Raw genomic sequence first — 40,589 nt, forward strand, 5'->3', positions numbered from 1 at the left:
CGGCCGACAGAATCGTCCGGGCGGTCGAGTCGGTACTCGAGGAAGAAACCGGTGGCTCCGACGAGTCTGACGGTTCCGACGGAATCGACGAGGCTGACGGCTCCGACGGAACCAACGAGGCTGACGGCTCCGACGAGAATGCCGGAACCAATGAGACTGTCGGAGCCGTCTGATCGAGTCGACGAACGGCGTCGCGGCGTCAGGCTTCGGCCTGCCAGTTGCGCACTCGATCCGCGCTGATGCCGTCGACGGACGCGGCGACGTCGTCCGGATCGGCGTCGGTCAGATCGTCGATGCTCTCGATCCCGGCGCTCGCGAGTTTTTCGACCGTCTTCGCGCCGATACCGTCGAGCGCCTCGAGATCGGAGCCGGAGTCGCTCTCGCGGGCCTGGAACTCCTGGTAGTTGCAGATGGGACAGCCGAGCTCCCAGGGCTCGTCGCCGCTGTGGATGACGAGTTCCGGCAGCTCGTGTTCGTCGCAGTGGTCGTCGGTCACCTCGATGTCGCCGCGACGCGGCAGCGGGAGGGAGTACTCGCAGTCGGGATACCGAGTACAGCCGACGAGCCGGGAGCCGCTCTGGAGGGTTTTGACGGCGAGTTCGCCGCCGTGTTCGTCGGCGGTTTCAGCGCCTTCGTCTCGCGACGTCTCCGACGTCGCGCTGTCACCGCACTCCGGACAGTCGCCCAGGATCGGTCCCTCGCCGGCCTCCTCAGCCTTGCAGAGCGGACAGCCGTGGACGAACGTCTGGCGGCCGGCCAGCATCTTCACCTCGTTCAGTCCGTGATCGTCACACTCGCTCTCGAGGATCAGGGGTTTGCCGGTCGAGGGCAGCGGGAGCGTGTACTCGCAATCGGGGTAGCCGTCGCAGCCGACGAAGTACGAGCCGTGGCGGCTTCGGCGGACGAGCAGGTCCTCGCCGCACTCGGGACACGGACCGAGGCGCTTGTCGTCTTTGAGCGACTTCCGGAGGTGGTCGCCGATCTCGTCGCGCGAGTCGACGAGGCTCTCGAAGATCGCCTCGAGCATCTCGCGCGACTCGTCGGTGACGTCCTCGAGTCCGGCGTCGCCCGACGCGATCGCGTCCATGTCGGCCTCGAGCTGGGCGGTCATCTCCTCGCTGACGACCCGATCGGCGTAGTTCTCGGCCGCGTCGACGACGGCCATCGCGAGCTTCGTGGGTCGCGGCGGGTCGCTCTCGATGTATCCCCGGTCGTAGAGCTTCTCTAAGGTGTTGTGGCGGGTAGACTTGGTACCAATCCCCATATCCTCCATGGTCTCGATGAGCCGGGACTGGCCGTACCGTCGGGGCGGCTGCGTCTCTTTTTCCTCGAGTTCGACGTCCGACACCGACAGCTCCTCGCCTTCGTCGACGTCCGGAACGTAGTTCTCCGTGGTGCTGAAGTACGGGTAGACGTCGTGGTAGCCGGGTTCGACGAGGCGCTTTCCGTTAGCCTTGAGCCGACAGTCGCCGACTTCGGCGACGACCTTGAGGTGTTCCCAGACGGCCGCCTCGGCGACCGTCGCGTAGAACCGCCGCACCACGAGTTCGAAGATCTCCCACTCGTCGTCGGAGACGTCGCCGCGGCTCGGAATCTCGCCGGTCGGATGGATCGGCGGGTGGTCGGTCGTCTCCTCGTCGCCCTCGGTCGGGACGACCTCGTCGGCCTCGAGCAGCGACTCCGCGGACTCGCCGAGCGTCGGGTGGCCGACGAACTCGTCGAGCAATGCCTCCGGATCGAGGTCGTCGGGGTAGACGGTGTTGTCGGTCCGCGGGTAGGTGATGTAGCCGGCGGTGTAGAGGTCCTCGGCGATCGACATCGCCCGCTGGGCGGAGTAGCCGAGCGAGCCCGCAGCGCGGATGAACTGCGTCGTGTTGAACGGCGTCGGCGGCGCGTCGGTCCGGGTGCGCCGGTTGACGTCGACGACGGTCGCCGCGGACGCACTCGAGAGCGTTTCGTAGACCTCCTCGGCGACGGCTTCGTCCCAGACGCGTTCGGCCTCGTTGTCGTCCTCGTCGCGGTAGAAGTACTGGGCCTCGAACGACTCCGCCTCTTCGTCGGTCTTGCCCAGGTCCGCGAACAGCTCCCAGTACTCTTCGGGGTCGAACGCCTGAATCTCGCGCTCGCGGTCGACGATCAGCTTCAGCGTCGGAGACTGGACGCGGCCGACCGAGATGAAGTCGTTGCCGAGCTGGCCGGCCGACAGCGAGAGAAATCGCGTGAGCGCGGCACCCCAGACGAGGTCGATGATCTGGCGCGCTTCGCCCGCGGCGGCGAGGTCGAAATCGAGGTCGTCGGGCTCGTCGAAGGCGTTCTGAACCTCGTTTTCCGTGATCGAGGAGAACCGAACGCGTCGGATTGGAACGTCCTCGTTGACGTCCCGGACGATCTCGTACGCTTCCTTGCCGATGAGTTCGCCCTCGCGGTCGTAGTCGGTCGCGATCGTGACGCGCGTCGCCTTCCGTGCGAGGATGCGAAGCGTGGCGACGATGTTCTCTTTCGTCGGCGTCTTTTCGATCTCTGCGCCGATCAGTTCGACCGGCTCGACGTCGCGCCAGTCCGAGTACTCCGGGGGGAAGTCAACGCCGACGACGTGGCCCGACAGCCCGACGCAGCGTTTGCCGCCCCACTCGTAGACGTTCACCCCGTTCTCGCGGCTCGAGTCGTAGCTTCCGCCGCTCAGGATGTCGGCGATTCGTCTCGCGGCGTTGTCCTTCTCGGTGACGATCAGTTCCACCGACTCTCACCTCCGCGGCCTCGAGCGTTCGGCGTAGCCGAGCGAGTGTCCTGCATCAGTCGCCCGCTACGACTGACGCTCTGATAACGCTTTCGCCAAAATCGACCGACTGCGCGGGTGTGCGTGCGTTACGCGGGCGCACGAGTCGGCGTACGGCCGGCCCGCGTTCGACCGACGATCGGCTTCGACACCTACGGTCGACACACTCGACGACCGACCCGCGCTCGACTCGACCCGGTCGACGAGCCGAAACGGTTCGCGAACTGCTCGAAGGGCCGATCGGTGGAGTGGCGGGAACGGCCGCTCACAGACGGACGAGCTGAATCTCGTCGTCGGTGATCGACTCGACGTTCTCCTCGTCGAGTCGGTACGTCTCTTCGTCGGCGTCACCCCAGCCGAGTCGCGATTTGATCGTATCCGTCATGCCCGGATCGGGATCGACGTGGACGGTTCCGCCTTCGACGCTCTGGACGATACCGACCTCGTCGCCGTCGGCGTTGACGATTCGTTTTCCTTCGTCGTCTTCCGTGAACTGGGCGCACATCAACTCATCCGAGCACCGTCTGCGACGTAGTCTTCTCACCTACACGTGCAGGCAAGCGACCGGTCGATCGAAGCGACACTCGACGGCCGGCGGGAGTGCTCCGTCGAACGTCGGCGTGTACCTCGAACCGCTAGTCGCCGCGCCCGGCCCGAGCCGCCGACTCGGCCGCCGGTGGACTCGCACGCGGGAGCCGAATCGTCACCACGGTTCCGCGCTCTGGGTCCGTCTCGAGGCCGAGTTCGCCGCCGACGCTCGAGACGATCCAGTTGACGATCCAGAGGCCGACGCCGTTCGAGTGCTCGAGTTGCGACCGGTTCCGTGCGCCGGTGAACAGGTCCCGCTCGGACTCCGAAATTCCCGGGCCGTTGTCCGCGATCCGAACGTCGACCGCGTCGACGTCCGGTCGGTCGTCGGCGGTGATCCGAACGCGAGGGATCCGCGAGTCGTTGTGTTCGATCGCGTTCTCGACGACGTTCTCGAGGGCGGTCCGCAGTTCACGCGTTCCGCAAACCCACTGTCCGTCCGACACCGACTGTTCGTACTCGAACTCGTCGTACTCCTCGCGGACGGTCGCGAGCGCGTCGTCGACGAGCTCGGCGACGCTGAGGGGGTGGCGATCGACCTCCTCAGCGGCGAGTCGGTTGGCCGTCCGAAGCCGCTCGCTGATGGCCAACAGATCGTCCGCGGCGGTCCGGATCCGACTCGCGATCGCGTCGTCAGCGTCGAGGCGGTCCTCGAGGAGCGAGGCGTAGCCGTCGACGACGTTCATCTGGTTGCGCAGGTCGTGTCGGATGATCCGGTTCAACACGTCGAGCTGTTCGTTCTGGGTCTCGAGCCTCCGTTCGTACTCCTTGCGGTCGGTGATGTCCTGAACGACGCCGATCGCCCGAACCGGCTCGCCGTCGCCGTCGTAAGAGATCTCGGCTTTCTCGCGGACCCACCTGGTTTCTCCGTCGGCGACGATCCGGTGTTCGATGTCGTAGGGCGCGCCCTCGAGTGCGGCCTCCCACTTGCGGCTCACGTACGCCTCGTCGTCGGGGTGAACGAACTGGAAAAAGCGATCGGACGTGGCGGGCAACTGGTCGGCGTCGGAGACGCCGAAGATCCGGTACACCTCGTCGGACCACTCGAGCTCGTTCGTTCGGAGGTCTTCGTACCAGCTTCCGAAGTTGGCGACGGCCTGGGCCTGCGTGAGGTGTGCTTCCCGCGTTCGCAGTTCGGCCTCCGTTTCCTTGTGGTCGGTCACGTCGCGAGCGACCAGCGTGACCGCACGGGAGCCGGCGAGACGCTCCTCGATCGGTGCGATGCGTCCCTCGAACCACCGCGTTCCCGCGGGAACCTCGAGCTGGTACTCGACCGTCTGCACGTCGCCGCTTTCGAGCGCGCGGTCGACGCAATCGCGAATGCGACTCGCTTGCGCGGGTGGAATCGAGTTGCCGAGTCGCTGGCCGACGAGTTCGTTCGGCGGGTCGATCAACAACGATTCGGAGCTGGTTCCCGCGTACACCTCGAGGTACCGACCGTCTTCGTCGAGCACCAGCGCGACGTCCGGAAACGCGGTCAACAGCGCGCGGATTTTCGCGTCGTGAATCGGCAGTGGTTCCCGCCGACGCACCCCGCGTTCCGGTTTCGCCGCGGCGCGGCCGACGCCGTCATCGGACGATCGACCGTCGCCCGATCGGTGCCGCACCGCTCGTCGCCTGGACTTGCACCACTCCCCGTAACTCCGAAGCCTGCGGGCGACGAGACGAGATCCGCCCGATTCGACCGAGCGAACGTAGTCGGTCGCTCCCCACTCGAGCGCCGCCGTCGGCTCGACGTCCGTCCGTTCGCCCCAGCAGACGACGGGAATCTCGGTCGCGCGACGGTGGCTCGCGGAACGCACTGCCCCGAGGTCGAGTTCCGACGATCGACAGGCGTAGACGACGCAGTCGATCCGGCGCTCCGCCAGCGTTCGGAGGGCGACGTCAGGGGAGTCGACGAGCACCTCCAGCGGCTCCGGGCTCGTCTCGAGCGTCGCCTTCGTCGAGCGACCCCACTCGTGGTCGGCGGTTACCACGAGTACGGTTATCCGAGCTGGCGATCCGCTCGATTCACCGGAAGCCGCGCCGACGAAATCGTCAGACATTCTCGTGCTCGTGTGAGTCAACCTGCGCTGACTCGGGATTGAATCTTACGGCCGACTCACCGGGATTCGGATCGGAAAACGCCGGCAATCGGCCGTATTTCGACGGACGACGCCGACTCCCGAAGCCGGCAATCTACAGGCCGGAGCCGAGTTCTTTTCAGGCGGCCGAACCGAGGATCGACGGGAGCAACAGTGGCGGAAACCGAACGGGGACCGAAGCCGGAGCGAAAGCGCGTCGACGTGACGACGGGGGCGATCCCCCCGAAGCTGTTGCAACTGGCGTGGCCGCTCGTGCTCGGCAACCTCCTCCAGACGTTTTACAACCTCGCGGATATGTTCTGGGTCGGCCGCGTCAGTAGCGAGGCCGTCGCCGCCGTCTCGCTCATGTTCCCGCTCTCGTGGCTGTTCGTCTCGACGGCGATGGGACTGACGGCCGCGACCATCGCGCTCGTCTCCCAGTACGTCGGTGCCGGCGACGACAGGATGGCCGACCGCGTCGTCGCCCAGACGATCCTGCTCGCGCTCGCCGTCTCGAGCGTACTCGCCGCAGTCGGCCTCTACTTCCGGCGGCCGCTGCTGTGGCTGATCGGCGCGCGCGAGCAGGTGTTCGTCGAGGCGCTCGCGTACATCGAGGTGATCTTTCTCGCGTTGCCGCTGACGTTTCTCTTTTTCGCCTTTCGGTCCTCGCTACAGGGGGCCGGGGACACGAAGACGGCGATGTGGCTCGTGCTGATCTCGGCGGGGATCAACGTCGTGCTCGATCCGTTTTTCATCCTCGGCTGGGGGCCGTTCCCGGAGATGGGGACACGTGGGGCGGCGGTGGCGACGCTCATCGCGCGAGCGATCGCAGCCGTCGCCGGCGTGATCATCCTGCTCGACGGTCGATTCGGCGTCCGGCTTCGAGTGGTCGATCTCACACCGGATCTCGCCGTCCAGCGGCGTCTGATCGACATCGGCTATCCGGCGACCATCGACGGCTGGGCGCGCAGTTTCGCCTCGGTCGCGATGGCGGGCTTCGTCGCCCGATTCGGCGCGGCACCCACGGCCGCGTACGGAATCGGCGTCCGGCTGATGTCCGTCACCTGGGCGGTCTCGGGGGCCGTCGGCGACGCGACCGCGACCGGCGTCGGCCAGAACCTGGGCGCGAAGACGCCGGATCGAGCCGCGACCGTCGCGCGGACGGCGACCGCCGCGACGATGCTGTTCATCTTCGCCGTCGCCGCCGTCCTGCTCGCGTTTCCGGCCCAGGCCATGCGGATCTTCGTTGCCGATCCGGACGTGATCGCGGAGGGCGTCGTGTTCCTCCGGATCATGGCACCCTTCTGGGCGCTGTTCGCCGGCGTCATGGTGATCCAGGGAGCCTTCCGCGGAGCCGGCAACACCCGGGAGGCGATGGTGCTCTCGTTTCTCTCGCGGTGGATCTTCCGGATTCCCGTCGCGCTCGTGCTGGCGTTCGCCTGGACGATCACCGTTCCCGGTCTCGGGCTCACGATCGCCGCGCTCGACTGGGGAATCGAGGGAATCTGGTGGGCGTACTCGTTCGGCATGGTCGCCTCGTTCGTCGTCGCAGTCGCCTGGTTCCGACTCGGGACGTGGCGATCCGACGTCATCGACGAGGGCGCGAACGCTCCGGACGGGGGCGACGGGGCGACTGACGAGCGCTCGAGACCGGCCGACGGCGATTCGGAGTCGGTCGACGACTGATACGGATTGCTGTAACGATTTACCGGCGCACCTGCGACCCGGGCTGCGGGTGCGCCGGTACTGACTTACAGTAAACCGTATGAGACGGTTGCCGCACCGACGCACCGGAGCGACCGACGGACGGCTCGCTGTCGCTCCGGAAACGACGGACTGCGGATCGTCCGAGCTCACCGATCGAACGGTCCGACGGGGAGCCACTTCTGCAGCGTCGGGCTGAACTCGGCGGCCATCTGCGCGTCGGCGTCGGTAAACGCGTCCGTCGCAACGAGCGTGAGCAGGTACGTTCCGACCACGGCGACGGGAAGCGCGACGACGACGAGCAGATCGGACTCGAGGAAGTAGACGATCGGCGCGCCGGTGGCGATCGCGGGGACGCCGGCGACGACGATCTTCGCGAAATCGCGGGTGAACGGGTGAATGCGATCGAGGTAGTAGATTTCGGCTAGCGTCAGCCCGCCGACCAGAAAGAGCGCCGTCGCGGAGCCGATGGCGGCCCCTTCGATACCGATCATCGGAACCAACACCAGGGAGACGACGAAGTTCACTCCGAACAGCGCGAGCGTGTTCGCGAAGACGATCCGGGAGTAGCCGAGTCCCTGCAACAGCGAGCCGTCGGGACCGCCGAACGTGACGTTGAACAGGAACGCGCCGGCCAGCAACGCGACGACGGCGTTCGCCTCCGCGTACTGCGGCGTGTACAACACCGCCAGATACGAACTCGCGCCGAGTGAGAGAACGATGGCGATGGGGAGCGTGATCGCGGCGATCCAGCGAGCCATAATCCGAAACCGCTGTTGGACCAGTTCGACGTCGTCTCTGGTCTCGGCGATCAGCGGTTTGAACACCGGCGACAGCGAGTTGAAGATGATCATCAGTCCGGAGCCGAGCATGTAGCCGACCCGGTAGATGCCGACGTCGTCGGACTCGAGGAAGAAACCGAGCACGAAGTAGTCGACGTGTCCCATCAGGACGAAGACGACGCTGGTCATCGCCAGCGGCACCGAGTAGGTCACGAGCGGTGCCGGCGCGACGAGCTCGAGTTCGGTCGAGAGCAGATCCCAGGCTTTGTACGTGAAGACGGCCGCGCCGATCGTGATGGCGACGAACAGGCCAACGACGTAGCCGATGATGAGCCCGAGCAGTCCGTACCCGATCAACAACAGGACGGCGGTGACGACGAACCGGACGATCGGTCGGACCAGATCCCGCATGATGACCCGGTACTGCAGCTTCTTGATGCTGTAGTAGGAGGTGAGCAACACGTTGTAAATCGCAAGCATGGGGATCGTCACCGAGAGAAAGAGGAGCGCGATCCGCATCGCCGGCTCCTGAAAGAAGTCGCCGACGAACTCGGAGCTGATCGCGAGTGCGAACGCGACGAGCGAGGACGTCACGAGGACGGTCGCGGTCACCTGGACGATCACGCCCTTTGCTTTCCCGCGTTCGCCCTCGTCGAGGTACTGAGGGACGAAGTAGTCGATCGCGAGCGGCAGCCCCAGGTTCGCGAACACCTGCATGAACAGGATGACCGAGGTCGCGAGGACGAACAGGCCGTAAACCGAGGGGCTGACGAATCGCGTCATCAGCATGACGATCGCGAAGCCGAAGACGCCGTTGACGACGTTCCCGACGAACGTGATACTGCCTTGCTTCGCGAGCGTCGAGATGCCCTCGTCCTTATCGGTCATAGCCCCCTACGTGTCGTGCCCAGGATCGATTGCACCGTCCGTTCATCCGAGCGCCGGCAGACCGGCGTCGAACCCGCGCGACGAGCCGTCCTACGGCCCGCAGTCGCGGCCATCAAACACCCGTCGCCGGCTCGAGTTCGTACGCGTCGACCGCCGATGCGCGCTCGCCGAAGTGCGGAAACTCGATCTCGAAGGGCCACTCCTGACCGGAAGTGACGTCCTCGTCGACGTTCTCGATGACGCTCTCGAGCGGTTCGCCCTCGGCGTCGAAGAACGTCGCCCGGATCTCGATGTAGTTCAGCGTCCTGTCACCGACGTTTCGGACGACGCCCCAGACGTAGACGCGTTCGTCTTCGGTCCCCGGGTCGTCCCGGCCGAGGTCGTCCCAGACGATCTCGACGTCGCCGGGTTCGGTGATCTCCTCGCCGTTTTCCTCGACGTAGTCGAGACAGCCCGGGAACAAAATCGCGAGCGAGAGGAACGCGCGACGATGCATCTGCCGGGTATTCGAGGGGACGAGCCTTGAGGGTTCTGGGAAAGGACGGGTTCTGGAGCGGCGACGGGACGCCGGAACCGCACGCCGAAAACGCGTCCGTTTTACAGCTTCGTCGGTAACGGCCGGTATGGAGTGTCGCCACTGCGCTTCGCCGCTCGAGAAACCCGGCGACTTCTGTCTCGTCTGCCGGGAGGCGAACGCGGAGGCGATCGTGCTCGAGACGACGCGCGAGCGGGCGACGCTGACGATCCTGGCCGGCGAACCCGACGACGAGGACGGACGCGGACGCGGCCGCCGGGACGACGAGCGACCGGTACTCGGGGAGACGACGATCACGACGACGCCGGAGTCGGGCGAGAACGAAATCGTCGAACTTCGGAACTTCGCGGGACGAATCGGCGACGAGATCCGCCGAAAACGGCCGGATGAGGTGTACGCCGGCGGCGAGCGGGCGGTCGTTCGGGCCGTGCGCGAGGACGTCCACTATCCCGTCTACCGCGTCGACGACGCCGACCCGGTCGCGGCCGCGCTCGAGCGGCGGGGGACCCGCGCGCTGGACGTGGTCGAAACCCCGCCCGCCGAGAAGATCGGCGGCAGTCACACGACGCTCATCGGCGGTCGAACCGGTATGCGGGCGATCCACGCGGTCGCCGACCACCCCCACGTCAAGAAGGTCATCCCCGGCCCGATCGACGCCGGCGGCAGCGGCTCGCAGTCCGGGCTCCGAGCGAAAGTCACCCGCGCCGACGACGGCGGCAACGTCCGAATGCTGATCCGAGACGGCTCGAGCGTCCAGGAGAACCGCGTCGTGACGACCGCACGCGACCGGGAGATGGGCGAGCGCATTCGAGCGGATCTGAACGACGTCCTCGCCGACGCGGAGTTTCAGTGACGGGCCTCGACGCACCATCCCGGTAGGGTCGGCGCTCGAGCCGACGGCGACCGTCACGGATCGATGGAAGTGTCAGCACCTGCTGGTTGTCGGCCCCTTATCCGGACCGAGTAATTAGATGTAATTAGCCATGTTCGAGCGAGCGGACGCCGTGCTGGCCGCGATACCGCTGCTCGCGATGAGCGGGCTCGCCCTGCGAACGCTGATCGGAGTGACCGGCGTCGCCACCGGCTTGCTTTCCGTTCCGCTTGCGCCGATCGGCTACGTCGCCGCGCTCTCGCTCGTCGTTGGGGAACTGTTCGCCGGGCCGGTTGCCGAGCGCTCGGCCGAGTAAGCGCCGTGACTCAACAGCTTTAAGAATCCGCTGGGGTTAGGTAGCGCTACGATGGCCGATAAAGGAAACGTCGGTAGCGCGGGACGCTTCGGCGCACGCTACGGTCGGGTCGCACGACGACGCGTCAGCGAGATCGAAGCGGACAGACAGAACGCGACGGTCGACGGCGACGACGTCACCCGCGTCGGTACCGGCATCTGGAAGAACGAAGAGACCGGCGAAGTGTTCACCGGCGGCGCATACCGCCCGGAGACGCCAGCCGGCCGAACCGTCCAGCGCTCGATCCGCGCCGCGCTGGCCGAGGACGACGAATAACAACACCAACTCGTTCACGCATGAGCTACAAGTGCTCCCGCTGTAAACGCGACGTCCAGCTCGACGAGTACGGCGGCGTCCGCTGTCCGTACTGCGGCCACCGCGTCCTTTTGAAAGAGCGCAGCCGCGACGTCAAGGAAGTCGACGTCCAGTAACGCACGTGACGACCCACGGCGTCTCGCTCGAGTTCGAGTACGACCGCCCGTCGACCGCACGTATCGTCGCCGAGAGCATCGCCCGCGAGATTGGCGAGATCGACGACGACCGTTCCCGGACGATCATCGACCGCGACGGGACGCTCGTCCGTCTCGAAATCGACGCGAACGACCTCGTCGCGCTCCGGGCGGCGGCCAACACCTGGTTGTCGCTGGTCGACGTCGCGGAACGGACGGCCGACGTTGGCGCGGCCGCACTCGAGTGAGCCACCGCGGACTGCGACGGTCCGGCGTCACCGCGTACGGGATAACCACGGGCCGCTCGCGGTCCCACCGAAACTAACGGACAAGAGGCCGCGGTCTCACCGGAACTAACGGACAAGAGGCCGCGGTCTCACCGGAACTAACGGACGGCGGACCGACGGCGAGCGGCCGCACGAACCGGGACCGGTCCGGCGGTCTATCGTTCGATCGAAAGCTTGGCTTTTTAAGTCCGGAGGGCGACGGTCGAATCATGCAAGGAAATCTGCCGCCGGAAGCACAGGAGAAAATCGAACAGCTTCAGGACCTTCAGGAGACCGCACAGACGGTCGCCGTCCAGAAACAGGAGGCCGAATCGACCCTCACCGAAGCGGAAAACGCCCTCGAGGAACTCGAGAACATCGACGACGACACCGCGATGTACCGCCAGGTCGGCGAACTCCTCGTCGAGACGGAGTACGACGAGGCCGAGTCGGAACTCGAGGACAAAGTGAACACTCTCGAGATTCGCCTCGAGACACTCGAGAAGCAAGAAGACCGCGTTCAACAGCAGTTCGAGGACCTCCAGGAGGACCTCGAGAGCCTGCTCGGCGGCATGGGTGGCGGCCCGGCGGGTCCCGGCGGTCCGGGCGCTGGCGGCGCGTAGATGACGCAGGCCGATCCGTCCGACGAGACGGTCGTCCAGACCGCCTCGGACGCCGCGGAGGGACTGATCTTCTCGCGATACAAGCAGTCGGACGTCCGCGACTGTGACGTCACCGTCAGCTTCGAAGACGGCGTCCTCGAGGTCGACGTCTACCTCAACGTTCCCGACGAAGCGGTCGAACCCGACCCCGATGCGGTCGCCGACGAGGCGGCCCTCGCGGCCCGCGAGGCGGTCGACGAACTATTCGACGTCTGACCGTCACAGCGCGCGGTCGTGTTCGTTCTCGAACTCCCGCTGGTTTCTGTACTGATCGACGAACTCGCTCACGTCGAACTCGAGCATCTGCGATTCGAACTGTGCGATCGCGGCGTCGTCGTCGGCGTGGCTGATCGCGTGTTCCATCAGTTCGACGACGAGTTCGACGACGATCTCGTGGAGCCGGCGGGCGTCGACGTCGGTGACCCACAGCATGGCGTAGCCGACCGCGCCGTCGTCGCTCGCGTCGTGGACGACCACCTTCTCGGGGAACTCCTCGAGGACGACGCCCATGAGGTGGGGCGTGCCGAACCGGTCGAACTCGTCGGCCGGCTCGATCGACTCCTGGAGGACCGCGACGAGCGATTCGGGAAAAAACCGCGACGGCGGGTGAACGTCGGTGACGACGGCGTGGCGGGCACCACACGAACAGGTGTACTCGCGCATGCCGAGGTCGACGTCGCGTGGATCGATCGCCTCGCCGCAGGGCAACTCGAGACGACGGTCGCCGCCGGAACCCGGGACGCGGGGTTCTACCATTGTTCGTCGTACGCCCGGCGAGGGCATAAGGGCGACGACTCGGACGCCGCGACACGCTCGAACTCCACGTCACGACGCAGGTCGGGCGACGCGGTTCGCCCTGGTCCGGTATCGATCCGCGAGGAAGACCGCGAGCGCGAACGCGAGCGCGACGAGCGCCACCCACCGGTCGGCGGACACGTACCACCCCGGCGTCGGCGGCCGCCAGGTCGTCAGCGGGAAGAGATACAGGTTCGTGAGCATCGCGCCGTCGGCGTAGGCCTGCGGGAGGTCGACGACGAGATGCGAGAGGCCGCCGACGAACAGGACGACGAACGCGCGACGTCGCTGTCGGGCGGTCGCGAACAGCAGCGCGCCGATGGCCGACAGCAGCGTCACGCCGCCGATCGTGTGCAGGCCGTCCCAGGAGAACGGGACGCCGAGGAGCGCCGTCACCAGGTCGTCGGAGATCACGAGGTCGAGACGGTTCAGATCGGGGAGGATCGAGCCGACCACGCCGACCGCGACCCAGCGCTCGTCGAGCCAGTCGACGTACCAGCCACAGACGGTGAACAATCCGTAGGCGATCAGGACGTGGGTGAGCCACTCCGCCATCACCGCTCACCCCGGTCTCGCGGCTCGAATCGTAGGCGGCGCGCGTTTATTCGCCAGTGACGCAAGAACGCACCAGCCGCGAGCAGTCCGCCGAGAATCGACGTTCCGTAGACGAACAGCCGGTCCCCTGGGCCGCGGTAATCGACGACGGTGTTCGTCGCTGCGAGCGTGACTCCGCCGTCCTGGACGGTGCCGACCACCTGCAGGCTCCCGCCCGGTTCGAGCTGCGACAGGACGGCCCGATCGACGTCGGTAACGGCGATGGTGGCCGAATCGACCCGGACGGCGACGGTTCCCTCGTCGGCGTCGATCGATTCCACTTCGCCGAAGACGAACGCGCGCTCGCCGTCGTGGCCCGCAGGATCGCCAGCGACGTCCGCGGAGGACGGCGTCGACCACAGGTCCGCGCTCGCGTAGCCGACGCAGAGGCCGACGGTCGCCAGAAGGAAAAGACAGAGTCCGAGCAGCCGATACCGATCGTTCATACGAAAGAGCGGGGGCTCCGACCGTAATAATCGTTGAGAAATCGATCGTTACGGCCAGTCGTCTCGAACCGGTTCGCCCTCCTCTTCGTCGGCTTCCACGCTGGTCGCCAGCACCCAGTCGGCGGCCTCGGCGGCGTCCTCGACGCCGAGATACTCCCAGCCGACCTCGTCCGCGAGCGACTCGTCTTCTTCGTCGACGCCGATGTAGACGTAGCGCTCCGTGTCGAACTGCTCTTTGACGCCCTCGAGACTCTCGGCTTTGCCGCGAGGACCGGAGAAGAAGTCCTGTCGGATTCGATTCTTCCGCGTGAAGTTCGTCACCACGTACGTCGGCTTCTCGGAGACGACCCCGATGTACTCCGTCCACCCTCTGGCGTCCTCGAAGACGGTCTCGGGCGAGGCGAGTTCCTTCAGCGCCTCGAGTTCGAACGCCAGGGTCATGTCGCTTTCGCCGTTCATACCGGATCGGACGTCCGCACCGGGGAAAACGGCTTCGATACGTCCGATCGACGCGCTCCGCGATCAGCCGCCTGCGATCCGGTAGTAGTCGGTGAAAACGATGACGTCACCGCGTTCGAGCCCGCACGTCGCGGGAACCGTCGATCGGCCGCCGTCGAGTAACTCGAGAAACAGCTGCAACGTCTCGCCCTCGAGCTGATCGACGTGTCTGATCCGGTCTCCGTTCTCGATCGAATCGGCCCGGTGAAGCGACGTCGATCGGGCGAGCGACCCGGGGGAAGAGCGATCGGTAAAGGACATGTGTGATGATACCATGTGCCATAGGATACTTAACTGTTTCGTGCCCTATTCACGGTGGCGAATTAATCGACGTGACGCTGCCAGACCGAAACTATCCCAATTATTGCAAATCATAATTACTATTGGTGTGGCGAGCTCTTATGCAGATATGACTATCGAACGGGTCCGCGATACGAAACGAGCCGGCGAGCGGTGGGACGAGATCTTCGAGGCGCTCTCGGCCGAACCGCGACGGCAGCTGATCGCAACGCTGTCGAACGCGCCGGCCGGTCGACGCGTTCTGCTTCCGGACGCCGCGACGTCATCGATCGAATCCGTCGACCGCGACGAGCTTCGGCTACAACTGATGCACCGACACCTCCCGGTGCTGTCCGAGTTCGGATTCGTCGACTGGACTACGGATCCGTTCTGTGCTCAGCGTGGAATGCGCTTTGGCGAAGTTGCGACGGTTTTCGACGCGCTCTGTTCGCACGCCGACGACGTACCGGATCACCTTCTCGCGGGGTCCGAGCGGTTCGAGAGCACGCGAGTGGAGTAACGTCTCGTCGAGCGTGAGGGCGTCACCGGACTCGAGGTGCGAACTCGGAGCCACTCGTTCGCGTGGGTGTGAGACGCGGTCAGAGCAACAGCGAGATGACCGCGAGCGCGAGGAACAGTAACACGAGCCACTTGGCGATCGACATCGTGAGTCCGGCGACGCCTGTCGCACCGAGGGCGCCCGCGACGATCGCGATCACGAGGAACAACAGTGCAAGTTCGAGCATACACTGACCGAAGCCCGCGCGTAGGAAGTGGGTTCGGCAGTCATTTGCCAGCCGTTCGAACAGTCACTCCTCCGCGATAGCTACTCGTTCAGGTGCGATCGATACCCCTTCGGCTCGAATCCCCGTCGGCAGATGACGCGTTTTCGACCGACGGTGATCGCGCTGATCTGATCGTCGTCTTCCATTCGGTCGATTACCGACTCGAGTCGGTCACTTGACCAGCCGGTCTCGTCGCGCACGGTCGATTCGTCGACGCGTCCGCCGCGTTTGACCAGCAATCGGAGTATCTTGTCTTCGTCCGGTAGCTCCTGTTCGTCGACGCCGTACTCGATCTCTTCGGCGTAGCTCAGCGTTTCGTCGCCGCGTTGGTCGTCGCTCGATTCGATCGTCGATACCGTCTCGGACTCGCTGGACGAACTCTCCTCGGACGATGCGCGTGGCCAGAGAGACAACAGACGAGCCCAGAGCGTACTGAATACCATTGTTGATCACGTTACCGGATTACTGACGACTGGAACGTCGTTAGTTGCACCTTCTGTACGATCGGTTATATTTTTGCCGCCGCTAACCGGTTCACGACGTCGATGACGGGTCCGGCGTGGAAGGGCGACCGCCTTGCAGGTCGCAAGGTAGTTATGTATAATAAACACGATCAGTCTCCGCGAACTGTATCCGGCGGTCACAGGTACTCCGGTCTCGTCGGCCGTCTTGCCGTCGGCTCGAGCGACGGCGTCGAACTGCCGACGCGTGCAGAGTCCAGCCAAAGGCCGCCGTTCCTCGGCGGTCGAGCGACCGTTTCGGACGCCGCCAGCGCGGGCCGTACCCGCCGAGCGGCCGTCCGAGACGTGGCGATTCGTTTCGACCGTCACCATAGCGATCCGTTCAACGGTCGGGTACAAATCACTCCGGGTCGCGGGAGCCATCGCCGCTGACGAGTAGCCGCCCTGGCCGAGCCCGTCCGCCGGAAACACCCCACTGCGCGGCTCCGAGGGGACGACGCGATCGACGACGTCGACGCAGCGTCCGGCTCGAGTCGTCATCCGTCTCGAGCGCCGACGATGTCCGCGTACGCGCTGGTTAGCTCTTCGAGAATTTCGTGGTGGTTCGTCGAGTGCGGTGCCGACAGCGGCGAGATGCTGATTCTCCCCTCGGCGATGGCACGTCGGTCGGTTCCGGCCGGATCCGGAATCTCCTCGGGATCCATCGTTTCCCAAACCCGATCGGTGAGGTGGATCGAGTCGCCGTTTCGTTGTGCGCCCATCTCGTAGCGCTTCGAGGGCGACGTGACCTCGATCGGTGCGGGCTCGTCGCCCGCCGGCGGAACGTTGACGTTGAGGTAGTCCGCGTGCTCGAAGACGCCCCGGTCGAGGGCGTGCTCGACGAGAAACGTGGTCACGCGCGTCGCCTCTGCGTAGTCGTCGATCCCGAGGTCGGCCTCCGAAAGCGACGTCTCGATCGGAACGTACATCGACGTCGCGATCGCGGGAACGTCGAAGAACGCGGCCTCGACGGCGGCGCTTATCGTTCCGGACCGACCCAAGACGTACTCGCCGAGATTCGCCCCCTCGTTACAGCCGGCGACGACGAGGTCCGGATCGGGGCCCAGCTCCGCCAATCCGGCGACGACGCAGTCCGCCGGCGTCCCCTCGACCGCGTAGCCGAGATCGTGTTCGACGACGTCGACCTCGTGGGAGATCGACCGGCCGCAGGCGCTCTGGTCGGTCGCCGGAGCCACCACCGTCACGTTCGCGCGTTCGGACAGCGCCTCCGAGAGCACGCGGATGCCGGTGCTGTCGATCCCGTCGTCGTTCGTCACCAGGATCTCGAGGGGGTCGCCCATACGAATCGACTCGGAGTCGGCCGCGAAAAGCCCTCCGCTTCGGGTCGCGCGGTGGTCGGGTTCAGGCGATTCGGTCGACGACCGTCTCCTCGTCGACGACCAGATTGTACGCCCCCTCGTCGTCGTTCCAGAGCGCGAGCGCCCGTTCGAACGAACACACCTCGCCGTAGTCGGCCTCGAGCAGCGACCGATTGAGCGCGGTCTCGTTCGTGAGGACGGCGTAGTGTGCGACGTCCTCGCTTCCGTCGCTCACCTTGAACAGCGGGTTCGCGCCGGCGTCGCGTCGATCGGTCGCGTCACCGCTCAGCGATCGACTGAGCTTCGCCGCGACGAGATCGATCCGGTTCGTCACGTGACGGTCCATCTCGGCCATCTTCGCCCAGTCGCTCGTCTCGAGCGAGAGGTCGATCCGGCGCGCGCCGTCGAGGCGAAGCAACGAGTAGGAAAACTGGACGTCGACGTTGACGAACTCGCCGGGCGCGTGATCGGCGTCGTCGTCCGGCGTCGCCTCCTCGAGGCGCTGCTGGACCGTCGGCACCGCGAGGTCGGGTCTGACGTCGAACGACCAGCATCGATCGGTCGGCCGGTCGTTGGGCCAGAGCCGAACCGCGGGCCCGTAGACGGTTACTCTGCCACACCGGTCGCCGGCGGATCCGGTTTCCGCACCGCCGTCGTCGGCCTCGCCGTCGCCGGTCGCAGCGTTCGCGTCGGACCGCCCGATCGCGTCGGCGTCGAAAATTCGTTCGTCCTCGAGTTCGCGTTCGACCTCCCGCAGCTGGACGCTCGTGTGTTTGTCGGCCGGGGCCATCGCGAGCATCGTTCCGTCGGGGGCGAGCGTCTCGAGCATCGAGCGGGAAACGGCGACGGGATCGTCGAGTTCGCTCAACACGTTACAGGCGAGCACGAGGTCGAACCCGTCGCCGGGAGCCGCGGGATCGAAGTCGCCGCCTCCGAGCGCCGCGGGGTCGAACGCCTCGGCGGTCGTCCGGTGGACCGTCGTGTGGACGTTTCGCCCGGTTTCCGCGAGCAGCTCCTCGAGGACGTCCGCCGCCGCGCTGGGTTCGATCGCGTGGTACTCCAGTAACGCGTCGTCCGGGAGGTACTCACAGAGGCCGATCGCGGGTCCGCCGACGCCGGCTCCGACGTCGAGGACGCGCAGGCTCCGATCGAGCAACCCCTGATGAGCGAGGTCGTCGAGGACGTACTGGATCGCCGCGTAGTAGCCCGGAAAGTGGTACACCGCGTACCCGGCCGCGACGTCCTCGTCGTACTCGACCGGGCGGCGGTCGAGGTAGCTGGCTTTGAACCGGCGGACGGTCGACCGCAGGAGGTCGCCGGTCGCGCCCTCGTGCCAGTCGACGCCGTAGCGATCGACCAGCAGCTCCTCGAGGCGCCGTTCGTACGCCCGCGGAACGCGTTCGACCGGACGGCTGCGGGCCGGAACCGGGTTTTCGTCGACTGGAACGAACGTTCCGTCGTCGCGCTCGATCAACTCGAGATCGACGGCCTCCTCGCGCAGCAACTGGCGAACGACGGCGGGGTGGGGGTCGCCCTCCACGTACGTGCAGATCTCTTCGGGATCGATCGGCCGAACGTTTCGCAGGTACTTCGCGTTCGATCGAACCCCCTCGCGCGGGTCGCTCATCGGCGCTCACCCGCGTCGGCGTCCGAATCGTTCGCCGCGTCGGTCCCGTCCAGCCCTCCCTGCCGATCCGCGCCGATCGGCTCCGATTGCCACCGCTTTGCCGCCCGGCGGTACAGTTCCTCGAGTTCGTCGGAATCGGCGGCGGCGACCTCGGTGGCCGCTCGAGCGACCGCGTCGGCCCCGTCGAACGTCCCCTGGATGTCGGCGTACACCCGGGGGGTCCCCTCGGTCAGCTGTTCGGCCAGCGTCCGCAACTGCTCGTAGATCGGCGTCTCGAATCCCTGAGGGACGGATTCCGCCACGAGCGCGAACGAGAGCACCGCGGCGTGGGTCGCCGCCTGAACGGTCTCCATCGCCTCGTCGTGTTCGCTCGCCGTCGTCTCGACGAGATCGTTCCCCCGCGAGTCGAGGTCCGCGAGCAGCCGATCGGTGACCGGACCGGATCGGTCCCGGGCGACGGCGATCGAACCCGGCGCGCGCTCGGGGGCAAACAGCGGGTGGAGGCTGACGCGTTCGAGCCCCGTCGCGTGCGCTTTCATCGCCTCGAGTGGCTCTCCCATCACGCCCGAGACGTCGACGATCGCCCGGTCGGCCCGACCGGCGTGGCTCGCGACCGCGTCCCCGACGTGAGTCATCGGCACCGCGACGCAGACGGCGTCGTACCGGTCGTCCCCCTCGAGGTCGCCGACTTCGCCGCCGACCGCCTCGGCCGCGGCGGCTGCCGCGTCCGGGTCGACGTCCGCGAACGTCACGTCGGCGTCGACGGCGCTGGCGAACCACGATCCCATCGATCCGGCGCCGACGATCAGTACGTCCATCGCCTTCAGGTATCCGCCGGCGTCGCAAAAGCGGTTCGATCGACCGTTCGACCGTCGCGGATCGATCGTCCGACGTCGAAAAAAGAATCGCGTGAGATCAGTCGTCCTCGAGCGCGTCGGCGATCCGCTTGAGCGCGCGAGTCTGATCGCGCATCTCGTCGCGAAGCTGTCGCACCTCCCGGACGAGTTCCTCGTTGCTCTCCTCGCCGCGTCCGCCCGGGCCGCCCGGGCCGCCGGGACCGCCGCCCATCATGCCGCCCATCATCTGTGCGAACGGATTGCCGCCGCCGCCCATTCCGCCGGGGCCGCCGCCACCGAACGGACTCTCCGGCGGCTCGCCACCTTCGCCCTCCTCGGCGCGTTTCTCGCGGATCTCTTCGACTCGCTCGCGGAACGATTTCTCCTCGCCCTCGTCGGCCTCGCCGTTCGTTTCGTTTTCGTCCGACATACTCTCGGATTCTCCACCTGCGCGGAAAAGAGTTGCCATGTCCGTGACTCGCGCGGTGCTCGAGGGGGCGACCGCGGGGCGAAGACGAACGACGTATTTCGCTTCGATCCCCACGTCCGGATATGGCAGGGCGCGTCCGCGCGATCTACGTTGCCGCCGACCGGGGAGAGCCGACCGAACGCGTCGAACGCGCCACCGCCGTCGCCGACCGCGGGCTCGAGGACGACCGCTACTTCGACACCGACGGAACGTTCGGCGAGCGCGAGGGATGCGACCTCACCCTCATCGAACGCGAGGCGCTCACGGCGGTCGAACGCGAACACGGGATCTCCCTCGAGCCGGGCGCCCACCGACGGAACGTCGAGACCGCGGACGTCTCGCTCGAGTCGCTGATCGGACGACGGTTTCGCGTCGGCGACGCGCGCTGTGTGGGAATCGAACGTTGTGCGCCCTGTGCGTACCTCGAACGTCACCTCGAGATCGACGACCTCCGAGAGGCGCTGGTTCGTCGGGGCGGACTCAGAGCGCGCATCCTCGAGGGAGGAACGATCGAGCCGGACGATCCGATCGTGTCGATCGACGGGAACACGGGAACGCAGCCGTCGACGCGGACGACCGCCGTCGACGAACCGACGGACTGATACGGTCCGCTGTCCCTCGTTTCCGGTGTAACCGCGAACCGTTCGCGATTGCGCCGGAAGATCGGGACGGCGATCCGGACGAATCGAGCCGAACGAGACGATCGATCGTCTCGTTCGAGAACCGAACCCCAAGGCTCAAGTCGACGACCTCGAACGCACAACCGATGAACGAACCGGGGATCCAGTCGCTGATGGATCAGGAAACGCTCGACGAGCGAGTGCGAGCCGGCGATACGCCCGAGTGGGTCGCGGCCCACTGGCGTTCGTTCCAGGAGGGGCTCCTCGGTGAGCGAAACGGATCGCCGTTTCCCTGCTTTTTCGGCGCGGAGTCCGTCGGCAAGGGCGAGCCGCTGTACACGGCGGTGCCGTCGATGAGCGACGCAAACGCGCTGTTGACGCTCCGCGATCGTATCCTCGAGTACCTCGAGGTGTACGAAGACCACGCAGAGCGCGCGTCGCTCGTCACCTTCTTCAAACCGCCCGAGCGGTCGCTTCCCGAACGCGAATATCACGACGCGCTGTGGCACGTCCTCCAGACGCTGCACCTCCACGATCCCGAACCGTGGCCGTCGGACATTCCGACCGATCCCGACGATCCGTACTGGGAGTTCTGCCTCGGCGGCGAGCCCATGTTCCCGACCTGCCGCGCGCCGTTTTACGACGACCGACGCAGCCGGTACTGCCCGATCGGTCTCGAGATCACCTTCCAGCCGCGCGCACTGTTCGAGCGGCTGAACGTCACCGCGGACACCGACACGGGTCAGCACGCCCGCGAGGTCATCCAGAACCGACTCGAGGAGTACGACGGCGTCTGCCCGCACGCCGACCTGGGCGACTGGGGCGTCGAAGGCGACCGCGAGTGGCCCCAGTACATGCTCTCGTCCGACGACGAGCAAGCGCCGTCGGAGTGTCCGATAACCGTCACTCGCGAACACCCGAAGCCGGCCGCGAGGGTACCGTGACCGACGATCACGAAACCGCGACGCCCCGCGATTCCGGGGGAGTCCGGACCGACGATTCCGACGGGAGCTCCGATGGCGGGACGACGACCCCCCTCGAGGACGCCGCTTTCCTCTCGATCGACTTCCAGCAGGGGTTCGACGAGCCGTCGTGGGGAAGCCGAAACAACCCCGACGCCGAAGCGAACGCGCGCCGTCTCCTCGAGCGCTGGCGCGAACGCGAGCGACCGATCGCGCACGTCCGACACGACTCGACGGAGCCGGAGTCGCCGTTGCGCGGGGACGTGCCGGGCTTTGCGTTCAAACCCGAGACGGCACCGCTTGCGGACGAACCGACGTTCGTCAAGTCGGTCAACGGCGCGTTCGTCGACACGGACCTCGAGGCGTGGCTCCGCGAACGCGGCCACGACGCGCTCGTCGTCGCGGGGCTGACGACGGACCACTGCGTCTCGACGACCGTTCGGATGGCCGAAAACCGCGGGTTCGACGTGACCGTCGTCGCCGACGCGTGCGCGACGTTCGATCGAACGTTCGACGGGGAGCGTTTCGACGCCGAGATCGTCCACCGGACCGCGCTGGCTCACCTCGAGGGCGAATTCGCGTCGATCGCGACGACGGACGCGGTACTCGAGGAGTTCTGAGTCCGGATCGTCGAGACCGGGAAAAAGCGGGAGTGGTGGTCGGTTGGCCGGTGAAAGCGAGCGAACCGGTGGACGAGGACCCCCAAGACGGAACACCCTCGGCGTGGGACGAGACGGTATGGACGACGACTCCACTGACCGAACGGCGATCGTACGCGAAGGGCGGTATCGAATCGTCGAGGGGTCGACGGAGGCCGAGTTCCGGCTCCTCGTCGACGACGCGGCGGACGACGCGAGCGACGGCGACGGATCGGATCGCGGCGTTCCGATCGAGGACACCGAGATCGACGACCTCTACGCCGTCGTCTCGCGCTTTCGAAGCACGTACACCGACTCGGACGACGACTCGAGCGGGGTCGAACTCGAGTGTCACGAGTGCGGCAAGCGATGGACGTACACCGGCTCGGACGAACAGGCGAGTTGTCCGAACTGCGAGACGACGGTACCGGTCGAAGGGATCGGCCCCTGACGATCGGCGTCACCCGAACGAACCGAGCGACGACTGGAGATCACGGCTCGTCTCGCCCGCTTCGAGTTCGTAGCCGACCAGGTCGCGCATGTCGACCGCGTAGGCCGTTCCGGCGTTCTCGAGTACGAGCAGTCGCCCCCGTACGCCGAGGACCGTCCCCGTCGCGACGGTCTCGCGGACCGGCCGCCGCTCGAGGTCGAGCCCGTAGTCGAACGAGAACCGATCGATCACGTCGAACTCGGAGAGAAGCGCCTCCCAGGCGTCGTCGTCGACGGTCGCCGCCAGCGAGTCGACCTTCGCGTCGGTCCTGACGCGATCGACGAGCCGTTCGGCGATCTCGGCTTCGATCTCGCGGGCGATCCGACCGTTCGAGACCGTGTGGACGTGAGCCGCCCGGTCGGCACCCTGCTCGCGCAGGCGGGTCTCGAGACGCCAGGAGCGAGTGACGCCGACTTTGAACGTGTCTGGGGCGAACGCCGCGAGGTAGACCGCGTGCTCTTCGTAACAGTCCATCTCGTCTTTCAGGCAGGTGCCCGTACAGCGCGCACAGACCCACGTGCTCGCGTGATAGTCGCAGTGGGGTGCCGAGGGGCGATCGCAGGCGACGTGCTCGCCGTCGTCGACGGTGCCGGCACACCGACGCGTTCCGAGGACGTACGCGAGCCGGTCGCCGGCCTCGAGCGGCCGGCGCTCGATCGTCCCGCCGTCGCCCACGACGAGGGCGGGTCCGCGTCCGCTCGGTTCGTAGCCGACCAGTTGCACGCCCCGAGGTTGGGCGGGACCGCCAATATACTGTTCGTCTCGCCGGGAGGTGAACCAAGGCATATGTGCGCCGCCGGCGATACCGAACGTATGGCACTCGAGGGGACGCTCGAAACGACGGTCTCGAAGGACGCGACCGGTCAGCCATCGGTCGAGTTCGCGTTCGGAGTCAGAAACGTCGGCTCCGAGGCGGTCGACCTCCAGTTCGCGGACGCGGCCAGAGCCGAGTTCGTCGTCCAGGACGAGGGTCGGGAGGTCTGGCGGTTCACCGACGGCCGCGCGTTCGCGCAGGTGCTCGGCTCCGACCGTCTCGCGCCCGACGAGGAGACGACCTACGAGGAACGCTGGGACGATCCGCAGCCGGGCGAGTACACCGTCGTCGCCGAGTTGCTCGCGCGGGAGACGGCCTGCGAGGCGCGCACGGAGCTTTCGGTGCCGGCCGACGGCTGAGGTCGGCGTTCGCGGCCCTTCGGTCACCCAAACGAAGGTGGCGGCGGTGGGCTTCCCGTCAGCGAAGTCCCTATACCCTCCCCATCCCAACGACGAGTCATGCAAGCGCTGGTCATCGCGGCACACGGATCGCACCTGAATCCGGACGCCTCGGATCCGACCTACGCCCACGCGGACGCCGTCCGCGAGGCGGGCGCGTTCGACGAGGTTCGGGAGGCCTTCTGGAAGGAGGAACCGCACTTTCGCGAGGTCGTCCGCACCCTCGAGTCCGAGGAGGTGTTCGTCGTTCCGCTGTTCATCAGCGAGGGCTACTTCACCGAACAGGTGATCCCGCGCGAACTCCGCCTCGAGGAGTGGGACCCCGAGCGCTGGGACTCCGACGGAACGGACGCCTCGCAGGCGACGCTCGAAGCGACCGACGTCGAGAAGACGGTTCACTACTGCGGGCCGGTCGGCACCCACGACGCGATGACCGACGTGATCGTCAGTCGCGCCGAGAGCGTGACGGACGACCCCGACGTCGGGGAGGGCGTCGGCCTCGCGGTCGTCGGCCACGGCACCGAGCGCAACGAAAACTCCGCGAAGGCGATCGAGTACCACGCCGATCGGATCCGCGGACGCGACCGCTTCGAGGAGGTGAAAGCGCTGTTCATGGACGAAGAGCCCGAAGTCGACGACGTCACCGACTACTTCGAGAGCGACGACGTCGTCGTCGTGCCGTTGTTCGTCGCCGACGGCTACCACACCCAGGAAGACATTCCGGAAGATATGGGACTCACCGACGACTTCCGGGAAGGCTGGGAAATCCCGGCAATCGTCGACGGCGTCCGGCTCTGGTACGCCGGCGCCGTCGGCACCGAGGAGTTGATGGCCGACGTTATTCTCGAGCGTGCGGCCGACGCCGGAGCCGACGTCGGCGACTCGATCGAAACCGGCCGCGAAGCGGCGGAGTCGGCCGGCGACGACGGAACGGACCCGAACGCTGGCGCAGGCGCGGGTGACTGACCGTGTCCGATCCCGCGAATCGGGTCGAGCCCCTGCTCGAGTCCGCACGCGACGGCGGCGTCCGTTTCGACGGCTTCCGGCTCGAGCGAACCGACGGCGCGTACGTCCTCGAAACGTCCGAGACGGATCGGATCGAGTTCGACGAGGCGACCGCCGACGACGCGCTCTCGACGGTCGCCGAGTACGTCTCGAACTGGTGGTACTGGCAGCGGGTCGTCGAGGGAGACGGAACCGCCCGACGGGCGTTCCTCCGGTGGTGCGAACGAGCACCACCGATCGAAGCCGAAGCGAACGGCGAGATTGCGGACGCCGACGGGATCGACGGCTCGAGGGAGGCAGACGAGAGATCACTGCCGGTTCCGGACCGCTACGAAGCGCTTCGCGACGGCGTCGACCGCGAGTGGGGGCAACTTCGCATCACGACCCGGTTCGTCGACGTGGACGAGCCCGACGGTGAGCGGGTCTACGACCTCTGGCACGCGGACGACGCGGGGACGGACCTCGCGGAACTCGACGTCTACGACGATCCCCGCGAGGCCCGTGAGATCGCGACCTACGACGACGACGGCCGGTACCGCCCGCTGAACACCGCGCCGACGCTGCCCTCCGGGTGGGCGTTCACCGGCTGCTCGGGCGAGGAGCTCGTCGAGGCGGTGGAGTTCTTCTACCCGGCGACGGTCGCGAACTGGCACCGCGAGCGGCTGGAAACGCTCGACGTCGACCACTGGCTCGAGACCGCCGAGCGTCAGACGGGTATCTACGACGTGATCGACGAACTCCCCCGGGAGGCCGTCGACTGGATGGCCGAAGCCTGCTGCGTCGACTCCCAGTGTCTCCGGCGTCGCGAGTGGGAGTACGAGGCCGACGACGAACTCGCGATCGACGGCGGCGACGGGCAGTTCCCTTGCCGCGAGCCGTGTTCGCTCGTGATCGCGGCCGCCCGCAAGTGGACGATCCTCGAGTCGGAGGACGAACGGACGTACGAACTCGAGCTGACGACGAGCGAGTTCAACCAGTTGGCCGAGCTGATCGACGCGGTCGCGGAAGGTCGCACCGACGAGATCCGGGAAGCGGACGTCTACGACGGCGCGAACCGCTACCGCGCACGGTACCTCCGGGCGAAGCGGTTCGACGACGGCTCGCTCGAGGCACGAACGCGCGGCGAGCAGTAAGACTGAGACGGCGCGCAGCCGGGAAACCGACGGGTGACGGGAAAACGGGGTCGGTATTACTGGAGCAAGAGCCACAGCGCGACGACGAGTCCGCCGGCGACGATGGCGAGACCGACCATCGTGATCGGTCCGCCGACGGTCGCCGCGGTCGCCGTCGCGATGGCCAGCGCCAGCGCGGCGAGGACGACGACGGCGACGGTCGACGTCTCGAGGTCGAGTCGCGGTCCCAGTCGATCGACGAGCGGCGATTGCGGTTTCGGGGACGGTTCGTCGCCGTCGGACGCCGCGTGCGGTCTGTTCGGTTTCGAGAGCGATTCGTCGACGTCGACGCTCGGGGGACCGGGCGTGATCGTGAGGTCGATCGCGATCGACTCCGCCCCGTAGCCCGTGACGACCTCGAGTTCGCCCGTCTGCGGTTCGTCGATCCGGTCGGCGTCGACGGCGATCGGAACCCCGATCACCTCGTCGGGTTCGACGTAGTAGTTTGGGCCGTCGATCCTGGCGACGCCGTCGAGATCACCGTCGAGTCGACAGTGAACGTGGGCGGGCCGTTCGTGACCGCGCAGGACGACCGCCGCGTCGCGATGCGTCTCGAGCGACTCGACGGAGGCCTCGAGCGTGTTCGCGCTCCCGCGGTTGACGTGGACGGTGATCTCTGCGTGGCGCACGGTCGATCTGGGCGTTCAGGCCGGCGCTTTCTCGCGCATGTCCGGTGGGAGCAGGTTCGGGATCCCGTCCTCGATCGGGTACCGTTCGCCGCACTCGCTGCAGACGAGCGTTCCGGAGACGACCTCTTCGCCCTCGTCGTCGTACTCGGCGTCTTCGAGTTCCAGTTCGTGTTTGTCCAGCGGACACCGGAGGATCTCCAGCAACGACTCCTTCATACTACGTACGGTGATCGCATTCAGCAAAAGGTTTCGGGAACGTCGCGAAATCGAATTCGTTCCGGCCGACCTCCCGGCGACCGGACCCGAGACGGTCCGAGGACACCGCTGAATCGACGCGGGATGCGTGATGAGCAAGCGCAAAACCTCGCCCTTCACAGTAGACACCGAACCTAATTCACGACGCTGGTGGTGAGGTTGTCTACTGTTCAGGGCGGGGAGGATGTCAATCGTAGGGGTTCTCGACGACGACGGTTTCCCCGCGACCGGGACCGACGCCGACGGCGTAAATCGGCGCATCGAGTTCCGTGGAGACGTACTCGAGATACGCGCGCGCGTTTTCGGGGATGGCGTCGTACCCTTCCGCGGCGACGGTTTCCCAGTCGACGTCCGGCCAGCCGTCGAACGTCCGGTAGATCGCCTCACAACGGCCCCACTTCTCGGTGGTCGCCGGCATCGTCAGCCGAGTCTCGCCGTCGTACTCGTAGGCGTGACCGACTTTTACCTCGTCCAGACCGGCGAGAACGTCGACGTGGTTGATCGCGAGGCCGGTGAAGCCGTTCGCGCGGGCGGCGTGACGGAGCATCGGCATGTCGAGCCAGCCGACGCGTCGTGGTCGGCCGGTGACGGTGCCGTACTCGCCGCCCTCGTCGCGGATGTACGTCGCGAGTTCCTCTTCGTCGGCGCTGCCGTCGGAATCGTAGCCCGGGGTCTGGCCCTCGACGCCGCCGAGTTCGGTCGGGAGCGGCCCCGTTCCCACGCGCGAAAGGTACCCTTTGACGATGCCGATGACCTCACCGCGCCCGACGACGGTCGGACCGAGACCCGTTCCGACGCTCGCCCCGCCCGCGGTCGGGTTCGAGGAGGTCACGTACGGATAGATACCGTGATCGATATCGATCGACGTTCCCTGGGCGCCCTCGAGCATGACGTTCTCGCCGGCGTCGATGCGCTCTTGCAGGAAGGTGCCGCAATCGACGGTCATCCCCTCGTCGGCGAGTCGCTCGCCGTACTCCCGGTAGGTCTCGTAGAGGTGATCGACGTCGAACGCCTCGGCGACGTTCACACCGAAGACGTCTTCGGCGAGCGCTCTCTTCTGGGGGACGACGTACTCGAGTCGCTCGCGGAGCACGTCCGGCTCGAGCAGGTCGCCGACGCGGACGCCGCGTCGACCCGCCTTGTCCTCGTAGGTCGGGCCGATTCCGCGACCGGTCGTGCCGGCGGCGAGGTCTTCTTTCTCGTCTTCTTCGATGCCGTCGAGCGCCCGGTGATAGGGCAGGATGACGTGTGCGCGTTCTGCGACGCGGACGTCGGGCTCGAGCCCGCGCTGTCGCAGCGTGTCGATCTCGTCGAACAGCGTCTCGGGGTTGACGACGCAGCCGTTACCGAGGACGCCGATCTTGCCCCGGACGGCTCCCGACGGGACGAGCGACAGTTTGTACTCGGTCCCGTCGTGGACGACGGTGTGTCCAGCGTTGTCGCCGCCCTGATAGCGAGCCACGACGTCGGCGGCGTCGCCGTAGAGATCGACGACGCCACCCTTGCCTTCGTCGCCGAGTTGCGACCCGACGATTGTGACGGTCATAACAGCGGCGGATTCTTGCCCGGCCGATAAACCGATTACGGTCTGGCCGGGTCGGCGACGAACGGTTGTGCACGTACGTGCAGTCACGACCGACAACGGTCGCACCGGTTTCGTCGGGTGATTCGACCCGTTCCGCCGCAAGCGGAAACGTTAACTACTGGCAAGACCGAGAGCCAAGTTAGGCGCAGTCCTTTCAATCGTGGAGAGTAACTTTTAAAGTCCCCAAAGACAAGTTAACAAATGCCATGATAGACCGGCTTGAGAAGGAAGTCGATATGCTGGAACGACATCTCCAGGTCCTGAAGATGGTTATCGAGAACGAACCGATCGGGATCGTGAAAATGTCGAACGAAACCGGATACCCTCATCACAAAGTTCGCTACTCGCTTCGCGTCCTCGAAGAGGAGAACCTCATCGAGCCCTCCAGCCAGGGTGCGATCAAGACCGAACGAACCGCGGAGTTCGTCGACGAGCTCGACGGGAAGATCGACGACATCATCGACAAGCTCGAGGGGATGAAGATCGAAGACGTAGCCGAAATAGAAAGCTAATTTCGTTTTACCTTCGACCGACGCACGACCGTTTCTGAACGACCGGCCGTTTCTGGCGTCGTTCGGCGTCGAGAAGCGCTCGAGAAGCGGTTCTTCGTCGACTTAGAGCTCCGGGGCGTTCATGTGAAAGCCCTCGGAGCGGGATTCGACGAGACAGAGGTGATACCCCTGTTTGCGAGAGAGGTTGACGTAGCTTCGCTTCGAGCCTCGACTGAGAAAGCCGCTGCTGGTCGCCTGCTCGGTCACTTCCAGCGCGCCGGGATCGAAGTAACTCGAGGTGACGACCATCGCGGCCGCGAGGTCCGGATAGTTCGCCTTGACCGCGGAGGCGGCCGCCTCCATCTCCTCGAGCATCTCGCGCGTCGCCGGCTCGCGCGAATCGTTCAGATTCACGACGATCAGCGGATTCCCCATCTTGTCGTAGGCGACGACGTCGAACGTGAGTTGATCGGGAACGTTCTCCGTGTCGTCGTCCTCGAGCGAGATCGACGCGTGGAGTTCGGCGCGGTCGATGCGCGGCAACGCGTCGTAAAGATCACCCAGTCCGTCCGCGTGACCGGTGTCGCGGATCTCGAACAGCAACACTTCCGTGAGCCAGTCGACGAACTGATACTCCATCGTCGAGGAGAGAAACTCCGCGTACGATCGACCGCCGACCGCCACGTCGCCGGCGTCGAACTCGGTGTGGTGTTCGATCTGCAGGTTCGACGCGAGATCGGCGCGATCTGTGTCCCCGGCGTGGGCCATCTCGAGCGTCGCGTGGCTCTTCGAACCGTAGCGAACGAACAGGTTCGTCCCCGACAGCGCCTGCTCGGCCGGTAACTGCGTGGACGCGTTCGACCCGGCGGTTCGATCTCCCCGTGCCCGCGTCCGCTCGAGTTCGTTTTCGAGTTCCTCGATGCGCGACTGTAGCCGCTCGACCGTCGCCGAGAGCTCGTCGTTTTCGGAACGGAGGTGGTCGCGCTCGGTCGCCAGTTCTTCGGTTTTCGTCTCGAGTTCCCGGCGACGGCTCTCGAGTTCCTCGATTCGCGACTGCAGCCGTTCGATCCGTTCGTCCGACTCGCCACGACTCTCCGAGGCGGTGACGCCGCCCGATCCGGAGAACGTGCGGCCGGAGCTCGTCGATTCGCTCGATTGGGACGGTCCGTTCGCACGCGACTCCCCGCCCGACCGTCCCGACGCCGCGGTCGACTCCCCAGCGCGCCGATCGGTGTCGTCGCGCTGTCGGGCCCTCGGCGATTTCGTGGCCGATCCGGCGACGGTGGCCGTCGAATCACTCGTCTGGGTGTTGTCGGGATCGATCGACGGGATGCTTCGCGTCGATCGCCACTGCGCCTCCTCTTCGAAGCGCTCCTCGAGCGAGTCGTCGTCCGCCTCTGCGGACGGCTCGCGTTCGTCGTCGGCCGGCGATCGATCGATCGAGCCCGGTTTCTCGTCGGGGGGCGTCCGGGAGCGATCGCCGGGTTGCGGTCGGCGTTCGGTTTCCGGCTCGGCGTCGGATTGGCCCGCCTCCGTCTCGGCGCCCACTTCGTCTTCGGTCCAGGAAATGTCGCTTCGATCGAGTTCCTCGGCCGCGGCCTCGACTTCGTCGGGATCGAGTCCCGACCGATCGTCCGACGCCGACTCCGAGTCGTACTCGACCTCGGTGGCGGCTGGCTCGTCCGTCGAGTGGGCCGGTTCGCCGGAAACGTCGACCGCGTCCCGTTCGTCGGAGACGTCCACCCCGTTCGTCCCGGAGTCGTCGACCGAATCCGCCTTCGAGTCGTCGTCGGTCGTCGTCTCGTCGGCCGTGATTCCGCGTTGGGCGTCGGGGTCGGCTGCGATCGACGGATCGTCCGTCGTAATTCCGTCGAGCTCGTCGTCCGGCGCACCGCTTGCGTCGACGCCGGCGACGTCGAGGTCGTCGAGAGACGAGGTTGGATCGGCGTCGACGTCGGCGTCCGTCTCGACCGAGAGCGACTCGAGTTCCGAATCCGCCCCGGGAATCGACGCCCCGGAACCGTCGCCGGGTTCCGTCCCGGATTCGGAACGCGAATCCGATCCGTCCGGCACGTCCGTCACGTCGACGTCGACGTCGATCACCTCGTAGATGCCGACCTCGTCGTTTGCGCGTTCGAACGCCTCGTCGCCGGTGACCAGCCGTTCTGCGTTGCCGATGAAGGCCGCGGCCATCCGTCGGCCGCCGTAGTAGACGGCGTAGTAATCCCCGCTGAGGACGTTCTCGCTCAGCTCGACGTAGCCGGTGAACGAGCCGTCCTGGAGCGTCTCGTCGACCTCCTCGAGCGGCGTCTCGTTAGTGTAGTACCTGGCGCGGGAGTCGCCCCCGCGTTCTTCCATGCAGCAAAGCAGTGGAAGGGACGGATGCGGTGCCTGGTAGATGGTTCCGGAGGCGGCCTCGAAGCTCTCGAGGTCGCCGTCGAACACGCCGACGATGCGTCCGTTGAGCATGAACAGCCACGCACCGGCTGCGGAGACGGCGCCCGAAAAACCACGATCGGCGAGATCAGATAAGCCATCGTATCCGCCACTGAACGGGCGAGAATCCCATTGCTCGACGCGCTTTTTCGTGCGCGAGTGCATAGTTTAACAAGCGGGAAACAGAACAAATACGTTTCGCCTAGATCTTCGACTCGGCGTCCTCGGCGAGTTCTTTCATACGTTTGCCAATTCGGCCCGCGCTCGAGAACTCGTCCTCGCTCATGGCCTTCGCCAGCGCGTTTCCGAGGACGAAGACGGCGTGTTTGTGCTCGCTCTTGGATTTGTGAACGTGCGACGGATCGACGTCGAGTTCGTGGTAGGGGTCGAACAGGCCCTCGTCGACCTCTTCGCGCTCCGAGAAGTACTCCATGATGATGACGAGTTCTTCGTGGAGCTCGAGAAGTTCGTCCTTGTGCATGGTCGCGTCTACGAACGGTCCCGGCTTAAGGGTTGTGTGCACACCGGTCGCAAAACCGTTCCTGACGACGTATACGGCACGGGAAACGGTTTCGGGTCGGTTCGACGGAGCGAGCAGCGTCGGCCGTGACGGGGCGACGATCGAGAGACTACGCGTCGACGGTCGACGGCTCGGCCGTTCGCTGGTTCGCAGGGAACCAGGCGAGTTCGTGATCAGCCGTAACGCGGACGGCGACGCGCTCGTCTAGGTTGATTCGATCGGAGTGGTTGTGCATGCACTCGATCGTCTCGCCCGAGTCCAGTTCGACCCGGTAGAGGACGGTCGGACCGAGATAGCGCCGGTAGACGACCCGGCCGTTGGCCTCGGATTCGTCGGCCGGATAGGCGGTCACGTCGTCCGGCCGAACGAGCAGATCGATGTCGGAGCCGTCGTACTCGTGGGCGAGGCCGTTGACGTCGTCTCGCAGAACGCGTCCGAGGGACGTATCGACGTGGTCGCCGCGGACCGCACCCGAGAGGAAGCTGGCGTGACCGAGAAAGCCGGCGACGAACCGGGATTTTGGGTCCTGAAAGACCCGTTCCGGCGTCCCGACCTGCTCGACGTCGCCGTCGTTCATGACCGCGACCCGATCGGAGATCGATAGCGCCTCCTCCTGATCGTGTGTAACCGAAATCGCGGTGACGCCCGCCTCCTTGATGATTCGGCGCACCTCTTCGCGCATTTCGACCCGGAGGTCGACGTCGAGACTCGAGAAGGGTTCGTCGAGCAACAGCATCTCCGGCTCGGGTGCGAGCGAGCGAGCGAGTGCGATGCGTTGTTGCTGGCCGCCCGAGAGCTCTTCGGGATAGTGGTCGTCGTGGCTCTCGAGGCCGACGAGTTCGAGCAGTTCCTGGACGCGGGCGTCGCGTTCGGCGTCGTTCCAACCGCTGAGCCCAAAGGCGACGTTTTCGCGGGCGGTGAGGTGGGGAAACAGGGCGAACTCCTGAAAGACGACGCCGACGCCGCGCTCTTCGGGTGGGACGAACTGATCGTCGTCGGCGACGGGAACGTCTTCCAGCCGAATTCGGCCGACGTCGGGTTGCTCGAGGCCGGCGATCAACCGAAGGGTGGTCGTCTTTCCACAACCGGACGGGCCGAGTAACGTGAGAATTTCGCCGTCGCGGACCGAAAGCGACAGACCCGAGATGACGTCCTCGGTTCCGTACCGCTTGACGACCCCGTCGAGTTCGAGAACGACGTCGTCGGTCGGTGACGCTGTGTCTCGAGTCGGTGCTTCGGCCGTCGTCGTAAGCAGTCGTCCGTTCCCCATTGTCGACCCTCCGGCGTCCGCCGGCGTACATTTGATTTAGGCGTGCCTAAAATACTTATAGCTGCCGGTCTCTTCCCCGTCGGTGGGAATTCAGAGTTCGACGCCGCTCGGGATCAGGCTGTGCTGGCGGAGCAGGCTCCCTTCGTCGTCGTAGACCAGAAACGTCCGCTTGTCGTAGCTGACGAAGTGCTCGCCTTCGAGGGTGAGTTCGACCTCGTACCGACCCTCGTCATCCGTCGCGTCCTCCCCGTAGCCGCGGGCCGCCCGGATGAACTTCAGCACGTCGTCAGCGTCCTCGTTGAGTTCGAGGATGAACTCTCCGGTGACGCGGTTCGTGACGCTGACGACGCCCGCGGCGTCGGCGGCGAGGGGTTCCTGCAATCGGAGGGCGACATCCGTCTCGCCCGCCTCGAGAACGTCGCCGTCGGGTCCGGTAAGGCGCTCGCGAAGCAGCGTCGATGGGCCGGTGAAGTCGATCGATACCGATGGTTTCCTCGGTTCGTCGTCGGTTTCGACCCAGTCGATATTGCGGACGTCTAACGTGAAATGCTCGCGCCTCATTCCGTACGCATCGGTTAGCACTCCCGCCGTATGAACGTAACGCACGATCTGTAACGCGGCCGATAGCTCTCCGGAGCGGACCGCGGATGGATCGGTCGCCGGCACGCACCTCGCCGCGGTTCGTTTCGGTCCGAACGGCCATCCGATTTAAGACGGATCCGGTTCGATATCGTGAAGAACTGCCGTGGTGCTCGAGGAGATTGATGGATAACGAAAGCGGCAAGCGAGCGAGCGGCGACGTCGGACGCGACGCGAAGGGTTCGAGAGCGCCGGATGCCGCCAGTCGGGCGGTCCCGTCCGACGAACACGACCGGACGGCGGTGGGACGGTCGTCGACGCTCGAGGCGGCCCTTCGGACGGTTCGCCGAGTGAGCGAGGCGATCCGTGGCTCGGAGATCGACGTCCCCGAGTACGATCCCGCGAGCCACGGACCGCTCGTCGACTTCGACGGCGTCGACGGGCTCGAGGAGGTCGACCGCTACTGGGTAAACGCGCCGTTTTCGTTCGTCTGGATCGGGCGCGATCCGACCACGAACCACCACCGCTACCACGTCGTCGAGCCGACGCTCGACGGGGACGAACGGGTGCTGTTCGACGCGCTGTACGACGACGTTCGCGATCCGCTACTGTATCGCGAACGCGACGGGGACGACGTCGAAACGCTGCTCAGAGAGACCGTGCGCGAGTATCTCGAGCGTTACGGTGCCGAGATCGATCCGTCGACGTTCTACCGGATATTTTATCGCTTGCACCGCGACTTTCGCGGATACGGCCGGCTCGACCCCATCATGCACGATCACCACGTCGAGGACGTCTCCTGTGACGGCTACGATCTCCCGCTTTTCGTCTACCACGACGAGTACACCGACGTCGAGACCAACGTCTCGTTCGAGCGAACGGCGCTCGACCGGTTCGTCGTTCGCCTCGCCCAGCACTCCGGCCGGCACATTTCCATCGGCGATCCGATGGTCGAAACGACGCTCCCCGACGGCTCTCGAGCCGAACTCGCGCTCGGTGAAGAGGTCACGCCACGAGGATCCGCGTTCACCATCCGAAAGTACGCCGACGAGCCGTTCACGCCGATCGATCTCGTCGAGTACGGGACGTTCAGCGTCGAACAGATGGCGTACCTCTGGCTCGCGATCGAACACAACAAGAGCCTCCTGTTCGCCGGCGGAACGGCGTCCGGCAAGACGACCAGCATGAACGCCGTCTCGATGTTCATCCCGCCGCGTTCGAAGGTGCTCACGATCGAGGACACCCGCGAACTGCAGCTCCACCACGACAACTGGCTCTCGTCGGTCACGCGCGATCGCATCCACGAGGGAACGCACGTGACGATGTACGACCTGTTGCGGTCGGCCCTTCGCCACCGACCCGAGTACATCGTCGTCGGCGAGGTTCGCGGCGAGGAGGCGATCACGCTCTTTCAGGCGATGAACACCGGCCACACCACGTACTCGACGATGCACGCCGACTCGGTCCAGACCGTGATCAACCGCCTGGAGAACGAGCCGATCAACGTCCCCCGACCGATGGTACAGAGCCTCGACGTGCTGTCGATCCAGCAGCTCACCCGACTCGAGGACGGACGCGTCCGCCGAAACAAGGTCCTCGCCGAGATCGAAGGTATCGACCAGCGAACCGGCGAACTCGACTACTCGCCGGCGTTTACGTGGGACGGCGAAACGGACACCGTCCAGTCGAAGGGGAGCCAGCTCCTCGAAGAGATTCGGGAAGAGCGAGGCTGGAGTCGTACCGAACTGCTCACCGAACTCGAGAACCGGGAGCGCTTCCTCGAGTACCTCCGTCGAAACGAGATTACCGACTACCGCCGCTTTACCGCGCTGATCAACGAGTACTACGCCGACAAAGCGCGCGTGCTCGAGGACGTCGACGCCGATGCAGTCGACGATTCCCTCGACTCCGACGCGGGGACGAACGGGGAGGGCGCGCGCCCCGTCGTCGACGCCGGTAGCCGGCGCGACGACCGATCCGACGAACGCGACGTGCGAGGCGACGAACGGTCGGACGGCGAGATGGGGCCGGATGAACGGTCGATCGACGAGATACGGCTGGACGAACGGCCGGACGAACGCGGTCCCAAGCGGGACCCGACCGACGGAGACGGCGGGGACGCCCCTCCGAACCACGACGGACCCGGGGACGATCCCGACGGACCGCTGGAGGGCGAGTTCGGGTGATCCCGGTGGCGTGGGCGAACGTCGTACCGCTCGCGGTCGCGGTCGGGCTGTGCGTGCCGATCGTCCTCGCTCGCCACCACGCCGGCCTGGATCGTTCGCTGACCCGAATCGCGGTGACGCTGTTCGGCCGGTACGTCGACGAGTTCGAGGCGGAGCACCCGGACCGAAAGGCCGCGCTTCGGGCCGCCCACTTTCCGACGACCTACCGCGAGTACGGTTCGAAGACGATCCTCTACGCCGCGTTTCTCGCGGTCGTCGGATCGATCGTCGGCATCTACGCCATCTGGGCCGTCCTGCTCGTGCTGGCGATCGATCCCGAGACGCTGCGCGAGGCGCTGCCGAGCGGCCTCGAGTTCCTCGCGAGGCTCGGTGGCGTACCGACGCTCTCGCCGAGTGAGCTGTTCGTCCTGTTTCTGGGCGCGTGTCTCACCGTCGGCGCGATCGCCGGCAGCGGCGCGTACTGGCTCCGGTGGTGGTACCCCGGATACGTCGCGGACGCACGCGCCAGACGAATCGAGCGCGCGCTCCCGGAGACTGTTTCGTTCGTCTACGCCCTCTCGCGGAGCGGGATGGAGTTTCCCGAGGTGATGCGGATCGTCGCGGAGAACGAGGACACCTACGGCGAGGCGGCCGCCGAGTTCGGCGTCGCCGTCCGACACGTGGACACCTTCGGCACCGACGTCGTCACCGCCCTCCAGCTTGCGGGGCGGCGCTCGCCGAGTCCGAAGTTCAGCGAGTTCGCCGAGAACCTCGTCAGCGTCCTCCAGAGCGGACACAGCCTGTCGTCGTTTCTCGAGCGCCAGTACCACGACTACCAGGAGGAAGCCGAGTCCCGCCAGGCACAGACGCTCGAGCTGCTCCGGACGCTCGCGGAAGCCTACGTGACGGTGCTCGTGGCCGGGCCACTCTTTCTGATCACGGTCCTCGTCGTGATCGGCATCGCCGTCAGCGACACGGTCGACCCGCTGCGAGCGCTCGTCTACGCCATCCTGCCGCTCGGAAACCTCGCGTTCATCGTCTACCTGAGCGTCGTCACCGACTCGATCGTCCCCGGCGAGCCCTCCGCGAACGTCGACGCCGAGTCCGTCGACGCACGCGGCCGTTCGAGGGTCTCACAATCCGACGGCGGCGTACCGGGGGAATCGGCGGCGGCTGGACGATCGACCCGCACGGCTGCGAACGCAGAACGCGTCCGGCACTATCGTCGGCTGCAGCGGGTTCGCGACCGGTTCGCGAATCCGAAGGAGGCGCTGCTGGAGCGACCGATCCGGTCGGTCGCCGTCACCGGACCGATCGCACTCGGTGCGGTGCTCTGGCGGCTGCCGGAGGCGTTCGCGGACGGACGGTTCGATGCGACGGCGATCGACGACATCGTCGCGCTCGGGCTGTTCGGTATGCTGGCGGGGTTCGCCGTCTGTTACGAGCTCCGGCGGCGGCGGATCGACGCCGTCGAAGCCGCGATTCCCGACCTGCTCGATCGACTCGCGAGCGTCAACGAGGCCGGTATGTCGGTCGTCTCCGCGGTCGAACACGTCCGCGAGTCGGAGCTCGGGCCCCTCGGCGACGAACTGGATCGCGTCTGGAACGACGTCCGGTGGGGGGCGGACCTCGAGACCGCGTGGCGGCGATTCGAAACGCGCGTTCGAACCCGCTCGATCTCGCGGGTCGTCACCCTGCTCACCGAGGCGATGAACGCGAGCGGGAACCTCGCGACGGTGCTCCGAATCGCGGGCCGACAGGCAGCGGCGGACCGGCGGCTCAAACGCGAGCGCGCCCAGGCGATGGTGGAGTACACGGTCGTCGTCTACGTCTCGTTTTTCGTCTTCCTGTTCATCGTCGCGGTGCTGGCCGCGTACCTGCTGCCGAATCTCCCGACCGAGGGCGTCGACACGGGCGGAGTCGCCGACGCGGATGCGACCGGTATCGGCGACCTCTCGGGCGACGCCGCCGGCACGTACGGCACGCTGTTCTATCACGCGGCGCTCGTCCAGGGGTTGCTCTCGGGGCTGATCGCGGGTCAGCTGAGCACCGGCGACCTCCGCGCCGGCGCGAAACACGCCGCCGTCATGCTGGCGCTCGCGGTCGTCCTGTTCGCGCTGCTCGGTTGAGGCCGGTCGAACGCTTTTTACAGCTCCCGGGACCACCTCCGACGATGGTCGAACCGGAGGACCGAGACGACCGACCGCGGCGCAGCGACGTCCGCGACACGTACGACCGGATCGCAACGCACTTCGCCTCCACCCGGGCGTACGCCTGGCCGGAAGTCGAGTCGTTCGTGACGGCACGGGCGGGCGAGCACGACTCGAGTTCCGGCGGGGACGCCGCGGATTTCGGAGCCGACGAGCCGACGGCGAGCGTCGGCCTCGACGTCGGCTGTGGCAACTGCCGTCACGCCGAGTTGCTCGCGACGACCACCGACCTCGAGACCGTCGTCGGGCTCGACGTCAGCGCCGGCCTGCTCGAGACGGCCCGGGAGCGGGCCCGCGAGAAGGGGTTTTCCGTGGGTCTCGTGCAAGGGGACGCCTCGACGCTCCCGCTCGCCGACGACGTCGTCTCGCTCGCGGTCTACGTCGCGACGCTTCACCACCTGCCCACCCGCGAAACCCGTCGCGCCAGCCTCGACGAACTCGCGCGGGTGCTCGCATCCGACGGCCGAGGGCTCGTCAGCGCCTGGTCGACCGCCCACGACGCCTTCGACGAGACCGAGGGGTTCGACACCACGGTCGACTGGACGCTGCCCGGCGGCGAGACCGTCGATCGCTTCTACCACATCTACGCACCGGAGGAGTTCGAGGCCGACCTCGCCGCGAGCGACCTCGAGCTCCTCGAGTGGGAGCTCTCGAGCGGAAACTGTTACGCGACGGTCGCGGGCTCGCGGCCCCGTTCAGCGGATCGCAGCTGAGCGTTCGCGATCCGAATCGGCGACGTCCGCACCGCTTCGGGCAGGTGCCCGAAGGACCGCGAATCGGCGGGCACTCGGCGATGTCATCGAGCAGCCATAATAAAAGAATAGATGGTCCGAAAATTATGTATGTGAGAGATAACGGCCACAATCAGCGCGTAGCCGCCGCCACGGCGGATTTCTTCCGGGTGGAAAACACCTCTGAAAAACAACTTTTAACCTCATTGCGTATAGTTAGCAGCGTGTATGTCACGAGCACTCAAGGTTTCGGGTTTCCTGGGACTGGCCGTCATGATGGGCGTCGGAATGTATCAGAACTTCCTCAACGCGACGGGCGCAGGCGTTCCAGCCTGGATGATCGGAGGGCACGCGCACCTGGGTGTACTGTCGATTCTCGCGATCGTCCTCGGGTTCGCGATCCCGGCGATGAAGGTAACGGGGACGCTCGAGCAGGTGGTCACCTGGACGTTCATCCTCGGACAGTGGGGACTACCGCTCGTTCCGTGGCTGGCGGTCGGCGGCGGAGTCGCGGTTCTTCACCCGACCGCGTTCCTGTGGGGCGGGCTGTTGATGATCTCGATGCTCATTATGACCTGGCAGGCAGCGACCCAGCCGGAGGCCGCGGTGGGCGGCGGCGGTGACGTGGACCCGACGCCCGCCGACGACTGACCGGAAATGAGAAGAGTCTTAACTCGGCCGCACCGAAAACCACCTGCCGAGCGCGGATGGTCTAGTGGTAGGACCTGAGCCTTCCAAGCTCATGGCCCGGGTTCAAATCCCGGTCCGCGCATTCCTGCGGCGAACAAATCCGTGAGCCGCAGGAATCGTACGAGGGATTTGAATTACGGAAGTCGCACGCTCGCGAGCGAAGCGAGCGAGATCGTCTTCCGGTGGTTCAAATCTCGGTCCGCGGGGCTTCTCAGCCCTTCTTCCTTGGTTTTCCGGGTTTCCAGCAATGGCCCAACCATGCCATTTCAAGCTCGCAACGTGGGTACTCAAACAGTATCGCTCCGCCGTCGTGCGATTAGAAAACGCTCTTGTATAGCACACTGTTGATGGACCCCCTCTTGCGATTTTGAGCTGATGATTATGAACTGATAGGGATCAGCAGAGATACTCATAGATCCTCGGTGAGTGCAGCGTTGGGAGTTTACTCGTGAGATACGCTTTCAGTTCTGAGAGTGTTCGATAGAGTTTGTTGGCACGTCCCTCGTTCACTTGACGCCAGCACTGTTCGAGTGGGTTCATTTCCGGTGCGTACGAGGGGAGGTATTCAAGAAGCAGGCCAGCTTTCGCGGCCTGCTTCTTGAGATGCTTCGCTATGAAATACGGTGCGTTGTCCAAGACAATCACCAGCTCCTTGCCGAACTCTTCTTGGAGAGCATGCAGAAAGTGTGCGGCAACCTTTCCAGTAAACGGCCCCTCAACGAATGAAATGAAGCGGTCACCGTCGTCGGTGACCGCGCCCAGCAGATTGATCGAAGCCCGACCGCCCGAGACCGGCAGTCTCGGGCGGGAGTTCACCGGAAACCAGCCGCGCTTTTGGTTGG

General features: G+C 66.0%; 47 protein-coding genes and 1 tRNA gene (1 of these 48 cut by a window edge). 23 read left to right on the forward strand and 25 right to left on the reverse strand.

Annotated elements, in window-relative coordinates; all coding sequences use genetic code 11:
* Positions 1–173, forward strand: partial view of a TlpA family protein disulfide reductase gene (locus EA472_RS13440; RefSeq protein WP_124192030.1) — the 3' end only. It extends 517 nt beyond the left edge of the window; only the last 173 of its 690 coding nucleotides appear in the window; its start codon lies off the left edge, out of view; its stop codon occupies positions 171–173.
* A gap of 26 nt (positions 174–199) precedes the next feature.
* On the opposite strand, the gene EA472_RS13445 is transcribed toward EA472_RS13440, so the two are convergent.
* The 3 genes from EA472_RS13445 to EA472_RS13455 all read right to left on the reverse strand — a co-directional run bounded on the left by EA472_RS13445 (position 200) and on the right by EA472_RS13455 (position 5,409).
* A complete protein-coding gene (locus EA472_RS13445; RefSeq protein ID WP_124192031.1) occupies positions 200–2,737 on the reverse strand; it encodes a DNA topoisomerase I in 2,538 nt (845 codons plus the stop codon).
* 304 nt (positions 2,738–3,041) lie between these two features.
* Positions 3,042–3,281, reverse strand: coding sequence for a PRC-barrel domain containing protein (locus tag EA472_RS13450; protein ID WP_124192032.1), 240 nt, complete (start codon positions 3,279–3,281; stop codon positions 3,042–3,044).
* Between the two features lie 130 nt (positions 3,282–3,411).
* Positions 3,412–5,409, reverse strand: a complete 1,998-nt coding sequence (locus EA472_RS13455; protein ID WP_124192033.1) for a PAS domain-containing protein — start codon at positions 5,407–5,409, stop codon at positions 3,412–3,414.
* Between the two features lie 192 nt (positions 5,410–5,601).
* Here EA472_RS13455 and EA472_RS13460 point away from each other — a divergent pair, with 192 nt between their 5' ends.
* Positions 5,602–7,113, forward strand: a complete 1,512-nt coding sequence (locus tag EA472_RS13460; protein WP_124192034.1) for an MATE family efflux transporter — start codon at positions 5,602–5,604, stop codon at positions 7,111–7,113.
* 167 nt (positions 7,114–7,280) lie between these two features.
* On the opposite strand, the gene EA472_RS13465 is transcribed toward EA472_RS13460, so the two are convergent.
* Both EA472_RS13465 and EA472_RS13470 read right to left on the reverse strand, forming a co-directional pair.
* Positions 7,281–8,801: a flippase gene (locus tag EA472_RS13465; RefSeq protein WP_124192035.1), complete on the reverse strand. Its 1,521-nt coding sequence runs from the start codon at positions 8,799–8,801 to the stop codon at positions 7,281–7,283.
* Between the two features lie 112 nt (positions 8,802–8,913).
* Positions 8,914–9,297: an FxLYD domain-containing protein gene (locus EA472_RS13470; RefSeq protein ID WP_124192036.1), complete on the reverse strand. Its 384-nt coding sequence runs from the start codon at positions 9,295–9,297 to the stop codon at positions 8,914–8,916.
* 127 nt (positions 9,298–9,424) lie between these two features.
* Between EA472_RS13470 and EA472_RS13475 the strand changes: the two genes are divergently transcribed.
* The 7 genes from EA472_RS13475 to EA472_RS13505 all read left to right on the forward strand — a co-directional run bounded on the left by EA472_RS13475 (position 9,425) and on the right by EA472_RS13505 (position 12,155).
* On the forward strand, positions 9,425–10,189 hold the full coding sequence (locus EA472_RS13475; protein ID WP_124192037.1) for a DUF2103 domain-containing protein: 765 nt from the start codon (positions 9,425–9,427) through the stop codon (positions 10,187–10,189).
* Positions 10,190–10,319: 130 nt separating this feature from the next.
* Positions 10,320–10,523 (forward strand): hypothetical protein, encoded by a 204-nt coding sequence (locus EA472_RS13480; protein WP_124192038.1) that lies wholly within the window; start codon positions 10,320–10,322, stop codon positions 10,521–10,523.
* A gap of 51 nt (positions 10,524–10,574) precedes the next feature.
* Positions 10,575–10,838: a 50S ribosomal protein L37ae gene (locus tag EA472_RS13485; protein WP_124192039.1), complete on the forward strand. Its 264-nt coding sequence runs from the start codon at positions 10,575–10,577 to the stop codon at positions 10,836–10,838.
* A 20-nt stretch (positions 10,839–10,858) separates the two neighbouring features.
* Complete coding sequence (locus EA472_RS13490; protein ID WP_006181151.1) at positions 10,859–10,993, forward strand: DNA-directed RNA polymerase subunit P; 135 nt, start codon at positions 10,859–10,861, stop codon at positions 10,991–10,993.
* Positions 10,994–10,998: 5 nt separating this feature from the next.
* Entirely contained in the window at positions 10,999–11,259 is a 261-nt protein-coding gene (locus EA472_RS13495) for a KEOPS complex subunit Pcc1 (protein ID WP_124192040.1), read from the forward strand.
* 248 nt (positions 11,260–11,507) lie between these two features.
* Positions 11,508–11,900: a prefoldin subunit beta gene (locus EA472_RS13500; RefSeq protein ID WP_124192041.1), complete on the forward strand. Its 393-nt coding sequence runs from the start codon at positions 11,508–11,510 to the stop codon at positions 11,898–11,900.
* Positions 11,901–12,155: a DUF3194 domain-containing protein gene (locus EA472_RS13505; protein WP_124192042.1), complete on the forward strand. Its 255-nt coding sequence runs from the start codon at positions 11,901–11,903 to the stop codon at positions 12,153–12,155.
* Between the two features lie 3 nt (positions 12,156–12,158).
* Here EA472_RS13505 and EA472_RS13510 read toward each other — a convergent pair whose 3' ends face one another.
* From EA472_RS13510 to EA472_RS13530, 5 genes are all read right to left on the reverse strand, one after another.
* Positions 12,159–12,695: a DUF5815 family protein gene (locus EA472_RS13510; RefSeq protein ID WP_124192043.1), complete on the reverse strand. Its 537-nt coding sequence runs from the start codon at positions 12,693–12,695 to the stop codon at positions 12,159–12,161.
* 69 nt (positions 12,696–12,764) lie between these two features.
* On the reverse strand, positions 12,765–13,289 hold the full coding sequence (locus tag EA472_RS13515; RefSeq protein WP_124192044.1) for a metal-dependent hydrolase: 525 nt from the start codon (positions 13,287–13,289) through the stop codon (positions 12,765–12,767).
* The gene (locus EA472_RS13520) at positions 13,289–13,774 is read right to left on the reverse strand and encodes a hypothetical protein (RefSeq protein WP_124192045.1); all 486 of its coding nucleotides are present in this window, start codon (positions 13,772–13,774) and stop codon (positions 13,289–13,291) included. The genes EA472_RS13515 and EA472_RS13520 overlap by 1 nt, the downstream gene beginning before the upstream one ends.
* A gap of 48 nt (positions 13,775–13,822) precedes the next feature.
* Positions 13,823–14,233, reverse strand: a complete 411-nt coding sequence (locus tag EA472_RS13525) for a DUF7124 domain-containing protein (RefSeq protein ID WP_124192046.1) — start codon at positions 14,231–14,233, stop codon at positions 13,823–13,825.
* A gap of 63 nt (positions 14,234–14,296) precedes the next feature.
* Positions 14,297–14,533, reverse strand: a complete 237-nt coding sequence (locus tag EA472_RS13530) for a hypothetical protein (protein ID WP_124192047.1) — start codon at positions 14,531–14,533, stop codon at positions 14,297–14,299.
* 148 nt (positions 14,534–14,681) lie between these two features.
* On the opposite strand from EA472_RS13530, the gene EA472_RS13535 reads away from it, so the two are divergent.
* Positions 14,682–15,071: a hypothetical protein gene (locus EA472_RS13535; RefSeq protein WP_124192048.1), complete on the forward strand. Its 390-nt coding sequence runs from the start codon at positions 14,682–14,684 to the stop codon at positions 15,069–15,071.
* Positions 15,072–15,150: 79 nt separating this feature from the next.
* Here the strand turns inward: EA472_RS13535 and EA472_RS13540 are convergent, their stop codons facing one another.
* The 6 genes from EA472_RS13540 to EA472_RS13565 all read right to left on the reverse strand — a co-directional run bounded on the left by EA472_RS13540 (position 15,151) and on the right by EA472_RS13565 (position 20,087).
* Entirely contained in the window at positions 15,151–15,297 is a 147-nt protein-coding gene (locus EA472_RS13540; RefSeq protein ID WP_124192049.1) for a DUF1328 domain-containing protein, read from the reverse strand.
* Between the two features lie 80 nt (positions 15,298–15,377).
* Positions 15,378–15,779, reverse strand: a complete 402-nt coding sequence (locus EA472_RS13545) for a helix-turn-helix transcriptional regulator (protein WP_124192050.1) — start codon at positions 15,777–15,779, stop codon at positions 15,378–15,380.
* Between the two features lie 554 nt (positions 15,780–16,333).
* On the reverse strand, positions 16,334–17,137 hold the full coding sequence (surE, locus tag EA472_RS13550; protein ID WP_124192051.1) for a 5'/3'-nucleotidase SurE: 804 nt from the start codon (positions 17,135–17,137) through the stop codon (positions 16,334–16,336).
* Positions 17,138–17,198: 61 nt separating this feature from the next.
* Positions 17,199–18,782 carry a small ribosomal subunit Rsm22 family protein gene (locus EA472_RS13555; protein ID WP_124192052.1) on the reverse strand — a complete coding sequence of 528 codons (1,584 nt, stop codon included), beginning with the start codon at positions 18,780–18,782 and terminating at the stop codon, positions 17,199–17,201.
* Positions 18,779–19,600, reverse strand: coding sequence for a prephenate dehydrogenase/arogenate dehydrogenase family protein (locus EA472_RS13560; RefSeq protein ID WP_124192053.1), 822 nt, complete (start codon positions 19,598–19,600; stop codon positions 18,779–18,781). Before EA472_RS13560 ends, EA472_RS13555 begins: the two co-directional genes overlap by 4 nt.
* A 97-nt stretch (positions 19,601–19,697) precedes the next feature.
* Positions 19,698–20,087 carry a hypothetical protein gene (locus tag EA472_RS13565; protein WP_207891162.1) on the reverse strand — a complete coding sequence of 130 codons (390 nt, stop codon included), beginning with the start codon at positions 20,085–20,087 and terminating at the stop codon, positions 19,698–19,700.
* 83 nt (positions 20,088–20,170) lie between these two features.
* Here EA472_RS13565 and EA472_RS13570 point away from each other — a divergent pair, with 83 nt between their 5' ends.
* The 4 genes from EA472_RS13570 to EA472_RS13585 all read left to right on the forward strand — a co-directional run bounded on the left by EA472_RS13570 (position 20,171) and on the right by EA472_RS13585 (position 22,758).
* A complete protein-coding gene (locus EA472_RS13570; RefSeq protein WP_124192055.1) occupies positions 20,171–20,689 on the forward strand; it encodes an MOSC domain-containing protein in 519 nt (172 codons plus the stop codon).
* A 164-nt stretch (positions 20,690–20,853) separates the two neighbouring features.
* Entirely contained in the window at positions 20,854–21,651 is a 798-nt protein-coding gene (locus EA472_RS13575) for a YqcI/YcgG family protein (RefSeq protein ID WP_124192056.1), read from the forward strand.
* Positions 21,648–22,289, forward strand: coding sequence for a cysteine hydrolase family protein (locus EA472_RS13580; protein WP_394341346.1), 642 nt, complete (start codon positions 21,648–21,650; stop codon positions 22,287–22,289). The genes EA472_RS13575 and EA472_RS13580 overlap by 4 nt, the downstream gene beginning before the upstream one ends.
* Positions 22,290–22,407: 118 nt before the next feature.
* Positions 22,408–22,758 carry a hypothetical protein gene (locus EA472_RS13585; RefSeq protein WP_124192058.1) on the forward strand — a complete coding sequence of 117 codons (351 nt, stop codon included), beginning with the start codon at positions 22,408–22,410 and terminating at the stop codon, positions 22,756–22,758.
* A gap of 9 nt (positions 22,759–22,767) precedes the next feature.
* On the opposite strand, the gene EA472_RS13590 is transcribed toward EA472_RS13585, so the two are convergent.
* Complete coding sequence (locus EA472_RS13590) at positions 22,768–23,520, reverse strand: DUF2797 domain-containing protein (protein WP_124192059.1); 753 nt, start codon at positions 23,518–23,520, stop codon at positions 22,768–22,770.
* A gap of 90 nt (positions 23,521–23,610) precedes the next feature.
* On the opposite strand from EA472_RS13590, the gene EA472_RS13595 reads away from it, so the two are divergent.
* The 3 genes from EA472_RS13595 to EA472_RS13605 all read left to right on the forward strand — a co-directional run bounded on the left by EA472_RS13595 (position 23,611) and on the right by EA472_RS13605 (position 26,147).
* On the forward strand, positions 23,611–23,970 hold the full coding sequence (locus tag EA472_RS13595; RefSeq protein ID WP_124192060.1) for a BsuPI-related putative proteinase inhibitor: 360 nt from the start codon (positions 23,611–23,613) through the stop codon (positions 23,968–23,970).
* Positions 23,971–24,069: 99 nt separating this feature from the next.
* Positions 24,070–24,975, forward strand: coding sequence for a CbiX/SirB N-terminal domain-containing protein (locus EA472_RS13600; protein ID WP_124192061.1), 906 nt, complete (start codon positions 24,070–24,072; stop codon positions 24,973–24,975).
* Between the two features lie 2 nt (positions 24,976–24,977).
* Complete coding sequence (locus EA472_RS13605) at positions 24,978–26,147, forward strand: DR2241 family protein (RefSeq protein WP_394341347.1); 1,170 nt, start codon at positions 24,978–24,980, stop codon at positions 26,145–26,147.
* 56 nt (positions 26,148–26,203) lie between these two features.
* Here the strand turns inward: EA472_RS13605 and EA472_RS13610 are convergent, their stop codons facing one another.
* The 3 genes from EA472_RS13610 to EA472_RS13620 all read right to left on the reverse strand — a co-directional run bounded on the left by EA472_RS13610 (position 26,204) and on the right by EA472_RS13620 (position 28,616).
* Positions 26,204–26,815, reverse strand: coding sequence for a DUF7524 family protein (locus tag EA472_RS13610; RefSeq protein ID WP_124192063.1), 612 nt, complete (start codon positions 26,813–26,815; stop codon positions 26,204–26,206).
* 15 nt (positions 26,816–26,830) lie between these two features.
* Positions 26,831–27,031 (reverse strand): methytransferase partner Trm112, encoded by a 201-nt coding sequence (locus EA472_RS13615; RefSeq protein ID WP_124192064.1) that lies wholly within the window; start codon positions 27,029–27,031, stop codon positions 26,831–26,833.
* 226 nt (positions 27,032–27,257) lie between these two features.
* Complete coding sequence (locus EA472_RS13620; RefSeq protein ID WP_124192065.1) at positions 27,258–28,616, reverse strand: adenylosuccinate synthase; 1,359 nt, start codon at positions 28,614–28,616, stop codon at positions 27,258–27,260.
* 245 nt (positions 28,617–28,861) lie between these two features.
* On the opposite strand from EA472_RS13620, the gene EA472_RS13625 reads away from it, so the two are divergent.
* Complete coding sequence (locus tag EA472_RS13625; RefSeq protein ID WP_124192066.1) at positions 28,862–29,167, forward strand: hypothetical protein; 306 nt, start codon at positions 28,862–28,864, stop codon at positions 29,165–29,167.
* Positions 29,168–29,269: 102 nt separating this feature from the next.
* Here EA472_RS13625 and EA472_RS13630 read toward each other — a convergent pair whose 3' ends face one another.
* The 4 genes from EA472_RS13630 to EA472_RS13645 all read right to left on the reverse strand — a co-directional run bounded on the left by EA472_RS13630 (position 29,270) and on the right by EA472_RS13645 (position 33,933).
* Positions 29,270–31,747 (reverse strand): DUF7527 domain-containing protein, encoded by a 2,478-nt coding sequence (locus EA472_RS13630; protein ID WP_124192067.1) that lies wholly within the window; start codon positions 31,745–31,747, stop codon positions 29,270–29,272.
* Positions 31,748–31,784: 37 nt separating this feature from the next.
* Positions 31,785–32,063 carry a UPF0058 family protein gene (locus EA472_RS13635; protein WP_124192068.1) on the reverse strand — a complete coding sequence of 93 codons (279 nt, stop codon included), beginning with the start codon at positions 32,061–32,063 and terminating at the stop codon, positions 31,785–31,787.
* Between the two features lie 148 nt (positions 32,064–32,211).
* Complete coding sequence (locus EA472_RS13640) at positions 32,212–33,372, reverse strand: ABC transporter ATP-binding protein (RefSeq protein ID WP_124192069.1); 1,161 nt, start codon at positions 33,370–33,372, stop codon at positions 32,212–32,214.
* A gap of 90 nt (positions 33,373–33,462) precedes the next feature.
* On the reverse strand, positions 33,463–33,933 hold the full coding sequence (locus EA472_RS13645) for a DUF5793 family protein (protein ID WP_124192070.1): 471 nt from the start codon (positions 33,931–33,933) through the stop codon (positions 33,463–33,465).
* A 203-nt stretch (positions 33,934–34,136) separates the two neighbouring features.
* Here EA472_RS13645 and EA472_RS13650 point away from each other — a divergent pair, with 203 nt between their 5' ends.
* The 5 genes from EA472_RS13650 to EA472_RS13670 all read left to right on the forward strand — a co-directional run bounded on the left by EA472_RS13650 (position 34,137) and on the right by EA472_RS13670 (position 39,829).
* Positions 34,137–36,137: a type II/IV secretion system ATPase subunit gene (locus tag EA472_RS13650; protein ID WP_124192071.1), complete on the forward strand. Its 2,001-nt coding sequence runs from the start codon at positions 34,137–34,139 to the stop codon at positions 36,135–36,137.
* 5 nt (positions 36,138–36,142) lie between these two features.
* Positions 36,143–38,245 (forward strand): type II secretion system F family protein, encoded by a 2,103-nt coding sequence (locus EA472_RS13655; RefSeq protein WP_207891163.1) that lies wholly within the window; start codon positions 36,143–36,145, stop codon positions 38,243–38,245.
* 44 nt (positions 38,246–38,289) lie between these two features.
* Positions 38,290–39,039 carry a class I SAM-dependent methyltransferase gene (locus EA472_RS13660; RefSeq protein WP_124192073.1) on the forward strand — a complete coding sequence of 250 codons (750 nt, stop codon included), beginning with the start codon at positions 38,290–38,292 and terminating at the stop codon, positions 39,037–39,039.
* 246 nt (positions 39,040–39,285) lie between these two features.
* The gene (locus EA472_RS13665; RefSeq protein WP_243637844.1) at positions 39,286–39,708 is read left to right on the forward strand and encodes a hypothetical protein; all 423 of its coding nucleotides are present in this window, start codon (positions 39,286–39,288) and stop codon (positions 39,706–39,708) included.
* A gap of 50 nt (positions 39,709–39,758) precedes the next feature.
* Positions 39,759–39,829: transfer RNA gene (locus EA472_RS13670), tRNA-Gly, on the forward strand.
* Positions 39,830–40,143: 314 nt separating this feature from the next.
* On the opposite strand, the gene EA472_RS13675 is transcribed toward EA472_RS13670, so the two are convergent.
* Positions 40,144–40,589: IS630 family transposase (locus EA472_RS13675; RefSeq protein ID WP_124192074.1), on the reverse strand; the 446-nt coding region annotated here is incomplete at its 5' end.

Source organism: Natrarchaeobius oligotrophus (genome assembly GCF_003841465.1).
Classification (GTDB): Archaea; Halobacteriota; Halobacteria; order Halobacteriales; family Natrialbaceae; genus Natrarchaeobius; species Natrarchaeobius oligotrophus.

What these genes read in the sequence shown, in the direction of transcription:
- EA472_RS13630 (WP_124192067.1), bottom strand. Translation starts at nt 31,747, where the DNA reads ATGCACTCGCGCACGAAAAAGCGCGTCGAGCAATGGGATTCTCGCCCG.
- EA472_RS13570 (WP_124192055.1), top strand. Translation starts at nt 20,171, where the DNA reads ATGGCAGGGCGCGTCCGCGCGATCTACGTTGCCGCCGACCGGGGAGAG.
- EA472_RS13665 (WP_243637844.1), top strand. Translation starts at nt 39,286, where the DNA reads ATGTCACGAGCACTCAAGGTTTCGGGTTTCCTGGGACTGGCCGTCATG.
- EA472_RS13450 (WP_124192032.1), bottom strand. Translation starts at nt 3,281, where the DNA reads ATGTGCGCCCAGTTCACGGAAGACGACGAAGGAAAACGAATCGTCAAC.
- EA472_RS13620 (WP_124192065.1), bottom strand. Translation starts at nt 28,616, where the DNA reads ATGACCGTCACAATCGTCGGGTCGCAACTCGGCGACGAAGGCAAGGGT.
- EA472_RS13595 (WP_124192060.1), top strand. Translation starts at nt 23,611, where the DNA reads ATGGCACTCGAGGGGACGCTCGAAACGACGGTCTCGAAGGACGCGACC.
- EA472_RS13555 (WP_124192052.1), bottom strand. Translation starts at nt 18,782, where the DNA reads ATGAGCGACCCGCGCGAGGGGGTTCGATCGAACGCGAAGTACCTGCGA.
- EA472_RS13530 (WP_124192047.1), bottom strand. Translation starts at nt 14,533, where the DNA reads ATGTCCTTTACCGATCGCTCTTCCCCCGGGTCGCTCGCCCGATCGACG.
- EA472_RS13545 (WP_124192050.1), bottom strand. Translation starts at nt 15,779, where the DNA reads ATGGTATTCAGTACGCTCTGGGCTCGTCTGTTGTCTCTCTGGCCACGC.
- EA472_RS13510 (WP_124192043.1), bottom strand. Translation starts at nt 12,695, where the DNA reads ATGGTAGAACCCCGCGTCCCGGGTTCCGGCGGCGACCGTCGTCTCGAG.
- EA472_RS13645 (WP_124192070.1), bottom strand. Translation starts at nt 33,933, where the DNA reads ATGAGGCGCGAGCATTTCACGTTAGACGTCCGCAATATCGACTGGGTC.
- EA472_RS13470 (WP_124192036.1), bottom strand. Translation starts at nt 9,297, where the DNA reads ATGCATCGTCGCGCGTTCCTCTCGCTCGCGATTTTGTTCCCGGGCTGT.
- EA472_RS13540 (WP_124192049.1), bottom strand. Translation starts at nt 15,297, where the DNA reads ATGCTCGAACTTGCACTGTTGTTCCTCGTGATCGCGATCGTCGCGGGC.
- EA472_RS13455 (WP_124192033.1), bottom strand. Translation starts at nt 5,409, where the DNA reads ATGTCTGACGATTTCGTCGGCGCGGCTTCCGGTGAATCGAGCGGATCG.
- EA472_RS13535 (WP_124192048.1), top strand. Translation starts at nt 14,682, where the DNA reads ATGACTATCGAACGGGTCCGCGATACGAAACGAGCCGGCGAGCGGTGG.
- EA472_RS13505 (WP_124192042.1), top strand. Translation starts at nt 11,901, where the DNA reads ATGACGCAGGCCGATCCGTCCGACGAGACGGTCGTCCAGACCGCCTCG.
- EA472_RS13640 (WP_124192069.1), bottom strand. Translation starts at nt 33,372, where the DNA reads ATGGGGAACGGACGACTGCTTACGACGACGGCCGAAGCACCGACTCGA.
- EA472_RS13660 (WP_124192073.1), top strand. Translation starts at nt 38,290, where the DNA reads ATGGTCGAACCGGAGGACCGAGACGACCGACCGCGGCGCAGCGACGTC.
- EA472_RS13560 (WP_124192053.1), bottom strand. Translation starts at nt 19,600, where the DNA reads ATGGACGTACTGATCGTCGGCGCCGGATCGATGGGATCGTGGTTCGCC.
- EA472_RS13615 (WP_124192064.1), bottom strand. Translation starts at nt 27,031, where the DNA reads ATGAAGGAGTCGTTGCTGGAGATCCTCCGGTGTCCGCTGGACAAACAC.
- EA472_RS13475 (WP_124192037.1), top strand. Translation starts at nt 9,425, where the DNA reads ATGGAGTGTCGCCACTGCGCTTCGCCGCTCGAGAAACCCGGCGACTTC.
- EA472_RS13500 (WP_124192041.1), top strand. Translation starts at nt 11,508, where the DNA reads ATGCAAGGAAATCTGCCGCCGGAAGCACAGGAGAAAATCGAACAGCTT.
- EA472_RS13575 (WP_124192056.1), top strand. Translation starts at nt 20,854, where the DNA reads ATGAACGAACCGGGGATCCAGTCGCTGATGGATCAGGAAACGCTCGAC.
- EA472_RS13600 (WP_124192061.1), top strand. Translation starts at nt 24,070, where the DNA reads ATGCAAGCGCTGGTCATCGCGGCACACGGATCGCACCTGAATCCGGAC.
- EA472_RS13465 (WP_124192035.1), bottom strand. Translation starts at nt 8,801, where the DNA reads ATGACCGATAAGGACGAGGGCATCTCGACGCTCGCGAAGCAAGGCAGT.
- EA472_RS13635 (WP_124192068.1), bottom strand. Translation starts at nt 32,063, where the DNA reads ATGCACAAGGACGAACTTCTCGAGCTCCACGAAGAACTCGTCATCATC.
- EA472_RS13625 (WP_124192066.1), top strand. Translation starts at nt 28,862, where the DNA reads ATGATAGACCGGCTTGAGAAGGAAGTCGATATGCTGGAACGACATCTC.
- EA472_RS13585 (WP_124192058.1), top strand. Translation starts at nt 22,408, where the DNA reads ATGGACGACGACTCCACTGACCGAACGGCGATCGTACGCGAAGGGCGG.
- EA472_RS13490 (WP_006181151.1), top strand. Translation starts at nt 10,859, where the DNA reads ATGAGCTACAAGTGCTCCCGCTGTAAACGCGACGTCCAGCTCGACGAG.
- EA472_RS13515 (WP_124192044.1), bottom strand. Translation starts at nt 13,289, where the DNA reads ATGGCGGAGTGGCTCACCCACGTCCTGATCGCCTACGGATTGTTCACC.
- EA472_RS13565 (WP_207891162.1), bottom strand. Translation starts at nt 20,087, where the DNA reads ATGGCAACTCTTTTCCGCGCAGGTGGAGAATCCGAGAGTATGTCGGAC.
- EA472_RS13525 (WP_124192046.1), bottom strand. Translation starts at nt 14,233, where the DNA reads ATGAACGGCGAAAGCGACATGACCCTGGCGTTCGAACTCGAGGCGCTG.
- EA472_RS13480 (WP_124192038.1), top strand. Translation starts at nt 10,320, where the DNA reads ATGTTCGAGCGAGCGGACGCCGTGCTGGCCGCGATACCGCTGCTCGCG.
- EA472_RS13485 (WP_124192039.1), top strand. Translation starts at nt 10,575, where the DNA reads ATGGCCGATAAAGGAAACGTCGGTAGCGCGGGACGCTTCGGCGCACGC.
- EA472_RS13650 (WP_124192071.1), top strand. Translation starts at nt 34,137, where the DNA reads ATGGATAACGAAAGCGGCAAGCGAGCGAGCGGCGACGTCGGACGCGAC.
- surE (WP_124192051.1), bottom strand. Translation starts at nt 17,137, where the DNA reads ATGGGCGACCCCCTCGAGATCCTGGTGACGAACGACGACGGGATCGAC.
- EA472_RS13520 (WP_124192045.1), bottom strand. Translation starts at nt 13,774, where the DNA reads ATGAACGATCGGTATCGGCTGCTCGGACTCTGTCTTTTCCTTCTGGCG.